The sequence below is a fragment of the Ruegeria sp. genome, assembly GCF_965243365.1.
Lineage (GTDB): Bacteria > Pseudomonadota > Alphaproteobacteria > Rhodobacterales > Rhodobacteraceae > Ruegeria.
This window is the reverse complement of the sequence record NZ_CBDEUW010000002.1, coordinates 1876530-1931530: the sequence shown is the minus strand read 5'-3', so window position 1 is coordinate 1931530 and position 55001 is coordinate 1876530. Positions and strand designations below refer to the sequence as shown.

The following is a 55001-nucleotide window of genomic DNA, read 5'->3' as shown; positions in this document are numbered from 1 at the left end:
CCATAACCGGGCCTGTTGTCGGCAGAACCCGCATTGAGCCTCCGTGACTGCCGTCTGCTTCTTCCCAGATCACATAGAGCGGGTTCAGATCATCGTATTTGTCCCGTTCATGCCCATCCTTGTTGACGTAGACATCCCACCCCAGCCGGGTTTTGAACTGATCGGCGCGGTCTCGAAACATCCCCTCGGCCAATTCCGGAAACTTGTATAATTCATCGGCATAAAGATACCGCAGCATGACTTGATCCCCTTATCGTCCAATTGCTGGAACAAAGGGGGTACAAAGGCATGGTTAATTTACAGTGAGACCACCGTACGTTGCTTAAACGACGATTAACCCTCGGCTGAGTGCTGTTGCGATAGCGTGGGTTGTGTTCTGCGCACCCAATTTCGAGCGGGCGCTTTCGATATAAGCCCTCAACGTATGCTCCGAGATCGAGAGGGAGTGGGCGACTTGCGCGCGGCTATAGCCAAGGGCGAGAAGCGTCATGGCATCAATCTCGCGCGGGGACAGCCCACGCCGGTTTTCTGGCTGGCGGTTCTTTTCGAACTCCAGTGCCTTTCGGTTCAGGAAATGCGCGATCAGGATCAGATCATTGCCGTAGTCCTGAATGAAACTCCGCCAGGTTTGATCGTCGCAATTGTGGTTCACGGTGAACAATGCAAACTGGCCGCTGGGGCCACGCAAAGGGATCGAGTAGCCTTGATTGCCGACGCCATGATCATGGGCATCGAGCAGGAAAGCCCGGACCGCTTTGCCAGACCAGTCCAGCTGTTTCCAGTCGACCGGATGAAAACGCTGGAAACAGCCAATGATGACTGGGTCGATCCGGTGATAATTTCGGTCGCGATAACGTTCGTCCCAAGCGTCAGAATAGGTCGTAAAGCCGTATTGATCGCCTGCACCATCCACCCAGTGATAGGTGATGTGACTGAGGTTCAGAATGTCCCGGAGTTGAACGGCAACACCCGTCAGCTCTTCAAGCGTGTTGGTGTTTTCCAAATCCTTGGGGATTTGGCTCAAGTCGTACTTTGTTCCCATTCGCGGGCGCCCGTGCCTCATCCTGCATGGACGCGATCTCGGCCGCGGCGATCAGCCTGGTATCGTCAAGCTGCTCGGCAAGCGCGGTCAACCCGTTCGCCACCGCAAAGGCGTTGAGGTCCGACAACACATCCAATATCCACTCATTTTGCGCCATCAGGGTGTCCCCGAATTAGTTAACGAAGGGTTAACACAACCATAACATGAGCAGGTTATTTTGGCATATTCACTGCTTTCTACTCCCCAGAAATAGCGGGGGCTGGCGATCTAAGCCGTTGTAAACAAAATAAGTAGCCAAAATACGCAAAACGCTCGCACAACGACAGCGCGCCGTGCGAGCGTTCCAATTGAGTGCTGCGCGCTCAACCGCGAGCGGCAAGAACCTCTTCCAGAGTCCGCATACCCGTACGCGGCGCCTGAACCAAAACCGACATGTTGCCCGGCTTATGTTCATTGCGCATCATCTTCATATGCGCCTCGGGCAGATCGGCCCAGGTGAAAACCTCGGACATGCACGGGTCCAACCGCCGTTCGACCATCAACTGGTTCGCTGCGGCAGCTTGCTTCAAATGCGCAAAATGCGAGCCCTGAAGGCGTTTCTGATGCATCCACATGTAACGTACGTCGAACGTCAGATTATAACCGGTGGTGCCTGCACAGATCACAACCATGCCGCCTTTCTTCACGACAAAGGTTGAAACCGGGAAAGTGCTCTCACCGGGGTGTTCGAACACCATATCGACGTTCACGCCCTTGCCGGTGATATCCCAGATCGCTTTGCCAAACTTGCGGGCCTCTTTGAACCACTCGGCATATTCCGGGGTGTTCACCGTGGGCAGTTGACCCCAGCAGTTGAAATCCTTGCGGTTGATGACGCCCTTCGCGCCCAGATCCATCACAAAGTCACGCTTGCTTTCATCCGAAATGACACCAATCGCATTGGCACCCGCAGTGTTGATCAACTGGATCGCATAAGAACCCAAACCGCCCGAGGCACCCCAGACCAGAACGTTCTGGCCGGGTTTGAGATCATGCGGCTCGTGACCGAACAGCATCCGGTAAGCCGTGGCGAGAGTCAGCGTGTAACAAGCGCTTTCCTCCCAGGTCAGGTGCTTGGGGCGCGGCATCAATTGCTGCGCCTGCACGTTGGTGAACTGCGCGAAGGATCCGTCGGGCGTTTCGTAACCCCAGATCCGTTGGCTGGGCGAATACATCGGATCGCCGCCGTTGCAGTATTCGTCGTCTCCATCATCCTGATTACAGTGGATGACGACCTCGTCGCCCACTTTCCAACGCTTTACCTTGTCACCCACGGCCCAGACGATGCCCGAGGCATCAGAGCCGGCAATGTGAAACGGCTGGCCGTGACCATCAAACGGGCTGATCGGCTTGCCAAGCGACGCCCAAACACCGTTATAGTTCACGCCCGCCGCCATCACGAGAACCAGCACCTCGTGACTGTCCAGTTTGGGTACATCGACGACTTCCAGCTGCATGGCAGTGTCCGGTTCGCCATGGCGCTCCTTACGGATGGCCCAGGCGTACATCTGTTTTGGTACATATCCCATCGGAGGGATTTCACCCATCTCATAGAGGTCTTTTTCCGGTGCCTCGTACGACGCGATACCGCTATCGGTGTCCAGAGCCATGTTGGCCTCCCTTATGCAACTGTGTTGCCGCGATGCAGAATCGCGGGTTTCTCAGCATGAGATATTGGCCACAAAGAAATAATGCAACCGCTTTTGATCCATTTTTGTAATTTTATGACCCAGCAGTCGCAGAAATATCCTTCGCAGTCGCAGCATTCGACGGTTTTCCTGGAAGGGCAGAAGAGGCTGCATAATAAGCAAGCAAATCTGATCGCTGCCCCGAAGGCCGCAAAACGCCCTTGTCGCGCACTAGGATACGCCGGTCGACAAGCTGATCGACAGCCGCTCGCACCGATTGCCCGTCATCATCAGGCATATGCAACTTCATCAGTTCCGGCAGCTGATCCTCAGAAACCTCCCCATTTTCCTGGACCAGCCGGCACGCTGCCGGCAAAGGGACAACTGGAATTGCCCCCGCAATGCGCCGCATCAGTTCACGCGCCAGATCAGATGTCAGATCACGTTCGTGGGTTTTCCGAAACTGCTGCAGCGAGATCGGCATCGCATATCGAACCGAGGCAACGCCAAACCGTTTGTATCGGCCAATGATCCGCCGCCAAATCTGCTTGAGCGTCCACCGGGTGATCACACCGATCCGCGCCCGAAACCTGCGTTCAGTCCCAAGGGCCGCGGCGGTCAGTATGGTGTCCTCCAACACCCGGTCATAGTTCAGCGCCACCGGGACAAAAACAACATCACGTCCCTCGGGGTCCGCCCCGTCTGTGATATATTTCAGCAACCCTAGTTTCGGACGGCCCAACTGCCCATTCAGGCTCAGGCCTCCTTCCGGAAACATCGCCTGCGTGACGCCCGCTTCGGTCGCATAGCGGACATAGCTGGCCAACACCTGCCGGTAAAGATCGCTTCCCGATTTGCGCCGGATAAAATATGCCCCCATGGCCCGGATCAAACGACTAAGAGGCCAGACACGTGCCCATTCTCCCACGGCATAGGACAACGCAGACCGCCGCGCGGCCAGATAGGTGACCAGGACATAATCCATGTTGCTGCGGTGGTTCATCACAAAAACAACGGTCGCCTGCGGATCAATCCCGTTGATCGCATCCTCGTCCTGATAGCTGAGCCGTACGTTGTAGAACGCGTTGCTCAGTAGCCGGGCCAGCCGAATGGCGATGCTGAAATAGATCGTGGCCGAAAACGAGGGCACAATCTCGCGGGCATACCGGCGCGCCATTTCGGATGCGACGCCTTCGGGAATACCTTCCTGCTGCGCATATTGCTGCGCGGCCTTACTGACCTGAGGGTCGTAGATCAGCCTTTGGATCATGTCGTGCCGCTCGGCCAACTTAAAAGGCTGGATCGGGCGCTGCAATCTTTGATTCAATCGCGCAACCGCGCGCTCTAGCCGCCTGCGAAAGAACCAGCGTACGGAGGGAAACAGGAAATGCGACGCAAATGTGATCGCGGCGAAAACCACGATCAACACGAAAAGCCAAAGCGGAAGTTCCACGGTTTGCATCATGGCCGCACAGTGCCATCAAATGCCCCCTCTCACAATCTGAAGAAAAACGGGCATGCCGCGATGCAGCGAATTGACATGTCCATAAAATTGCGATTTAGAGGCTCTGTGAGTAATTTTGTTACCCATCAAATCACGAGGCCCCGTAATGACGCAGTCGCAGAAAGATCGCCCCTGGCTTATCCGCACCTATGCCGGGCACTCGACAGCGCAAGCCTCGAACGCGCTCTATCGCAGCAACCTGGCAAAAGGACAGACCGGACTGTCCGTGGCCTTCGACCTGCCCACCCAAACCGGATATGACAGCGATCATACGCTGGCTCGGGGCGAGGTCGGCAAGGTGGGCGTTCCGATCTGCCATCTGGGCGATATGCGCGTTCTGTTCGATCAGATTCCGCTGGAACAGATGAACACTTCGATGACCATCAACGCCACCGCCCCTTGGCTATTGGCGTTATATATTGCGGTAGCCGAAGAACAGGGGGCGGACGTTTCAAAGCTGCAAGGCACCGTCCAGAACGATCTGATCAAGGAATACCTCAGCCGCGGCACCTATGTTTGCCCGCCAAAGCCGTCATTGAAAATGATCGCTGACGTGGCCGAGTATTGCTATGCGAACGTGCCGAAGTGGAACCCGATGAACGTGTGTTCCTATCACCTGCAAGAGGCCGGCGCGACGCCCGAACAAGAACTGGCTTATGCATTGGCCACCGCGATTGCCGTATTGGATGAACTACGTCCACGCGTTCCGGTCGAAGATTTCCCGGCGCTCTGTGGCCGCATCTCATTTTTCGTGAATGCGGGAATTCGGTTTGTTACCGAAATGTGCAAAATGCGCGCATTTGTCGATCTTTGGGATGAAATCCTGCAACAACGCTATGGCGTCGAGAACCCGAAATTCCGCAGGTTCCGCTATGGCGTTCAGGTCAACTCGCTGGGTCTGACCGAACAGCAACCTGAAAACAATGTCTACCGCATCCTGATTGAAATGCTGGCGGTGACGCTGTCTAAAAAGGCGCGCGCCCGGGCCGTCCAGTTGCCTGCGTGGAACGAAGCGCTGGGTCTGCCGCGCCCATGGGATCAGCAATGGTCGATGCGGATGCAACAAATTCTGGCCTATGAGACCGATCTACTGGAATACGGCGATCTGTTTGATGGAAACCCTGCTGTCGACGCGAAGGTCGAAGAACTGAAAAAAGGCGCACGCGCAGAATTGGCTAACCTTGACTCGATGGGTGGTGCTGTCGCCTCAATCGAATACATGAAATCCCGGTTGGTGGATTCCAACGCCGACCGCCTGAACCGGATCGAGCGGAACGAGACTGTAGTCGTTGGTGTCAACAAGTGGGTCGAGGGCGAACCGTCGCCGCTGCAAACCGAAGATGGTGGAATTATGGTCGTCGACCCAGCCGTCGAGCATGAGCAGATCGACCGCCTGAATGCCTGGCGTGCGGACCGGGACGATGCTGCCGTCATCGCGGCACTGGCCGCATTGAGGGAAGCTGCCCAAAACGGTAAGAACATGATGGAGCCATCCATCGCCGCAGCCAAGGCGGGCGTGACCACGGGCGAGTGGGCCGAGGAGATGCGCAAAGCCTATGGCACCTATCGCGGCCCGACCGGCGTTTCCGGATCAGTCTCGAACAAGACCGAAGGGTTGGAGGAGTTGCGCGCGGCCGTTGACGCGGTTAGCGACAGCCTGGGACGTCGACTGAAGTTTCTGGTCGGCAAGCCCGGCCTGGATGGCCATTCAAACGGCGCCGAGCAAATCGCTTTCCGTGCCCGAGACTGTGGTATGGACATAACTTATGACGGCATCCGCCTGACCCCGGAAGAGATTGTTGCCGCCGCAATTGAAGATGATGCCCATGTCGTCGGCCTTTCGATCCTGTCCGGCAGTCACTTGCCTCTGGTTCAGGACGTCATGACTCGTATGGCCGAGGCTGGCCTGACCCAAATCCCCGTTGTTGTCGGCGGTATTATTCCCGATGAAGACGCCGAAAGATTGAGGCAGATGGGTGTAGCCAAAGTCTATACACCAAAGAATTTTGAGCTAAACGCAATCATGGGCGATATTGTGACTCTGGCAGATCCCCAGAATATCGCCGCCTAACAACTCCGAATTCGCCGCACCTCATTTTTGATCTACGTCCCAATAAATTCGGGAGTGGATAAAATACGCACGTTTAATTAATGTGCGCGACACACTCGAAAATTGCAGGCCAAAAGTGGAGAAAATGATGGGAATAAATCTTGAGAAAATGTCACGCAAGGAATTGTTGGAATTGCGCGGCAAAATTGAAAGCGCAATAAGAAATGCCGAAGTTCGCGAACGGAAGGAAGCATTGCAGGCAGCAGAAAAAGCAGCTGCAGATTTCGGCTTTTCCCTTTCGGAATTGACATCAGGCCAGCAGCGCACGATCAAAAAGACAAAAGCAAAACCAAAATATCGCAACCCTGCCAACCCGGATCAAACCTGGTCAGGACGTGGCCGCAAGCCGCAGTGGGTTCATGATGCCTTAAAGTCCGGAGCGGACGTTTCCGATTTGGAAATTTGAAACAAGGGCCCAAAACAAATGACAATTCATATTGGCGCAGAAAAAGGTGAAATCGCGGAAACGGTTTTGTTACCGGGCGATCCGTATCGCGCAAAATGGGCAGCCGAAACGTTTCTGAGCGACGTAAAGCAAATCAACAATGTTCGCGGCATGCTTGGCTTCACGGGAACCTGGAATGGGAACCCCGTTACCATTCAAGGCAGCGGAATGGGCATGCCGTCGCTGTCGATCTATGTGAATGAGCTGATCCGCGACTACGGCGCCAAAACACTGATCCGGATCGGATCCTGCGGCGGGATGCAGGATCACGTGTCTGTCCATGACGTCATTCTGGCCATGACCTCCACCACTCTCAGCACACCATCGCGCGGTATCATGAAGGAACTCAACTTCGCCCCCTGCGCCGATTGGGGTCTGCTACAAGCGGCGGCACAGGCTGCACAAGCCAAGGGCACACCAACCCATGTTGGCGGCATCTATTCGTCGGATGTGTTTTACGACGAACGCCCGGACCTGAACGAACAGATGGTTCGCCATGGTATTCTGGGCGTCGAGATGGAGGCAGCAGAACTGTACATCCTCGCAGCCCGCCACAAATGCCGGGCTCTGGCCGTTTTGACAGTGTCCGACCACCTGTTGACCGGAGAAGCCCTGCCCTCGTCGGACCGCGAAAGCAGCTTTGGCGATATGGTGGAAATCGCGCTTCAGGCTGCGTTTCCGAACAGCTGAATGACTTTTGAAACAGGCGCCACCTTATGTGCCTGTTTCCCAATCGCACTAGCGGCCATGCGACCGGTCATAGCCATTGGGTGCCGGACTTTGCCACCCCACCAAAGCTTCGTCAGCGGGCGCAAAAACCTCAACCCGCAGCGGATGGCAGGACGCAGTGTCCGATGAGTGTTCGGACGAACAATCCCCACCGGGACAGGCGCTGAGGTCGCCCAGCAGATCAATCTCGGCAAAAAACTCCAGATAATCGCCGGGGCGGACGGGAGACGCCTTCATGAAATACTGACCGGTGTCGCGCGTGAACCCTGTGCACATGAACACGTTCAGCACATCATGAACGGCCGGTTCTGCTTCGGACAACGGGATACTCAAGTGATCAGCCAAAGCCCGGGTCAGATTGGAATGACAGCAATGGTGATACTGCGTTCCCGACAACAAATTGCCCGTATAAGGATCACAGCGGGTGCCGATCACATCATGAACGGACCCTCCGAATTGGTCGATCCCGTACCAACCCAGCGTATCCTCAACAATCGTTGCCATCGGGCGCAGATATGGGAAACTGGACCACATCCTTTCACCAACCGTCAGATGGGTCCCGTGCAGGGCGCGGGATTTTCCCGAATAGAACCGCTCGGACAGGTCCTTCAGGTTCCACAGGTTCAAGTCTCCGACCTGAGGTCCCTCGACCGAGGTGATGCGAAAGAAATGCCCGGCTGGTACTTCGAAGCAACGGGCATCACGCGGGGGGATCAGGGTTTCCGACACCTTCTGCGCATCGCGTCGGATCGCGCGCATCCATTCCAGATCAGGCTGTGGCAATCCGTCGTTCGGATAACAGATGACCGGAGCCACGGCGCGGCGTATTTCGGCATCCTCAGGCGGGTGGGGTGTGAATTCAGTGTCTGACATAGGCTGCAGAGTGGCGCAGATTCAGACCCCGGGAAAGCCCCGATTTACGGCCGCTTAACCCTGCCCCTTCATACATCGCTGCGGTTGCGTATCTGTAGGAGAAACCGCGCCACAAAAGCTGCACTTCCAGCAGCCCTCTGCCTTGTGCTGACGCCAACGGCATTCCCGCGTCAAAGACGATGTTCGTGCGCGCCAGACGAAATAGGCGAACACACCGGCAGCAAGCAAAAGCAAAAGGACAGGCATCCCTTTGCTTTGCCGATTCAGATCAGATTTTCAAGGGCCTCAGGCCGCGTTGGCATAGTGAAACAATTCGGGTTCTTGCGCAGTTCCCACTGGCAGCGGTTCCGGGGTGTAATATGCCCAAGCCTGCTCCAGCAGCCTCACGGCTTCACCAGCTTTATCGTTTTTCTTTTCCATCGGAGTGATCCTGTCCAGATTCAATCACTCCTCCCCAAGTCACAGAATAGGCCCCTGGTACTCACCGCGCATCGCACAATTTTGCAGGCTGGGGTTGCGCTTGCCGCAAACCGGCAAGCGCCAACATTCATTATACGGCGCGCTCGACCATCATCTTTTTAATCTCGGCGATTGCCTTGGCCGGGTTCAGGCCTTTGGGACAAGTCTTCGCGCAATTCATGATGGTGTGACAGCGATACAGCTTGAATGGATCTTCCAGATCGTCCAACCGCTCGCCCGTCGCCTCGTCCCGACTGTCGATGATCCAGCGATAGGCATGCAGCAGCGCAGCGGGGCCAAGATAGCGGTCACCGTTCCACCAGTAGCTTGGGCACGAGGTCGAACAACTGGCGCACATCACACATTCATAGAGGCCGTCCAGCTTTTTGCGATCTTCGATGGACTGCTTCCACTCTTTCGCGGGACGGTTGGTCTTGGTTTCAAGCCACGGCATGATCGAGGCATGCTGCGCATAGAAATGCGTCAGGTCCGGAATCAGATCCTTGACCACCGGCATATGCGGCAGCGGGTAGATTTTCACATCGCCCTTGATCTCATCCATGCCATAGATACAGGCCAGCGTGTTGATCCCGTCGATATTCATCGCACAAGAGCCACAGATGCCTTCACGGCACGAGCGGCGGAAGGTCAAGGTCGGATCAATCTCGTTCTTGATCTTGATCAGCGCGTCCAGAACCATCGGGCCGCAGCTGTCCATATCGACGAAATACGTATCGACGCTCGGGTTCTGCCCGTCATCCGGGTTCCAGCGATAAATCTGGAACTTGCGCACATTGGTCGCACCTTCTGGTTTAGGCCATGTTTTGCCCGTCGTGATACGGGAGTTCTTGGGAAGAGTGAGTTGGACCATCTCAGGCCTCCTTTCCTTGCTGGCCGAAGAACGACCTAAGATTCCAGCCTTTTCGTAGAAATACCACATGGATCGGAAGATGTGTTCTCATTTCAGAACTTCTCCCGCGTGAGGAACACGGCCTGCAAAAGTCTTGATTTCGACATTAACGTGTTCGGGGTTTTTTTCTGTAAAATCGTTGAAAATAGTCTCCTCATAGCGGAGCGGGCGCAACCAGCCACTTTCCCGTGGCAGCGTGACGCCTGTTAGTCCACGTTCGAATGCCCAACGCGCCAATCTGACATCAACAAACTTCTGACTTCCGGCCATATAAGAATAAGGTGGGAAATCTCTTGCCTTCAGGATAGCTACTCCTGACGCAATTTGATCGACAATTATCGGAGCATGCTGCTCTTTGTAGAATACGAACACGTCACGAAAATCTGCTAACCGTGTTTTATAAGAGTACAGTTCTCGGGGGTATTCGATAAGCCGCCCAAATACTCCCATACCAATGCCGCCAGGATTGTTACGATCCCGTCGGTTGTTGAATTCCGGGCGTCTGTAAATTGACCCATGATACGAACCAATTGCCGTGCGATTTCCTAACGCCTCAAACCTGGAAACGGTTTTTGCAACATAGTCTGGCGGATACAGGATATCATCGTCGAACAGCATGACGTATTCAGCACCTGAGACGTCCGGATAGAATTTCCCGACGTCTTTTGTATCTTCTTCTGGGAGAATAGGAACGATATTTCCATATCCCAGAAGCTCAGATGGAACTGCTTCGAACTCGTTCAGAACAAGGTTCAATCTATCCACTTGAGGTGCGATCGCCTCAACTACTGTCCGCAGAAACTTCTGTCGTTTGGGATATGTGGCCAAGTTTGCAATGATCATTTGTGCTTGGCCCTTGAATCGAACGCCTCGACTCTCTCACTGATCCGCAAACGCAAACGCTCTTTAAGAGGAAGCAGGTTCACAAACCGCATAAACTGCAACGCCGCATCTGAAAGCGCCATATTCTGTCGTTCGACTGGGATCAGAGCATTTATTGCCGCCTCTGAAAGACCTGCATTTTCAAGCAGCGCTGTGCCCAATACTGCACCTGATTTCAACTCTTCATCCATGCAGGTGAACGTAACGGGTGCTGACGTCGCCTTAGATATCCGGTCAGCCCATTCTTTCCAATCTGGCCAATCTTCTTGGAAAGGTGAACTTCTGGCCCACACCCCGTAAGAGCCCGTTACGCCGGCTCTTTTCACGCATTGTCGGTACATGCTGTTTCGCCAAGATTCAGCTGGTCTCGTGTAAAAATGAAAGGCCAAATCCGTTCCTGATGCACAACCTTCAATCACAGGCAGAATCCTCTCGGCCCATGATACAACGTCTCCTGTATTGGAATACGGCACACGTCCCAAAATATTCTCATCTGAAATCAGACACACAGGTTTCCCGTTGTCAAAAACCAAAGAGAAGTGCCGCTCCAACGTTTTAATGAGTTCCTTTTCCCGATCAGGGCTAGGTTCCGCACAGAAATTCTTTCCGGCTGCGCGCAAATCTTTCGTTGCATCCCCGTAGACACGCACATCCACGTCTGACAACAACGACAGGTTGGAATTCAGCAGCGCCTGGACAGACGTCGTTCCCGTTTTTTGAAAACCGAGATGAAAGATCACCCTGGGAGTGAAAGTCATACCGAGCCCTCGACGCCAAGTGGCTCGCAACCAAGCGCCCCCAAGAGTTTCCTTTCAATTCGACCTGCAACCAAACTATGAAAGTTCCAGATTAACGCATTCCAGTGGTCCGGCGGACTGCCAAACCGGTATTCAGGGCTGCCGCTATCTGCTTCAACGTAATTCGAAAGCGGGGAAACTAGGAAGCTTCCCCAATTTGTTGGCGCCGAGATATTTTTTCCTACTTCCGTAAAGTACTTGTGCAACGAAACAATATGCGAGAGCGCGTCTTTCGTTACGAAAACTCCCGGATAACTACGCCCCTTAATCCGGGATTGCGCAGACAACACCGGAATAAAGCCGTGTTTCCGACCAAAAGCGTGGAAAACTACGCGACAGCAATAATTTTCTTCGAGCAGAAACTTTATAAAGTTGGTCCCTGATCGAAATGCGCAGCACACAGCGATTTCTTTGTCACCACGGTGGAACATTGTTGTCTTTCGCGTAGCAGGCCACAACTAGCAAAATGTCAAAACGTCCGCGCCTTGGGCGCGATCCGTTTCAGACTTATGCCGCCCTCATCTTCAGTCGTCAGCGGATCAACAATCACAGGGCGATAGCTGAGGTCTACTTTGTTGCCATCGACCCGGGACACCGTATGGACCCGCCAGTTTTCGTCGTCACGTTCTGTATAGTCTTCGTGCGCATGAGCGCCGCGAGACTCTTTGCGGGCTTCGGCACCTACAATTGTAACCAACGCACTGGGCATCAGGTTCGTCAGTTCCAGCGACTCCATCAGGTCACTGTTCCACACCAACGACCGGTCCGAGACCTTCAGATCATCCATCTTGGCGGCAATCGCCGTCATCTTCTCAACGCCTTCCGCCATGGTTTTCGCGGTCCGGAAGACGGCTGCGTCCTCTTGCATTGTGCGCTGCATTTCAAGCCGCAGATCGGCGGTTGGGATCGCTCCGCTGGCGTTGCGCACCGCATCGAACCTGTCGAACGCCTTATCGACGGACGCCTGATTCAGAACCGGATTGGAGGCATCAGCATCTACAACTTTACCTGCGCGAATTGCCGCCGCGCGGCCAAAGACCACCAGGTCAATGAGCGAGTTCGAACCCAAACGATTTGCGCCATGGACCGAGGCACAACCCGCCTCACCCACGGCCATCAGACCAGGCACAACTGCGGTCGGGTTTTCCGGGGTCGGGTTCAGAACCTCGCCCCAGTAGTTCGTCGGAATACCACCCATGTTGTAATGAACGGTCGGCAGAACCGGGATCGGTTCCTTGGTCACGTCCACACCGGCAAAGACGCGGGCCGATTCCGAAATACCCGGCAGACGTTCTGCCAGCGCCTCGGCTGGCAGGTGGCTGAGGTTCAGGTGAATATGGTCCCCGTTGTTGCCATGCCCACGGCCCTCGCGGATTTCCATGGTCATTGAGCGTGAAACGTAGTCGCGTGGCGCGAGGTCCTTGTATTGCGGCGCATAACGCTCCATGAACCGTTCACCTTCGGCATTGGTCAGGTAACCACCCTCGCCGCGCGCACCTTCGGTGATCAGGCAGCCAGAGCCATAGATGCCAGTCGGGTGGAACTGAACGAATTCCATGTCCTGCAGCGCCAGTCCCGCGCGGGCCACCATGCCGCCACCATCACCGGTGCAGGTATGGGCCGACGTCGCGCTGAAATAGGCGCGCCCGTAACCACCGGTTGCCAGTACCACCATCTTGGCGTTGAAGACATGCATCGTGCCGTCGTCGAGCTTCCAGCAGACGACGCCCTGACACTGCCCGTCATCGGACATGATCAGATCGATGGCGAAGTACTCGATATAAAACTCGGCATTGTTCTTCAGCGACTGACCATAGAGCGTGTGCAGAATCGCGTGGCCGGTTCGGTCGGCAGCGGCACAAGTACGCTGCACAGCAGGGCCCTCGCCGAACTCGGTTGTGTGTCCGCCAAACGGGCGTTGGTAAATCTTACCCTCTTCGGTGCGGCTGAAGGGCACACCGTAGTGTTCCAGCTCATAGACCGCTTTAGGAGCTTCCCGCGCGAGGTACTCCATAGCGTCGGTGTCACCCAGCCAGTCCGAGCCTTTGACGGTGTCATACATATGCCACTGCCAATGGTCAGGACCCATATTCGACAGCGACGCGGCGATACCGCCCTGCGCGGCAACGGTGTGCGAACGGGTTGGGAAAACCTTGGTCACACAAGCCGTGCGCAAGCCCTGTTCAGCCATACCCAGCGTCGCCCGCAGACCGGCCCCACCAGCGCCGACAACGACCACGTCATATTCATGCGTTTCGTATTCGTATGCAGCCATTTCTTTCAGCTCCGGGAATTAAAGGGCGATGCGCGCGATGGCGAACAGGCCAGCAGCCGCTGCGCCGTATGCCAGGCAAGTGGTCAGGATGATCAGCACCTTCTCCATGGTGCCGTGGACATAGTCCTCGATCAGAACCTGAGCGCCTTCGGCAAAATGCTTCATACCAACCAGCAGCGTCAGCCCAGCAACAATCGCAGGGAATGGGCGCGAGTAATAATCCAGCACCACGTCATAAGGCTGACCCAGAACGGGCCCAAAGGTGAAAATGAACAGGGGCACGAGGATCAGCAAAGCCACCGAACTGACTTTCATGCTCCAGAAATGGGCTGTGCCCGATTTGGCCGAACCAAGGCCGGTCGCACGCTTGCGGTCAGTCAGATAACGCATGTCTGGCCTCCTTTATCCGACAATCAACAAAGTCAACAGGGTCAGGACGACCGAACCGATGACAACCGCCCAGCCCAGCTTGTACGCTGTAGGAAGGTCCAGCCCGATCGCGTTGTCCCAGATCAGATGTCGCACACCGGCCAGCGTGTGATACCAAATTCCCCATAGCGACAGCGCCATGATCAGATCGCCCAGAACCGAGGTCAGCCACCAGTTGGCACGTTCAAAAGCCTCGGGCGAGGTCGCAGCGGCCAGAAACCACCAGACGATCAGCAAGGTCGCCACGATCATGGCATTGCCAGTGATCCGGGTCAGGATAGACGTGACCGAGGTCAATTGCGGGCGATAGATCGACAGATGAGGAGAAAGCGGGCGGTTGCCCCGATTTACATCGGCCATGGCGGCTCCTTTTCGGTTGGCTATCGATGGTTTTACCTGTTTTTACGACTCTGTCACGTGCTGCAGGTGCAAAAACTGTTAAATTTGACGCAAATTCACGGATATTGTCAAAATGTGATCACACAAAATAAGCTCGTGATCACAAAATTCTGTCGACCCCAGCAATGTTAGCGTTTTCAATACAAAAGCGTTGTGATCACGAATCTACCACTGCATCATTTCAGATCGGCGGTCTGCTGGGTCACTTCGCGCAGCAGTTTTTTCCGAATCCGTTCCGGGTAGTCCGAAAACCGCGCCGCCGAAACGACAAAGGCGCCTTCACCCACAATTACATTCTCAAAGAAATACGCCGTCAGATCAGGCTCGCTTTCCTCGATGGCGATAGCATTTACCGTGATGCCACGATCGCGGAACACCGCGTGCAGCTCGGACGGCTCGACCCCCTCGTTAGAAATCCCGTCACCGGACAGGTCGATCAGGTGCCGTTTGCAATCGGACACGGCATCAAAATTGCCAATCGTCACCTCAAGCGCCTCGCCGATGGCTGTCGAGAAATTTCGCCAAACGCGAGGGTCTTCGGCGACCTGACTGGCGAACTGATCAAGCGCTACAAAACTGTCGATCCGGGTCCAGGGGATTGTCACCCGCTGGCGTGAACTGCCGGTCCATTGCACCAGCATCAACTGCGCCTGCCCACGCACCAGCGCCTCGGACACGACAGGATCGCGCAGACCGGCGGCCAGACCATCCATTTGAATGCGGTACTCTTCCGTATCCACCGAACCGGACACATCAACGGCCAGTGCCAACGCCAAATCACAGGCCGCAGCCGGGGGCGCAAGGCACAGGCCAGTCAGAATGTTGCGTAGTAATCCCATAAGTGCAGCCTAACACGGCTGGCGCAGACTGCACTCAAAACTCTGTCATCGATGCATGGGGATTGCGTCTACCCTTCAGACTGGCATCAGGGCCCAGTAGTCCAGATCCAGCAAAACGTCCTCCCGGTATTTTCCTTCTTCGGTGCGCAATGCGAACGGAACGTCCCCTTTGGTTGCAACCAACCTCAGCCGGATTGCGCCGATACCAGGGGCGTTCGTTTCAGCTTTGTCCAGAACCTCGGACCACGCCTTGATCGTGTCGCCAGCGAAACAGGGGTTGGCATGGGCCCCGCTGTTCAAACCGACAATCATCTGCGCGTTGGCCAAGCCATTGAACGACAAGGCCCGAGCCATCGAGATGACATGGCCACCATAGATCAACCGCCCATCAGGGCGGAACGTCAGATCAAAATGTACCTTGGCGGTGTTCTGCCAAAGACGGGTGGCGAGCATATGCTCGGCCTCTTCCACCGTTACGCCATCCACATGGTCGATGGTTTCACCGATCTGATAGTCACCCCAACGATGTGGTTCACCTGCCAGAGTGAAATCGTAATTGGAAAAATCAAGGTCTTCGGGAATAACCAGATCGTCGGGCTCCAGCGCCTTTTTCAACTCGGGCACAACCGTCTCGGGCGCGGGCGCGTCGAGGTTCGATTTGCGCACCATCACCCAGCGGACATATTCGATGACGACCTCGTCCAGCTGGTTCAGACCACGCGTTCGCACCCAAACCACGCCGGTTTTGCCGCTCGAGTTTTGCTTGACGCCGATCACCTCCGAGACCGAGCGCAGCGTGTCGCCGGGATAGACCGGCAGTAGCCAACGCCCCTCGGCATAACCCAGATTGGCCACGGCATTCAGCGAGATATCGGGCACCGTTTTGCCGAACACGACGTGAAAAGCAGCCAGATCGTCGATGGGGCTTTCCTGCAAACCGCAATTCCGGGCGAACTCGTCCGAGGAATAGAGCGCATGGCGCGCCGGGTAGAGCGCGTGATAAAGCGCGCGCTCACCCTCGGTTACCGTGCGTGGAACGGCGTGAGGCAGAACCTGCCCGACGGCATAATCCTCAAAGAAATGGCCCGGGTTGGTTTTTGCCATCACTGCTGCCCCAGTTTCATCTCTGGGGAATAGTCTGCCTCGACCTCTTTGGTCACGGCCTGCGCGCAGCGCATCATGCGGCTGTTTTCATCGTATGCGTAGGAAGGAGCGCCATAAAGCTCCCACCCTTTGGCCAGCGCATCAGAGACCTTGTGGCAGAAGGCAGATGTGTCCTCCTCGGTCAACAAACGATAGAGTTTTGCCATGGTTTCAACTCCTTAACCACCGAACGGAGATGGACCAACCAGCCCGTGAATATAGCCGACAATGCCCAGCAGGACGATCGAGGCGGCAAAGAACATCACGTCTTTGCCATAGGTGCCCGGTTCGCCCGGGGTCCAATCGGGTTCGGACTTGTTGATCACGATCACTTCGACCACGGCCCATGCCAGCAACCCTCCAAACAGGATGATCGACGCCAGATCGCCGTTCACCAGCAAATGCGCAAAGGCCCACAGTTTGAACCCGCCCAGCATCGGGTGGCGGACCTTGTTCAAAAGACGGCCTTTGGTTCCGGCAGGGCTGGCCAGGTAGAACGCGATCAGCACCAGCAGATTGTTAACGTGAATCAGAAAGGTCGGCGGGGCCCAGACAAAGATGAAATCGGTCATGCGATAGCCGAAGATCATCAGCAGGATCGCAGCCACCAACGCCAGCGCCACCGCGCCCTTGCCCGCGTCGCCCATGGCGGCGCGGCGCTCGGGCATCGCGCGCTTGAACAGATGTGCCGCCCACCAAAGCGCCACACCAAGGATCAGAAGAACAAAGCCCATGCTGGCTTACCCCGCTTGCAAAGCTGAAATCGCCTCTGCTTTTGCCAGAATTTCGCGGGCTGTTACAACATGCAGGTTCTCAACAATCTTGCCGTCGACAACAGCGACCCCCTGTCCGTGCGCCTCGGTCTCTTCAAAGGCGGCGATCTGACGGCGGGCCAGATCGATCTCATTCTCTGATGGCGCGAAGGCGGTATTGGCAGTCTCGACCTGAGCAGGGTGGATCAGCGTCTTGCCGTCAAAACCCATGTCACGTCCCTGCGCACATTCGGCCTTTAGCCCGTCTTCGTCCTTGAAAGCATTGTAAACGCCATCGACAATGATCAGCCCTTCGGCCTTGGCTGCAAGCAGGCATAGGCCCAGCGAAGTCATCAGAGGCAACCGATCTGGACGGAAGCGCGTCTGTAGCTCTTTGGCCAGATCGTTTGTACCCATGACGAACCCGGCCATCAGCGGATGCGCCGCAATCTCGGCTGCGTTCAGCATACCGCGCGGGGTTTCCATCATTGCCCAAATCGGCATGTCGCCCGTGATTGCGGCAAGCGCGTCCACATCGGCGGCGGAGTTCACCTTGGGCAGCAGCACCACATCGGCGCCCATGTCGCGCACAGCCTCGGCATCGGCACGTCCCCATTCGGTGTCCAGCCCGTTGATACGCACGATCTTGACCCGAGAGCCATAACCCCCGGTCGCCAATGCGGCTCTCAACGTCTCACGTGCATTGGATTTTTCATCCGCCGCAACAGCATCTTCCAGATCAAAGATGATCGCATCCACCGGCAAGGTACGGGCCTTATCCAAAGCGCGGTCCTTTGAGCCGGGAATATAGAGAACGGAACGATAGGGGCGCTGACGAGGATCCATGGGTAGCTTCCGCTTGAAATAAAGTTGCGCGAAATGGGGCATTTTTTGACGGAAAGTTCAAGAGCAAAATCGCCGCAGCGCAGCATCCATCATCAGCCGACAACGCACGTTGCGTTAACAGTATTTCTCCTCGGGTCGGCCACGCTGCGCAATGCAGGCGAAAGGGAATCCGAGATGAAAGCCAGGATGATCAAGATGACAATGGGTTTGGGTATAGTGGCGCTGGCGGCGCAGCAACTGAATGCCCAGTCTCGTCAATGCGCCCCGCGGGGCGATGTTTTAAAGCAACTGACCGGTACATATGGCGAAACCCGCCGTGGGGTTGGAATTGCCCGGCAAGGTACCGTGATTGAGGTATTTGCTTCTGACACCACCGGCAGTTGGACGATTACAGCAACGCTGCCGGATGGAACGACTTGTCTGATGGCCTCGGGCCAAGCCTACAGAGAGACGGCTGAATCCCTACCGCCCAACGTTTAAGTCAACGCATCCCAGATCAGTTTACTGCCGGTCAGGATAAGCAACACGTAGGCAATCCCAAAAAACAGGCGCTCGGACAGTAGGAAATGTGCCCGAACGCCCAACCAAGCGCCCAATATTGCAAAAGGTGCCAACAACAAATCCGCCAACGCCGTATGCCAGGTGAACAGCCCAAGAAACGCATATGGGATAAATTTGGCGACATTTATGACCCAGAACACCAGAACTGTACTGGCTTGGAACTCGGTTTTCGACAGGCGTTGCGACAGCAGATAAACGGCTGCTGGCGGCCCCCCGGCATGGCTGACGAAACTGGTGAATCCGGCAACCAGCCCCGCAAACAGACCGGCGCTGGAGGGCAAACGATTTTGGAAACCGCGAACCCAGCCCCGGGATTGTGCCATATGCCAGATCACAAACCCAACCGAGATCGCTCCGATCAGCAGACGCAGAAGGTCGTCGTTTGTTGCGCGATACAATACTGCGCCCAGCGCCACCCCCGGAATTGCGCCAAGTATCAACAGACGTGAATCCGGCCAGCTCCAGCGCCTCCAATAGGGACGCAACGTTGCGACATCGATCACCATGAGGATCGGCAACATCAGTGCCAGCGCCTGCCCCGGCGTCAGGATCAACGCCAGAATCGATGAGGATGCAAAGGCCACGCCCGAGCCGAACCCACCCTTCGAGATGCCCGCAAAGACCACCGCAGGGACCGCCACAGCAAAAAACATCAGGTTCAGTTCGAACATGTGGCTTCCCGATTTAGGCCAGTCTCACAGGCCGTTTAGCGCAATCGGAACCTGTGACGCAAACGGTATGCGGTTGCATGCCGCGTCGCAGGACCCTTGCGCGAAAGCCATTTAGCGACTAGCACAACCGCGATTTCAAAACCCATCGGAGATATTCCAAATGGCCAGACCCAAGATCGCGCTGATCGGCGCAGGTCAGATCGGCGGCACGCTCGCCCACCTCGCTGCAATGAAAGAACTGGGTGACGTAGTCCTGTTCGACATCGCCGAAGGCACCCCCGAAGGCAAGGCGCTGGACATTGCTGAATCCGGCCCGTCCGAAGGCTTTGACGCCAAGATGAAAGGCACCCAGTCCTATGAGGACATCGCAGGCGCCGACGTCTGCATTGTGACCGCCGGTGTGCCGCGCAAACCGGGCATGAGCCGCGACGACCTGTTGGGCATCAACCTGAAAGTGATGAAATCGGTTGGCGAAGGGATCGCTGCCCACGCGCCTGATGCGTTTGTCATCTGCATCACCAACCCGCTGGACGCGATGGTTTGGGCGCTGCGCGAATTCTCGGGCCTGCCGCACAACAAGGTCTGTGGCATGGCAGGCGTTCTGGACTCGGGCCGTTTTGCCCACTTCCTGTCGGAAGAGTTCAACGTGTCTATGCGTGACGTCACCGCCTTTGTTCTGGGCGGCCATGGCGACACCATGGTGCCGTCGGTGCGCTACTCGACCGTTGCTGGTATCCCGTTGCCCGATCTGGTCGAGATGGGCTGGACCACGCAGGAAAAACTGGACGCCATCGTACAGCGCACCCGTGACGGCGGTGCCGAGATCGTTGGCCTGCTGAAGACCGGCTCGGCCTTCTATGCGCCTGCCACATCGGCGATTGAAATGGCCGAGGCCTATCTGAAAGACCAAAAACGCGTTCTGCCCTGCGCCGCTTATTGCGATGGAGAGCTGGGTGTCGAAGGCATGTATGTCGGCGTTCCGACCGTGATTGGCGCCGGCGGTGTTGAGCGGGTCGTCAACATCAAGCTGAACGAAGAAGAGCAGGCCGGTTTCGACAATTCAGTCAATGCCGTGAAAGGTCTGATCGAAGCGTGCAAGGGCATCGACAGCTCGCTGGCTTAAGAACCTTAGCGTCTAATAACAAAGCCAAATTCGGAGCCCCGCTGACAGCAGCGGGGCTTTTTACTGCGAAACAGTGCGTCAGGGGTCAGCATAAAAAGAAGCACGACGCGCTTTGTTACGATGCATCTCCATAAGTATGTCTGCGATTAATTTGTTCTTGAACGAACTACATCAGGCCCAATCTCACCAAAGACAAGTCATCATGTTCTCACACTGATAAATTCAATGGTTTCGGTTGCCATCATAGCCTGTACTACTGTACCGGTGCCGAATAAGTGTGGTCGGCTTCGGCAATACGCATCTATCTGCCTACCGGGGAAACAAGCAATAATGCTAAGAAAAATCTTGAAGAACTTCCTTGCACCAATTTTCCCTCAGGCCGGGGCATCTGAAAAAAGGACGTCAAAGGCGGAAAGCGAAGTGCCCAAGAAGGACCGACTCGAGTTCTCAACTTCCAACCAATATTGGGAAGAGCGATACCTGCGCGGTCGCAACTCTGGAGCAGGCAGCTATGGACGTCTTGCGGACTTCAAAGCAGAGGTGTTGAACGATTTCGTTGCGCGCAACTTCATTCATTCCGTAATCGAATTCGGATCAGGCGACGGTAGCCAGCTATCCCTTGCGAAATATCCAGAGTATCTGGGTGTGGACGTTTCTCAGACTGCGGTGGATGCCTGCCGGGGAAAGTTCTCACGGGATACAACCAAAACCTTTGTGAACTCTGCAGACTTTAGTGATCGCAAAGCCGATCTGACCTTGTCGCTCGATGTGATTTATCATCTGGTCGAGGATGATGTTTTCGCGAACTACATGGAAACCCTGTTTGACGCATCTTCGCGTTTTGTCATCATTTATTCGTCTAACAAGGACGAAATACATACTCAAAAACATGTACGGCACCGATGCTTCACCGATTGGGTCGCTGCCCACCGACCAGAGTTCCGTAACATCGAACATATTCCGAACCGTTACCCCTTTGACCAAGAAGACCCAAACAATACTTCGTTTGCGGATTTCTACATCTTCGAACGCATATCCTAAATGTCCCCCAAAGGGTTTCGCGGCTTCGCGGCATGGCATTCATCCAAGCAATGCTAGGAACCTGTGTAATGCTTTCTGAAACATACAAAGATCGAATCGAAAGTCTTAGACTTTAGTTTTGTGATCACACCCCAAAAACCTGTGATCACAAATGCTGAAAATCTTTGCTAAAAACCTCTCCCGTATCAAAAAAGCCTTTAAACTTGCCCCCTAGACACGCCTATAACGGTTTAATCGTAGTCAGACGGGACAGTTTCGATGAATATTCACGAATATCAGGCCAAAGCTCTTCTTCGCAGCTATGGCGCTCCGGTCTCCGACGGTCGCGCCGTATTGCGCGCCGAGGAAGCCAAAACCGCAGCCGGCGAATTGGATGGCCCACTTTGGGTTGTCAAAGCACAGATTCACGCGGGCGGGCGCGGTAAAGGCAGCTTCAAAGAGGCCGATGCCGGTGAAAAAGGCGGTGTTCGTCTGACCAAATCGGTGGAAGAAGCCGCCGAAGAGGCCAAAAAGATGCTGGGCCGCACGCTGGTCACCCATCAGACCGGCCCCGCAGGCAAGCAGGTGAACCGCATCTATATCGAAGCCGGATCGGGCATCGAGCGCGAGTTGTACCTGGCGCTGCTGGTGGATCGCCAGACCAGCCGGATTTCCTTTGTCTGCTCGACCGAAGGCGGCATGGACATCGAAGAAGTGGCCGCAGCCACGCCCGAAAAAATCCTGTCCTTCTCGGTCGATCCCGCGACCGGCTATCAGCCCTATCACGGCCGCCGCATCGCGTTTTCGCTGGGTCTGGAAGGTGCGCAGGTCAAGCAATGCGTCAAACTGATGGGTCAGCTCTATAACGCCTTCGTCGAGAAGGACATGGAGATGCTGGAGATCAATCCGCTGATCGTCTCGGACAGCGGCGACCTGAAAGTGCTGGACGCCAAGGTCGGTTTCGACGGCAATGCGGTCTACCGCCACCCGGACATCGCCGAGCTGCGCGACACGACCGAGGAAGACCCCAAGGAACTGGAAGCCTCGAAATACGACCTGAACTACATCGCGCTGGATGGTGAGATTGGCTGTATGGTCAATGGTGCCGGTCTGGCGATGGCCACCATGGACATCATCAAGCTCTATGGCGCCGAGCCCGCCAACTTCCTCGACGTCGGCGGCGGCGCGACCAAAGAGAAAGTGACCGAAGCGTTCAAGATCATCACCTCGGACCCAAACGTCAAAGGCATTCTGGTCAACATCTTCGGCGGTATCATGCGCTGTGACGTCATCGCCGAGGGCGTTGTCGCCGCAGTGAAGGAAGTCGGCCTGCAGGTTCCGCTGGTCGTGCGTCTGGAAGGTACGAACGTTGAGAAAGGCAAAGAGATCATCAACACCTCTGGCCTTGACGTGATCGCGGCGGACAACCTGAAAGACGGTGCCGAGAAGATCGTGAAGGCGGTTAAGGGCTAAGTTCATGGCATCCGCTGTCGAAGGCAAAGCAATCAAAATCACGGAAGGGAATGTGAAAAATAATCACATCCCCATTGCGCACGTCGCGGATTTGTTTCCGGCTGACTGCTTCGGCGGAAGCCGCAAGGCAGCGGCAGCAGCCCCGATAGATGTGATGCTAGACGGCATAGGCACTTTCGAGACCGACATAGCAGAAGACAAAAAAATCCTCCGCATCCGCGCGAATGGTGCAGTTGGAGAGTTTTACAAACGCAGCCATGCGAAAGAAGGAACAAGAATCTTCTTCGAGAAGATTGGGCCTCGCTTATTTCGCATTACGGCTTTCAACTAAAGGAACCATATCAAATGGCAGTCCTCATCGACGAAAATACCAAAGTGATCTGTCAGGGCTTTACCGGCTCGCAGGGCACATTCCACTCTGAACAGGCCATCGCCTATGGCACCAAGATGGTCGGCGGCGTGACCCCCGGCAAAGGCGGGATGGAGCATCTGGGCCTGCCCGTGTTCAACTCGGTCCACGAAGCCAAGCATGTGACCGAAGCCAATGCCAGCGTGATTTATGTTCCGCCGCCCTTCGCGGCAGACTCGATCCTCGAAGCGATTGATGCCGAGATGGAAGTGATCGTCTGCATCACCGAAGGCATCCCGGTTCTGGACATGATGAAGGTAAAACGTGCGCTGGAAGGCAGCAAATCGCGTCTGATCGGCCCGAACTGCCCCGGTGTCATCACGCCTGACGCCTGCAAGATCGGCATCATGCCCGGCCACATCCACAAGCGCGGCTCGGTCGGTGTTGTGTCGCGCTCGGGCACCCTGACCTATGAGGCCGTCAAGCAGACCACCGATGTGGGTCTGGGCCAGTCCACCTGCGTCGGCATCGGCGGCGACCCGATCAAAGGCACCGAGCATATCGACGTGCTGGAGTGGTTCCTGGCCGATGACGAGACCCATTCGATCATCATGATCGGTGAGATCGGTGGCTCGGCCGAGGAAGAAGCCGCGCAGTTCCTGGCGGATGAGGCCAAGAAGGGCCGCAAGAAGCCGACCGCCGGTTTCATTGCAGGCCGCACGGCCCCTCCGGGCCGCCGCATGGGCCACGCGGGCGCGATTGTCGCCGGTGGCAAAGGCGGTGCCGAGGACAAGATCGAAGCCATGCGCTCGGCCGGTATCGTCGTGGCCGAAAGCCCAGCGCAGCTGGGCGAGGCTGTGCTGGAAGCGATTGATTGATTGATGCCTGCAAAAGCGATAACTTCTGCTTTTCGCGGGCTACACACACTCCCGGAACGCATTGTTCGTTCCGGGACAAGTCTAATTTTAGCCTGTCTTGTAAGCTTTGGCTCTCTTGCGGCGGCAGAAGAACCCAACAAAGAAAGTGAAAAGGCATTTCTGGCGGCGGCAAAGCTCTGCTCAAGCGGCTTCGAAAATCTCGATTCTGCGCGTGACGCTTTGACAAAAGCAGGCTGGAACGAATTTGAAGACGGCCCCGCGCCAGCCGTTGTGTCGAATCGCGTGGCATTCTCAATCGACGAAACAGATCTGCCCTACACTGTCGAGAATGCGTATTTCATGGCGGCATCAATGCTCGGAAACTCCGCGCTCGGCCCGAACCAACCAGCGTTTGTGCACACCGACGTTCAACTTGCATTGATTGGGGTGGAAGAAGGTCACCAGTATTGCGCGTTCGCCGGGCCAAGATGGACTGTTTATTCTGCCATTAAAAACGGCTTTGCTGGTGGGATACGTGCCCGAACCAATATCGTTTCTTTGATAATAGGCCGCGAAGACAATGCAACGATCGCAATAGCACTTATTGATTTGGACGCATTTTTTCAGGCCTTGGGCACGACAGAAACAGATAGTTCAAAGAAAAGACTGTTTGGAGCGACTTTTAAGGAACTCCTGATGCCCGCAAACATCACAATCTCTCCCGACTACAAGGGCGAACACGGAGAGGCAAATTAGCATGACCTTCTCTGACGCCATCCGCACCTGTTTTTCCAAGTTCCTCACCTTCTCGGGTCGTGCTTCGCGGCCCGAATACTGGTTCTTTTTCCTGTTCATCGTGATCTGGAGCATCCTCGCCGGGATCATCGACGCGCAGTTTTTCACTCAGGTCGCCGTCAGCGAAAGTGATGAGGTGAAATCCGTCACCGCCACGTCCTCGCAACCGGTGCAAAGCATTGTCAGCCTGATCGTCTTCTTCCCGCATCTGGCCGTCGCGTGGCGGCGGATGCATGATACCGGGCGCAGCGGGCTTTACGCTCTGCTGCCGATCCTGCTGATCCTCGGCGCGCTGGGGGTTCTGGTCTTCGGCATTGGCCTTGCCAGCCAATTCCATGGCGGAACGCTGGACATCCTGTTCACCCGCGCCACGTTGCTGATCGTCATCCCGACACTTATCGTTCTATTCGTATCGCCCCTGCTGGTCCTATGGTGGCTGACCCGCCCAAGCCAACCAGGCACAAATCAATACGGTCCCAACCCATATGAGGTAGCCCAATGACCGAACACTCGCCCAACTCAGCCTTCCATGCCTCAAGCTTTATGCAGGGGCACAATGCCGAATACCTGGAGCAGCTTTATGCCCAGTACACTCGGGATCCCGGCGCGGTCGATGCCGCCTGGGTCGAGTTTTTCCGGGCGATGGGTGACGCTACGCCGGACATCCAGCGCGAGGCCGAGGGGCCTTCGTGGGCGCGAACTGACTGGCCTCCGATGCCCGCGGACGACCTGACCGGAGCGTTGACCGGGGAATGGGCCGAGATTGACGCCAAGGCGGCAGGAAAGAAGATCAAGGACAAGGCCGAGGCAAAGGGTGTTGAGATCAGCGAGGATCAGATCAAGCGCGCTGTGCTGGACAGCCTGCGGGCGCTGATGCTGATCCGCGCCTATCGGATCCGGGGTCACCTGGCTGCCGATCTGGACCCATTGGGCATGCGCGCGGCCAGCAATCACCCGGAACTGGACCCAAAGACATATGGTTTCACCGATGCCGACATGGACCGGCCCATTTTTATCGACAATGTGCTGGGTCTTCAGATGGCCTCGATGCGGCAGATCGTCGATATCGTGAAACGGACATACTGTGGCACATTCGCGCTGCAATACATGCATATCTCGGACCCAGAGCAGGCCGCGTGGTTGAAAGAACGGATCGAAGGCTACGGCAAAGAGATCCAGTTCACCAAAGAGGGTCGCAAGGCGATCCTGAACAAGATGGTCGAGGCCGAAGGTTTTGAGAAGTTCCTGCATGTCAAATACATGGGCACCAAACGCTTTGGTCTGGACGGCGGCGAGAGCCTGATCCCGGCGATGGAACAGATCATCAAGCGCGGCGGCGCGTTGGGGATCAAAGACATCGTTATTGGTATGCCGCACCGTGGGCGCTTGAACATTCTGGCCAACGTGATGCGCAAACCCTATCGCGCCATTTTCAACGAGTTTCAGGGCGGCAGCTTTAAACCCGAAGATGTGGATGGGTCCGGCGACGTGAAATACCACCTCGGCGCCTCCAGCGATCGTGAGTTCGACGGCAACAGCGTTCACCTGTCACTGACAGCAAACCCTTCGCATCTTGAGGCGGTGAACCCGGTGGTTCTGGGCAAAGTCCGGGCCAAGCAGGATCAACTAAAAGATACGGATCGCACGGCGGTGATGGGCATCCTGCTGCACGGTGACGCGGCCTTTGCCGGTCAGGGTGTCGTGGCCGAAGGCTTCGGCCTGTCGGGCCTACGCGGACACAAGACCGGCGGAACGATGCATATCGTGGTGAACAACCAGATCGGCTTTACCACCGCGCCGCACTTCTCACGCTCCAGCCCGTATCCAACAGATATCGCGCTGATGGTCGAGGCGCCGATTTTCCATGTGAACGGCGACGATCCCGAGGCCGTGGTCCACGCGGCCAAGGTAGCGACCGAGTTCCGTCAGAAGTTCCACAAGGACGTGGTGATCGACATCTTCTGCTACCGCCGGTTTGGTCATAACGAGGGCGACGAGCCCATGTTCACCAACCCGATCATGTACAAGAAGATCAAGACGCATAAGACCACATTGTCCTTGTACACCGAACGTCTGGTCAAAGACGGGTTGATCCCCGAAGGCGAGATCGAGGATATGAAAGCGGCCTTTCAGGCGCATCTGAATACCGAATTTGACGCCGGAAAGGACTATAAACCCAACAAGGCAGACTGGCTGGACGGGCGCTGGTCGCATCTGGACAAAAACAAGGACGAATACGTTCGCGGCGAAACGGCGATCTCTCCGGATACAATGGCTGAGATCGGCAATGCGCTGACACATGCTCCGCAAGACATCGCGGTACACAAAACCGTGGCCCGGCTGCTGGATCACAAGAAACAGATGTTCGAGTCCGGAAAAGGCTTTGATTGGGCAACGGGTGAGGCATTGGCTTTCGGGTCATTGCTGACCGAGGGCTATCCCGTGCGTCTGTCCGGTCAGGACGCGACCCGCGGCACGTTCAGCCAGCGCCATTCAGGCTTTGTCCATCAGGATACGGAAGAGCGTTACTATCCGCTGAACAATGTCCGTAAAGGTCAATCCAATTACGAAGTGATTGACTCGATGCTGTCCGAATATGCGGTCCTGGGTTTCGAGTATGGCTACTCGTTGGCAGAACCCAACGCGCTCACCCTGTGGGAGGCGCAGTTTGGCGACTTTGCCAACGGTGCACAGATCATGTTCGATCAGTTCATCAGTTCCGGCGAAAGCAAATGGCTGCGGATGTCCGGTTTGGTCTGCCTGCTGCCACATGGCTATGAAGGGCAAGGCCCCGAGCATTCGTCAGCGCGGTTGGAGCGTTTTCTGCAAATGTGCGGTCAGGACAACTGGATCGTGGCGAACTGCACGACACCTGCGAACTATTTCCACATCCTGCGCCGGCAGCTGCATCGCACCTTCCGGAAACCTCTGATCCTGGTGACGCCGAAATCGCTGTTGCGGCACAAGTTGGCCGTCAGCACGGCTGAGGATTTCACTACCGGCTCCAGCTTCCACCGGGTGCTGTGGGATGACGCTCAAAAAGGCAACTCGGATACCAAGCTGGTCAAGGACGACAAGATCAAGCGCGTGGTGATGTGCTCGGGCAAGGTTTACTTCGACCTGCTGGAGGAACGTGACGCGCGCGGGATCGATGACATCTATCTGCTGCGGATCGAACAGTATTATCCGTTCCCAGCGCACTCGCTGATCAATGAGCTTGAGCGTTTCAAGGGGGCCGAGATCGTGTGGTGTCAGGAAGAACCCAAAAACCAGGGCGCCTGGAGCTTTATCGAGCCGAATATTGAATGGGTTCTGACCCGGATAGGCGCGAAACATACAAGGCCGCGTTATGTCGGCCGTGCAACCTCGGCCTCGCCCGCGACGGGTCTGGCCAGCCAACACAAAGCCCAACAAGCGGCGCTCGTGAACGAAGCGCTGAGCATCGAAGGAAAGTAAGCGATGACGATTGAAGTTCGTGTTCCCACGCTTGGCGAGTCTGTCACCGAAGCCACGGTTGCGACTTGGTTCAAGAAACCCGGCGACGCCGTTGCCGTGGATGAGATGCTCTGTGAGCTGGAAACTGACAAGGTAACAGTCGAGGTACCATCCCCCGCTGCGGGCGTGATGGGTGAGATTGTGGCCGCCGAAGGTGAAACCGTTGGCGTGGACGCCCTGCTGGCAACCATTGCGGCGGGCGAAGGCGCCGCACCGGCCCCGGCGCCAGCGCCAGAGGCCAAACCGGCAGGCACAGATACCGGCAATCCGGGCGCGGCAAGCGTTGATGTTATGGTGCCGACACTGGGCGAATCCGTAACCGAAGCAACCGTTTCAACCTGGTTCAAGCAGGTCGGCGACGCCGTCGCCCAAGACGAGATGCTGTGCGAGTTGGAAACCGACAAAGTCTCGGTCGAGGTCCCGGCTCCGGCAGCTGGTGTTCTGGCAGAAATCGTGGCCCCTGAAGGTGCGACCGTGGACGCAACGGCCAAGTTGGCCGTAATCTCGGGTTCCGCAGCGGGTGCTGCTACGGCACCGGTTGCCGCGGCGGCGGCCCCGGCAGCGGCGACAAGCAGCGGCAAGGATGTGGCAAATGCGCCATCGGCTGAAAAGGCTATGGCCGAAGCCGGTCTGTCTGCGGATCAGGTTACCGGCACAGGCCGCGATGGACGCATCATGAAGGAAGATGTCGCCACTGCCGTTGCAGCGGCAGCTACAGCCCCAGCGCCCGCGGCGGCTGCGCCTGCCGCCCCTGCTGCCCAAGCTCCACGCGCGCCTGTCGCGGCCGAGGATGCCTCACGCGAGGAACGTGTACGCATGACCCGCCTGCGCCAGACCATCGCCAAGCGCCTGAAGGATGCGCAGAACACCGCCGCGATCCTGACCACCTATAACGAGGTGGACATGACCGAGGTCATGGCCCTGCGCAGCCAATACAAGGATCAGTTCGAGAAGAAGCACGGCGTGCGTCTGGGCTTTATGTCCTTCTTCACCAAGGCCTGCTGTCACGCGCTGAAAGAAGTGCCCGAGGTGAATGCCGAGATCGATGGCACCGACATCGTCTACAAGAACTTCGTTCATATGGGCGTTGCAGCCGGTACGCCTCAGGGCCTTGTGGTCCCGGTTATCCGGGATGCGGACTCGATGTCTTTTGCAGCGATCGAAAAGGCGATTGCCGAGAAAGGCAAGCGCGCCCGCGACGGCAAGCTGAGCATGGCCGAGATGCAGGGCGGCACTTTCACCATCTCGAACGGTGGCGTCTATGGCTCGCTGATGTCCTCGCCGATCCTGAACCCCCCGCAATCGGGTATTCTGGGCATGCACAAGATCCAGGACCGTCCGATGGTCATCAATGGTGAAATCAAAATCCGCCCGATGATGTATCTGGCCCTGTCTTATGACCACCGTATCGTCGATGGCAAAGGCGCGGTGACGTTCCTTGTGCGCGTGAAAGAGGCGCTGGAAGACCCGCGCCGTCTGCTGATGGATCTGTGATCATGGCAACGCATGTACTCTGGCAGGCCGATGTGGCCGATTTCGACGTCTGGCTGAAAGTGTTCCGCGAGGACAAACCGATGCGCAAGGCCGCGGGTATCCGCGACCTGCACGTCTGGCGCGACCCCGATCAGAAGGACCACGCAATTGCGATGTTCGAGGTGACGAATCTGGACAAGGCCAAGGCATTTTTCGGATCGGAAGAACTGGCCATGCATCACGAACGGGGCGGCATTGCCCATATCAACATCAAGCTGTTGGAACCTGTTTGAAGAAGAACCTGCCCTGACCCGCAAGTGCCGGGTCATGCAGCCACCGGGCGAGCCGGTCGATTTAGGAGAGTATAATGGCAAACTATGACGTCATCGTTATCGGCGCCGGTCCCGGCGGCTATGTCTGCGCCATCCGTTGTGCCCAGCTGGGCCTGAAAACCGCCGTGGTCGAAGGGCGTGAAACGCTGGGCGGCACCTGTTTGAACGTGGGTTGCATCCCCTCCAAAGCGCTGTTGCATGCCAGCCATCAATTGCACGAGGCCGAGCATAACTTTGCCAAAATGGGCCTGAAGGGCAAAAGCCCCTCGGTCGATTGGAAACAGATGCAGGCCTACAAGGACGAGGTCATCGACGGCAACACCAAAGGCATCGAGTTTCTGTTCAAGAAGAACAAGATCGATTGGCTGAAATGCTGGGGATCGATCCCTGCCGCCGGTCAGGTCAAGGTCGGTGACGAAGTTCACGAGGCAAAGAACATCATCATCGCGTCTGGGTCCGAGCCGTCTTCGCTGCCGGGTGTCGAGATCGATGAAAAGATCGTCGTAACCTCGACAGGGGCGTTGTCGCTGGGCAAGATTCCGAAAAAGATGGTGGTGATTGGCGCTGGCGTGATCGGGCTGGAACTGGGCTCGGTCTACAGCCGTCTTGGAGCCGAGGTCACGGTGATCGAATTCCTCAAGGAAATCACGCCGGGCATGGACCCCGAGGTTCAGAAGACCTTCCAGCGTATCCTCAAGAAACAGGGTCTGACCTTTATCATGGGTGCGGCGGTACAAAAAACCGAAGCCACCAAGACCAAAGCCAAGGTGACGTACAAGTTGCTCAAGGACGACAGCGAGCATGTGATCGATGCCGATACCGTTCTGGTCGCCACCGGTCGCAAACCATACTCGGATGGTCTGGGTCTGGATGCGCTGGGGGTTGAGATGACGCCGCGTGGCCAGATCAAGGTTGGGGCCGATTGGCAGACCAACGTGCCGGGCATTTATGCGATCGGCGATGTCACCGAGGGCCCGATGCTGGCTCATAAGGCTGAAGACGAAGGTATGGCAGCCGCCGAACAAGTTGCGGGCAAACATGGTCATGTGAACTATGGCGTCATTCCCGGTGTGATCTACACCTGGCCCGAGGTTGCCAATGTAGGCGAGACCGAAGCGACGCTGAAGGAGCAAGGCCGCGCCTATAAGGTCGGCAAGTTCATGTTCATGGGCAACGGTCGTGCCAAGGCCAACTTTGCTGCAGATGGTTTCGTGAAAATACTCGCCGACAAAGAGACCGACCGAATTCTGGGCGCCCATATCATCGGCCCGGCAGCTGGTGATCTGATCCACGAAGTCTGCGTGGCGATGGAATTCGGAGCCTCAGCCGAGGATCTGGCCCTGACCTGCCATGCTCATCCGACATACTCCGAGGCCGTGCGCGAAGCGGCGCTTGCCTGTGGAGATGGGCCGATTCATTCGTAGGCTTCACGCAAAAAAACGGGGTTAGCGAGGCTCTGCCTCGCGCTCAGGGATTTTTTGGCCAGATGAAGCAGGGGATCGCCACATTGGCCCGCTATTCCCTACATATGGCAAGTTCTGTCTACCTGCGCGCGGCCAGAGCCTTTACCACATAGTTTGTTGCGCCCGCGCCATCCATGTGGAGTCGTATGGCTCACCGCCTTCTTCGCCTTTGGTCATTTCGGCTAGAATTTCACCGACACTGGGAAGGTCAGCACTTTCATCCCCGGCGGCCCACGTACCTGCCCGCATCAGGGCGCGGGCGCATTGGGTGTAGATTTCAGAAATTTCAATGACAATGACCGTTGCCGGGTATTTGCCGTGTTTTTCAAACCGGGACCGCAGCGTTTCATCGGCGGTCAGGCGGGCCGCGCCGTTCACGCGAACAACATTGTTCGAACCCGGCACTACAAACATCAGCGATACGCGCGGATCGCGTACGATGTTGCGCAAGCTGTCCAACCGGTTATTTCCTCGCCAATCCGGCAGGGCCAGCGTTCCCGGGTCAAGCTCCAGAACCACAGGGCCGTCATCTCCGCGTGGACTGCCATCGACACCCTCCGGGCCGACCGTGCTTAGGATACACAGGCGTGACGCCGTGATCCATTTTCGGTACAGCGGCGTGAGCCGTCGTGCGACTTTGCGCAGGGCGGGTGCACCGGGGGTGCCATAGAGGCCCTCAAGTGCCCCGATATCCTCAATGAACTCCATCCGGATCAAACCCCGCTTCTTTCATCAACGCGTTGGACCGGGTTTCGATAACCTCTTCCAGGCGGCCAAGGAACATGTCCCGCCCAACCCCCGGTTCGATTGGCTCCAGAAAATCGACAACTGCCAGGCCGGGTTTGCGCATCACTCCGGTCCGGGGCCAGAAAACACCGGCATTGGTGGCAACCGGAACGCAGGGAAACTCCAGCCCTTCGTACAAAACGGCAGTACCGACCTTGTAAGGTTTCTGCGCCCCCGGCGCGACACGCGTGCCCTGTGGATAGATCACCAACTGGCCGGGCTCGGTGAATTCTTTGGCCACATCCTTGACCATCTTTGCGACCGCAGCACCTTTTTTACCCCTGTTGACCGGGATACACCCCAAACGCCGTGCGTACATGCCAATCACCGGCGTCCAGAGCAGTTCACGTTTCATGATGAACTTACCATGGGGAATCGCATCAAAAATCATGATAATGTCGAGGAAAGACTGGTGCTTGGCCCCAATAACAACCTCGCCTGTCGGTACTTTTCCGCGAACATCACTGCGAATACCGACCATCCAGCGCGCCAACCACAAAGTGGTCCGCGCATAGGTCTTGCACGCGCGCAGGGCCCCGTGTTTCGAAAACAACGCATACGGGGCGAAAACCAGCCCCAGGATCAACATCCAGGCATAGATCGTGACCATGAAAATCAGGGATCGGATCCACTGGACAGTCATGCGCATCACGAAAGCTCCTTTAACTTGCGGTGGGCTGCGGACCATGTGGCCAGGAATGCGACCGAGGCTCCCAACAGCGGGATGACCACAGGCAACACCCACCCTAGGCCCTGAAAACCCAGCCCCGTCAGAAACCCGCCCTCGTCCGACGCTTCGGGCAACAACAGCACACCAGTCATGCCCAGCAAGGTGCCAACGGCGGCACCGAAAAAGGCCCGAAAGGTGAAGCGGCGCACAAACGCCCCGGCAATAAACCGGTCCCGGGCCCCGACCTGCCGCAGAACCTCGATGATCTGTGCGTTCGCCGCAAGCGAGGCATTCGCAGCAAGCGTGATCATGGCAGCCGTCGCGCCACCGATCAGCAGGATCGAGATCCATCCCAAGCGCCGCAGTGAATTGGCCGCACCAACCAGAGGTTCACGCCATCGGGAATGGTCATCCAGCACTGCGCCGGGCACCTCAGCCCCCAGACGCAGGCGCAATCCGGTGGCATCCAGACCGGGGTCACCTTCGATAATTTCGATCAACTGCGGAACCGGCAGCGTGTCCAGCGGCAGATCAGGGCCAAACCAGGGTGCAAGCAGGGCGGCCTGCTCCTCCGTACTCAGGGCGCGAGCCGAGGCGACACCGGGGGTCTGACTTAGCACTGTAAGAGCAGCCTGTGTCTGTGCGGCCCGCTGTTCCGCAGGCGCGTTGATCCGCAAGGTTGCGGCTCCAGCCAGTTCCGAGGCCCAGCGATCTGCCAGCCGACCCGAAGCCAGTGACAGGGCCAGCGCAAAGACGGCCAGAAAGGCCATCGCACCAGATACAAACAATGTCAGATGAGCTGTGAAGCCGGTCGGCGGCACCACGCGGTCGGCGCGGCTGTCGCGGCGCAGCAGATTGCGGATATCGCCCTTACTCATAGATCCGCCCCCGCCAGTTGCAGCCTTCGCTGCGAGATGCGCAACACGCGCGCCTGAACCTGGCTTTTGGCCGCCCGGATCAGGCTTAGATCATGGGTGGCGATCAGGACAGTCTTGCCCATCCTGTTCAGTTCGATCAGCAGGTGCAGCAACCGCTGCGACATCTCCCAATCCACGTTGCCGGTTGGTTCATCCGCCAAAACAACATCCGGTGACAGGATCACGGCCCGCGCCAGCGCAGCGCGCTGGCGTTCGCCGCCCGACAATTCCGGAGGATGCGCCTCAAGCCGCGCGCCCAAGCCGACCCAGCCCAAAAGCTCGGTCAGGTTGTTTTGCTCGGCTTCGGCAGCACGGCCCGACACCATCATGGGCAACGCAACATTTTCGGCCAGCGTCATGTGATCCAGAAACTGACAATCCTGATGCACAAACCCAATCCGGCGGCGCAGCAGCGCCATCTGATCGCGATCAAGACGCGCAATGTCTTCGTCAAACACACTCAGCCGCCCCGAAGTTGGCAACAGCGCGCCATAACACAGTTTGAGAAGAGTGGTTTTGCCCGCACCGGACGGGCCGGTCAGGAAATGGAACGAACCCGGCTGAAGATGCACCGACACATCGCTCAGCAGCTCTCCGCCGCCATAGCTGTAGCTGACATTCTCCAGCTCGATCACGCCTGTCCCCTTTGTTCTCGTGCTTGTCTTGCCTCAGTGTGGCCGTGGTTTCAATGCCTCTACCGGTTCCAAATCCGCCAGAAAGGGAAAACACGCTTTGCTGATAGGGCTTAACGGAATATAATTCCTGAAAAAATGATGCAGGCCGACAGGCAGGTCAGGAGGCAGTATGCGACTTACATGTCCGAATTGCAGTGCCCAGTACGAGGTCCCGGACGACGTGATCCCCGAAGCCGGGCGCGATGTGCAGTGCTCGAATTGCAACCAGACCTGGTTTCAACCCAAACACCCGGGCACACCGGTTGAAGCACCTGAACCGACCGCTGACGATGTTTCAACACCTGAATCTGAGACACCACCAGAACCTGTCGCGGAAAGCCCAGAGCCGGAAGAAACGGCGGATGCGGTGAATGAACCTGAAGCAGACACGCCATCAGAGCCGGACGATGACACCAGCAATGTTGATCCCGCGGTGGCCAGCATCCTGCGTGAAGAAGCCGAACGCGAGGCCGATCTTCGCGCCAAAGAGGGTGTCAGCCTGGAAAGCCAACCGGATTTCCCGTTAGAGCCGCCAGCAGAACCAAAGGTTGAAGCCAAAGAGCCAGCAGCGACGGCCACCTCTGCCGACGCGGGTCAGAAAGATGCCCTGCCGGATGTTGAGGCAATCAATTCGGGTCTGCGCAGTGACGAAACCCCTACAACCGCCGAGACCACCCTGCCCGCCCGGCGCAAATCAGGCGGATTTATGCGCGGGTTTGCCCTGATCGTGATCATCGGTGTGCTGCTGATACTGATCTATGGCAACGCAAGGACAATCGGCGAAGCGGTGCCGCAGGCCGATCCAGTTCTGCAATCCTATGTTTCACTGGTCGATCAGGCGCGGCTATGGCTTGAGGCGCAATCCAGCGGCGCGCAGTAGCCCTCGTCGGGATATCAGAACCGTTCCAGCAAGCGTTTGAGGTATTCAAGCTCGATCTGGGGCCGGTCGGTTTCTCCGGTACGGCGGCGGATTTCATCCAGCAATTCTCGTGCGCGGCGATAGACGTCTTCGCCCTGCAACAGATTTTCTTCGGTCGAAATCGATCCTGCCGCGCCGGGGGTGCGCCCCAGCGGGTCGCGGCTCTGGGCCTGCATGTCACCGTCCTGCGTGCCCTGTCCCGGCTGGTTCTGCTGATTCTGCGCAAGCGCCTCACCCAAAGAACGCATGCCTTCACGCAGGGCTTCCATGGCCTCGGACTGGCGATCAATCGCTTCGGCCAGATCATCGCCCCGCAGCGCATCTTCGGCATCGTCCATTGCACGACCGGCACGGTCAAGCGCCTCACGGGCAGCGTCGCCTTCGGGTGTACCACCGCCGGGCAGCCCTTCTTGCTGACGCTGTAGTTCATCCCGCAGGGCCTGCTGTCGATCCGCAAGAGAGCCCTGGCCTTCCGTGCCATCGCCTTCCGGGTCCGAGCCCTGACCCCGGCCACCCTGACCTTCGTGGCTTTGGCCACGCCCCAAGCCGCCATTGCGACCTTCATTGCCCTGACTTTCGCCAGCCTGCGCGCCAGGATTGAACTGTTCCTGCAAATCCCGGAAGGCCTGATCGCTCAGACCCTGCTGTTCACGCAGGGTTTCGGCCAACCCTTCCATGGCCTGCTGGCCCTCGGACTGCCCGCCCTGACCCTGGCCTTGGGTGACCCGCATGTTTTCCATCATCTGCTGGAACTCTTCCAGCGCTTGCTGCGCCTCGGCCATGCGGCCCTGTTCCATCAGTTCCTGAATGCGATCCATCATCCGCTGCAGATCGTCCTGCGTCATCTGCAGCGTCTCGCCATTCTGGCCTTGTTGGTTTTGACCACCTTCACCGTTTTCCTGCGCCAGACGCTGAAGTTGCCGCATATAATCCTCGGTCGCCTCGCGCAGCTCTTGCATCAGCTCTGCGATTTCCTCGTCCGTGGCGCCGTTCTGCATCGCTTCGGTCAGGCGTTCCTGCGCGCGGCGCATCCGCTCCAGCGCATCGGCCAGCGTGCCATCTTCGATCAGCACGGCCAGTTCCCACAGGGCCTGAGCAATTTCTTCCTGCTGCTCGGACTTGAGGCCGTATTGGTCGAATAGCTCCAACCGGCGCAGCAGGACCCGCAAGCGCAGATACGCGGTCTCGGAGCGGAACACATCCTCGGGCAGGTAGGACACAGCGCGCAGCACCTGCGAAACACGTAGGGCGTTGTCACGCGACCACAGTAAATCGCGGCGCTGTTCAATCACAGCGGCCGCCAGCGGATCAAAAAAACGACGCGCTGGCAGGGCGGTCGCATAGGGCTCGGACTCTGCCTGCTGATCCGCCGCATCCTGCGCCATTAAAGTGATCTTGACCGGCAGATGCGCCCATGGATGCTGCGAGAAGTCTTCGATCAGATCCTCGGTAAACTCTGATCGGTCCCCGGCGATCGGCATCGGCAGATCAATGGTGATCGTCTCACGCGGCTCTGGTTCGGTCGCCAGCCCGTAGCGGCGATCAACCGCCGGCATATCAAGTTCGATCCGGGCTGAACCAGAGACCACGCCATAGTCGTCGCTGGCGTCAAACGGCAGTTTCATCTGCCCACCCGCTTCGGACACGGCTCCGCCTGCCACCGCGACCTGAGGCGGCTGGTCCGAGACAATGGCGACCGACCAGTCGCGCCCCGATGGCCCTTCAATTTTCAACTCACCCGACCGCGCCGCGACAAAATCCTGTTCCGGTGCTGTTGCGGCCTCGGACCCCAGTTCGGATGTTGTTTCGGTAAGGCTATGCGCCCCGACCTCTCCGTAAAAGCGCAGCGTGATCCGGCTATTCTGCGGGATCGTCAGCCGGGCGTCATCCTGATCCGCCAGATACAGGGTCGGAAGCCCGGTGTAGCGCGGCGGTTCCACCCAGCCTTCCCATGTGGGGCCTTGCCCGGCCATTGCTGTGCCGGGGGCCATCTCGGTCACGGATCCGATACGCCAGAAAGATCCAAACAGTGCGGCGACGATCAACGCCAGCAATGCGGCGTAACGCAGGGCGTAAGGATCACGTGATGCAAGTCTCAGATCAGGTTTTACGGGTTCAGCCTGCGCCGCCCGTTGCGCCATACGCGCCTGATGCGCGCTCCAAAGGGCAACCGAGTCGGCATCCGCCGCGCCGATGGCTTGTTCGTCCAACAACGCCTGAATGGGCCGCCCAGGCAGGGTTTCATCCAGACGCACCAGCGCCTCGGCCCGAGTTGGCAGGTGCAATCGACGAATCCCGAATATCGCTGCCACAAATAAGGCGATCAGAGAAATGGCGCCCGCAACCCAGACAGTTTCAACGCGAACCATGTCCTGCAGGCCCAGCATCAAAGCGGCCAGAATCGCCATTAAAATCGAGAAAAACGGCCAAAAAGCGCGCAAAACCTGCTCAGCAAGCATCCCCGCATGCGTCAGCAGCAGGGACAGCTTTGGTATCGGCAGGTTCGAAATATCGCGCAATGCGGGCCTCCTGACCGGGCCTTGCGCGCCTATCGCGTCAAAGCCACTCGGGTATGGTATCGCGGTTTATGATTTCGTCAAAGCTCGGGCGTTCACGAATTACGGCAAATTGATCCCCATTCACCAGAACTTCGGGGATCAGAGGGCGGGTATTGTATTCGCTGGACATGACCGCGCCGTACGCCCCCGCACTGCGGAAAGCGATCAGATCGCCTGCTTTCAACGGCGGCATGTTACGTTGTTTGGCAAAGGTGTCGCCGGATTCGCAAACCGGGCCGACAATGTCATAGGGGCGTTGCTCAACCCCTGCGTCAGGTTCTTGTACCGCAACAATATCGTGATACGCCTCATACATCGCCGGGCGGATCAGGTCGTTCATCGCACCGTCAAGGATCAGGAAATCGCGATCTTCACCAGATTTGACATAGATGACCCTGGACACCATCAGACCCGCATTGCCCGCGATCAGGCGACCGGGCTCGATCTCGATCTCACAGCCCAGATGGCCCAGTGTTTTCTTGATCATCGCACCGTATTCAACCGGCAACGGGGGTGCATCGTTCGACCTGGTGTAAGGAATGCCCAGGCCGCCGCCCAGATCGAGACGGCGGATATTGTGACCCTCTGCGCGTAGGCGCTCGGTCAACTCGGCGACCTTGGTGTAGGCCAGCTCGAAAGGCTCAAGCTCGGTCAGTTGCGAACCGATATGGACGTCAATCCCGATCACCTCAAGGCCCGGCAAGCTGGCCGCCAGCGCATAAACCTCTGATGCACGAGATATCGGGATACCGAACTTGTTCTCGGATTTGCCGGTGGCGATCTTGGCGTGTGTCCTGGCATCCACATCCGGGTTTACCCGAACGGTGATCGGCGCGACCTTGCCCAATTCCAGTGCAACCGCGTTGATCACCTGCATCTCAGGCTCGGATTCGACGTTGAACTGACGAATGCCGCCGGTCAGCGCAGCGCGAATCTCATCCGCTGTCTTACCGACTCCCGAGAAGACGATTTTGTCACCCGCAACGCCCGCCGCTTTGGCGCGCAGATATTCCCCGCCCGAGACCACGTCCATACCCGCGCCCGCCTGCGCCAGCGTCTTCAGGATCGCCTGATTGCTGGCCGCCTTCATCGCGTAACAGACAAGGTGGTCGGTGCCCTCCAGCGCATCGTCGAACAACTGGAAATGCCGCAACAGAGTGGCCGTCGAGTAGACATAGAATGGGGTTCCGACCGCGGCAGCAACTTCGGAGATTGGGACATCCTCGGCGTAAAGCGCGCCGTCGCGGTAGAGAAAGTGATCCATGACTGCGCGCTTAGACCAAAAGAGGTATGGGGATCAAATGATTCCGGCGATCTGCCGGACGCTCATCAAACCTTAAAAAGTCTTTGACGCGCCAACCCGTGCATATCCCGAAACCGAGATACCGGTCGAGCTGGCCTGCGGTTTGGGTTCAGGTTGCGGCTTGTAGGACGGGTCGCAAGCCGCAAGAAAGGCGAGCGACAAGATCAGGCCGAAGATTTTCATGTTTGGCTCTTTTCCAAGAGTTGTTTTGTGCTGCACCCGAAAATGGGGGCCAGTGCCTGTGCATTCAACGGTTTGCAGGTCAGAATCCCACAAACAGGCCAACCGGCCCGCGATTCACGCCAACCCCGCCCGCAACATATGATCCGCTGCTACCAACGCCGACAGCCGCGTTGAATGTCGGTTGCACCGGTTCGCCATCCGCGCCGCAGGCGGCAAGGGCGATACCGGTCGCAACCAAAAGGATCACATGTCGTATCCGCATCACACCAGCGCCTTCCATCGCTTGATCTGGGCCCGCACCTGATCGGGTGCCGTGCCGCCATAAGACTGGCGCGAGTTTACCGAATTTTCCACGGTAAGGACAGAATAGACGTCATCCGTGATATCGGCATGGACCGATTGCATGTCTTCCAGAGACAAATCCGGCAGGTCACAGCCTTTGGACTCGGCCATGGCAACAAGCGATCCCGTCACGTGGTGCGCGTCACGGAACGGCAGACCAAGCACGCGAACCAGCCAGTCGGCCAGATCGGTCGCGGTGGAAAAGCCCGACCCGGCAGCGGCGGCGAGGCTCTCGCGGTTGGCGGTCATGTCCTTGACCATTCCTTCCATCGCCGCCAGCGCCAGCATCCAGTTGTCGGCAGCATCAAAGACCTGTTCTTTGTCTTCCTGCATGTCCTTGGAATAGGCCAGCGGCAGGCCCTTCATCACCATCATCAGCGCGGTGTTTGCGCCATAGATGCGGCCCACCTTGGCGCGGATCAGTTCAGCGGCATCGGGGTTTTTCTTTTGCGGCATGATCGACGATCCGGTCGAGAACCGGTCCGAGAGCGTCACAAATCGGAACTGGGCCGAAGACCAGATCACCAGTTCCTCGGCAAAGCGCGACAGGTGAACGGCACAGATCGAGGCGGTCGACAGGAACTCCAGCGCGAAATCGCGGTCGCTGACCGCATCCAGCGAGTTCGCGGCGGGGCGGTCAAAGCCCAGCGCCTCGGCAGTCATGTGGCGGTCTATGGGGAAGGACGTTCCGGCCAGAGCAGCCGCCCCCAGCGGGGATTCGTTCATCCGGGCACGGGCGTCACGAACGCGGCTCAGGTCGCGACCAAACATCTCGACATAGGCCATCATGTGATGACCCCACGTTACCGGTTGCGCGGTTTGAAGATGAGTAAAGCCCGGCATGACCCAATCCGCCCCGGCCTCGGCCTGTGCCAAAAGCGCGCGGATTAGCGCCAGCAGGCCGGTTTCGGCTGCATCGAACTGATCACGGGCCCAGAGTTTGAAATCGGTTGCGACCTGATCGTTGCGCGAACGGCCTGTGTGCAGGCGGCCTGCGGGCTCTCCGATAACCTTTTTCAGGCGCGCTTCGACGTTCATGTGGATGTCTTCCAGCGCAGTCGAGAACTGAAATTCGCCGTTCTGGATTTCTGACAAAACGGTGAGCAGCCCTTCCCGAATGGCCTGCGCGTCACTATCACTAATAACGCCTGTCGCCGCCAGCATAGCGGCATGGGCGCGCGAGCCTGCGATGTCCTGGGCCGCCATCCGCTGATCGAACCCGATCGAGGCATTGATCGCCTCCATGATCGCGTCTGGACCGGCGGCAAAGCGGCCACCCCACATCTGGTTCGAGGATTGATCGGTCATGTTGGAAAACCCGGAGTTGATATGCGCCTATTTCGTCTGATCCCCCTTTATATGGCCCTTGCGCTGGGTGCAAACGCCGCTTTGGCCACCGATGCCGAGACGCTGGCGCCCCTGCGCGACGGTACGCTGAAAAGGCTGATCCTGCATAAAGAGCCCAAACCGGTCAACGTGGTCGAGTTTCAGTTGGAAGACGACGGAGGAACCGGATCTCTGGCCGACTACAAAGGCAAATATGTTCTGCTGAATTTCTGGGCCACCTGGTGCGCACCCTGCCGCAAAGAGATGCCGCAAATCGCCGAGTTGCAGGACGAGTTCGGCGGAGACAAATTCGAGGTTCTGACACTGGCCACCGGGCGCAACTCGCCCGCCGGGATCAAGAAATTCTTTGACGAAAACGGTATCACCAACCTGCCCCGGCATCAGGACCCCAGTCAAACGGTTGCCCGGGCAATGGGTGTGGTTGGTCTGCCCATTACTGTCATCATCGACCCTGACGGCAACGAAATCGCGCGCCTTATCGGTGACGCCGAGTGGAATTCGGACAGTGCAAAAGCAATCATTTCCACTCTGGTCGAAGCCAATAGCTGACGCGGTTCGCACCGATCTTTTCAATTTGTGCTAAACTGAAACCGGCCCTTACGGGTCGGTTTTTTTGGTTTGCGACCTGAGAAAAGAAAGGAGACATGCGATGAAACCGGTCGTTCTTTTGATCGGACGGTTGCCGACTGTGATTGGTGATGTGGCGCGCCAACTGGATCATTTTCCGATCCAATGGCTGGGGGCACATGATCAGGACGAGGTTTGCAGGCAACTGGACGCCGAGCCGCGTATTGCCTGTGCGATCATGGGTGCAGGTCTGGACGACAGGGTAAGGGGTGAAATGATCGGTCTGATTGCCGCCCGCAGACCCGACATCTGTATCCACCTTAAGGATCGTGCCTCAGGCCCGGAAGGGCTTGTGCCATTCGTCGAACGCGTTGTTCAGCATGAAATACTGGACAGGCTTGAACACAGCTGACGTGACGCCACCTTTGACAGGCATTGAACTCCTTTGCAGTCTGATCGAAGGAGGACAGGATGCCACTTGAAATACTACTGGCGCTGGTGATCTGCGGCATTGGCGGGATCACGTTGATGCTGCATTTTTCCGGCAGATCGAAGCGGCGTGATCTGACGCCCGACACAGCGCGCACCCAGTGGTTGAGGCATTTCCCGGATGACACAGTGATTGACGCGACCGTGGCGCATGACGGTCACGCGGCACTTGTGCGCACAGAAACCGGAAACGGGCTGCTGTGGTCCTTTGGGGCCGATACGGTTGCGCGGCATCTGCTGGATTACGATCTTCTGGATCACCCGGACGGGTTTGAGATCATGTTTCACGAATTCGCCGTACCCAAAACCCTGGTCCGCCTGGACGAGTTCGAGCGCCGCCACTGGCGCGACCTGATGGATCCTGCATGACCGACCAAATGAGCTTTCCCGATGCCGTGCAATGGGCCGTTCCCTTCTTCATCGCCGCCATTCTGGCCGAGTTTCTGTGGATCGCCATCAAGAACCGCGGTGGCCGCTATGAGACGCGCGATGCGGTGACGTCTCTGATCATGGGGGCGGGCAATATCGCCTCCGGCCTGTTGCTGGGGTTCATTGCCTTTGGGTTCTTCATGTGGCTCTGGAACATCACACCACTGAACCTTGGCACCTCGATCCCGGTAATCATCCTGTGCTTTGTGCTGGATGATCTGCGGTATTACTGGGTACACCGGTTCGGGCATCGTATCCGCTGGGTCTGGGCCAGTCATGTGAACCACCACAGCTCGCAGCACTATAACCTGACCACCGCGCTGCGGCAGACATGGACTTATACATTCACCTTCATGATGGTGGTGCGGGCACCTCTGATCCTATTGGGATTCCACCCCGCAATGGTCCTGTTCTGCGGTGGCCTGAACCTGATCTATCAGTTCTGGATCCATACCGAGGCCATCGGCAAGATGCCTCGCTGGTTCGAGGCGGTGATGAACACGCCCAGCCATCACCGTGCCCATCACGGTCGCAACGCGCGGTATCTGGATTGCAACTACGCGGGCGTCTTCATCGTCTGGGACAAGATGTTCGGAACCTTCGTGCCCGAGCAAGAGGATGACCGTGTCGATTACGGGTTGGTTCACAATATCGGCACCTTCAACCCATTGCGCGTTGCTTTCCACGAATGGGTCGGTATCTGGCAGGATGCGACTCAGAAGGGCCTGACACTGCGCCAACGACTCGCTTATTGCTTTGCGCCGCCCGGATACAGTCATGACGGCAGCCGCGACACTTCGGAACAGATCAAAGCCAAGCATCTTGCCCGCCATCCAGAGGATCGGGGAACGCCCGGATTTGAGCATTTGGACGCAGATCCGCCTAACTCAAGGGCAAAGCAGGCCTGACATCTGGCGATGCGCCGCTCATTAGCTTGAATTCCGTACGCTTCGATCCATATCGATACCGAATTCCTAACCGATGTGGCGGAGGCGCATATGACGAAAATGATGACGATTTCGACCGTCACAGGCCTGCTGGGGATTGTCCTTGCAATGATGTCCGCCCTCACCGGTGCAACGCATGCCCTGCTTGCTTTGGGTTTTGTAATGATGGCGCTTGGCCTTCTTGGCGCACTTGTTGGTGCAGCGGCATCGCTGGGTCAGGTCTGGCAATCCGCACGCTGACCCGGCCTGTTTTTCTGACTTCGAGGCGGAGCGTTTAACTAAAGATTCACTTGTTTGCCGTGAAATCGCAATCGGACGCCCTTTCGGTTCGATCAGGGGAACAGTGCGCCGATGCGAAAGAACAAACTGGCAGACCTGCCCGAAGGCGCAGACAATCCGTTGAATGCGGCGGTCGTGTCCCGCGACAAGTCCGTCGTTCACATGGCGACCGAAGCGGTGAAACACAAACAGTGCAAACTGGCCTTTCAACCGGTCGTTCAGGCCAACGGTTCGCACGATGTTGCCTTTTACGAGGGGTTCATCCGCGTTTTAGACGACACTGGTCGTGTCATTCCTGCGCGCGAATTCATGCCTCAGGTCGAAAATACTCCGGTTGGTCGCGAACTGGACTGTGTCGCGCTGGAACTTGGCCTGCAGACGCTGATGCGAAACGCCAGCATTCGGTTGTCGATCAATATGTCCGCACGGTCAATCGGCTACGCGCGCTGGTCGCGTATTCTCGAGCGTTTTCTGAGGAAAGACCCCTCACTGGGAGAACGGTTGATTCTGGAAATCTCGGAAAATTCAGCCATGCTGGTGCCCGAATTGGTCATCGACTTCATGGACCGATTGCAACCCCGAGGTGTCGCATTTGCGCTGGATGATTTCGGGGCCAGCAATTTCAGTTTCCGATATTTCCGCGAGTTCCTGTTCGATGCAGCCAAGATCGACGGCCAATTCATCCAGGGCATTGGGGACGATCCTGACAATCAGGCGCTTGTCCGCGCCCTGGTCGCCGTCGCGCGCGAGTTCGAGATTCTGGTGACCGCCGAATCGGTTGAATCCAAACGGGATGCCGAATTTCTTGCCGCGAACGGCGTCGACTGTATGCAGGGCTTCCTGTTTGGCGCCCCATCGGTGACCCCTCCTTGGAAGCCGGGAAACATCCCGAAAACAGGAACTTAATCGACTTGCCGTAAAGCGGACCGCTGCCACGATTCCAACTGGGACAAGCTGTCCGTTGCTGCACGTGCAGCATTAAGGTATTCCAATGCATGCTGGAGCGGGGAACACGAGGCGCTTCTACATTGGCAGATACCCTTTGCCACCTGCGCCGTCAGATTTCCCACAGGACCATGACGGTAAAGGATTGACTATATGACCAACGTAGTAATCGCATCGGCCGCCCGTACGGGCGTCGGCAGCTTTAGCGGTTCTTTCGCAAACACACCTGCACATGATCTGGGCGCTGCCGTCCTTGAGGCAGTTGTTGAACGCGCCGGGATCGACAAAGGCGAAGTAAGCGAAACCATCATGGGCCAGGTTCTGACCGCCGCCCAGGGACAGAACCCAGCGCGTCAGGCGCATATCAACGCCGGTTTGCCGCAGGAAAGCGCGGCTTGGGGCATCAACCAGGTGTGTGGCTCGGGCCTGCGCGCGGTTGCCTTGGGTGCTCAGCACATCCAGCTGGGCGACGCCGAGATCGTCGCCGCCGGTGGCCAGGAGAACATGACACTGTCACCCCATGCCGCTGCCTTGCGCGCCGGTCACAAGATGGGTGACATGAAATATATCGACACGATGATCCGCGATGGTCTGTGGGACGCCTTCAACGGCTATCACATGGGCCAAACTGCTGAGAACGTCGCCGAGAAATGGCAGATCAGCCGCGACATGCAGGACGAATTCGCCGTCGCCTCGCAGAACAAGGCCGAGGCCGCACAGAACGCCGGCAAGTTCGCAGACGAGATCGTCCCCTTCACCATCAAGACCCGCAAGGGTGACATCGTGATGGACAAGGACGAATATATCCGTCACGGCGCGACCATGGAAGCCATGGCCAAGCTGCGCCCGGCCTTCACCAAAGACGGCTCGGTTACTGCGGCCAACGCATCCGGCCTGAACGACGGCGCGGCGGCGACCCTGCTGATGTCAGCAGAGAACGCCGAGAAGCGCGGGATTGAGCCTCTGGCCCGGATTGCATCCTATGCAACTGCTGGTCTGGACCCGTCGATCATGGGCGTTGGTCCGATCTACGCCTCGCGCAAAGCGCTGGAAAAAGCAGGCTGGTCGGTTGACGATCTGGATCTGGTCGAAGCCAACGAAGCCTTTGCCGCGCAAGCCTGTGCCGTGAACAAGGACATGGGCTGGAACCCGTCCATCGTAAACGTTAACGGTGGCGCGATTGCCATCGGCCACCCGATTGGCGCCTCTGGCTGCCGCGTTCTGAACACGCTGCTGTTCGAAATGAAGCGCCGGGATGCCAAAAAGGGCCTGGCGACCCTCTGCATCGGTGGTGGCATGGGTGTCGCCCTGTGTGTGGAGCGCGACTAAGTGCGTTGAGAACTGGATACAAAAGGGCGCCCATCGGGCGCCCTTTTTTGTTACAATCGGATCATATCCCTTAGATGCAGCACTATCGGCAAACAGAAAGATCAAATCGGACACGAAACGATATTGCGTATAACTCACCTGCAGAGTAACAGAATTACCAAGGCGACTAATTTTGGAGGAGTCCTAAATGGCACGTACAGCACTCGTAACCGGCGGTTCCCGCGGCATCGGCGCAGCAATTTCCAAGGCGCTTAAGGCCGAAGGATACAATGTTGCGGCCACCTATGCGGGGAATGACGAAGCGGCGGCGAAATTCACCGAAGAAACCGGCATCGCCACCTACAAATGGAACGTGGCCGACTATGACGAATCCAAGGCGGGCATCGAAAAAGTCGAGGCCGAGGTTGGGCCGATTGACATCGTGGTAGCAAACGCCGGCATTACCCGCGACGCGCCATTTCACAAGATGAGCCCCGAGCAATGGCATCAGGTGATCGACACCAACCTGACCGGCGTGTTCAACACTGTTCACCCTGTTTGGCCCGGCATGCGCGAGCGCAAATTCGGGCGTGTGATCGTGATCAGCTCGATCAACGGTCAGAAGGGTCAGTTTGCGCAGGTGAACTATGCTGCGACCAAGGCGGGCGATCTGGGTATCGTCAAGTCGCTGGCACAGGAAGGCGCGCGCGCAGGCATCACGGCAAACGCAATATGCCCCGGTTATATCGCAACTGAGATGGTCATGGCCGTGCCGGAAAAGGTACGCGAATCCATCATCGGCCAGATTCCTGCCGGTCGTCTGGGTGAGCCGGAAGAAATCGCACGCTGCGTGGCATTTCTGGCCTCGGACGACTCGCAGTTTATCAATGGCTCGACAATCTCGGCCAACGGCGCGCAGTTCTTCGTCTGAAAACACTGGAAATCAAAACAAGGGCCGGTCGATTTGGACCGGCCCTTCTTCTATCCCGTAAGAACGCGCGCGCTGCGTTCAGCGGGAACCGAACAACCACTTGAATGCAAAATTGATTGCCTTGGCCCGTTCAGCGTGGGCTTGCCGAAAAGCGCGGGCGGCGACGGGGTTGGTTGTGACTTCGATCATGGCGGCCTCCTATTCGGGACAGTATTGTTTGACTTGAATCCAATATGCGCCTTTAAATCGCTGCCAACAAACGAGCTTTCTGCAACCGTCAGTTAAGAAATTCTTGCGTGATGAGCGACTATCTTCCCCCTCTGACAGCCTTACGGGCATTTGATGCGGCCGCCCGGCACATGTCTTTTGCCAAAGCGGCCGATGAGTTACACGTCACCCCCGCCGCGCTTTCGTTTCAGATCAAATCGCTGGAGGAACATCTGGGCCGCCCTTTGTTTCGGCGCCTGAACCGCGCAGTGGAATTGACCGAGGCCGGCCGAATGCTTGCCCCTGGGGCAGTAGACGGATTCGCGACGCTTCAGGCTGCGTGGCAGGCGGTGCGGCGGCTAGGAGATGAGACCAGCCTGACAGTCACCGCAGGACCTGCATTAACCGCCAAATGGTTGGCACCGCGCCTATACGAGTTCGCCCGTGCTCATCCGGAAATTGATCTGAAGTTCTCGGCCACGCTGCGGAACATGGATTTGGAACGGGACGACGTGGATGTCGCAATAAGGTTCGGCTACGGGCCTGATGACGGCCTTTATGCGCTACCCGTGCGCAAAGAATGGTTAACTCCGGTGATGACGCCGGAACTGGCCGAACAGGTCACTACGCCCGAAGACCTGCGAAACGCGCCTTTGATTCATGACGACTCGATTGGTTTTTTGAAGCCCGCGGCAGATTGGGCAACGTGGTTTCGTGCTGTGAAAATGGATTTCGAACCCACCCACGGACCGCGGTTTTCCCATGCGGACCATGCGATTGACGCCGCTGTGGCAGGGGTCGGCGTGGCGCTGGGACGGCGTGCAATGATCATCAAGGACCTGACCGAAGGTCGTCTGGTTGCGCCGTTCAAGATTGCCATCGAAACCCAGGCGCGTTTTCGGTTCCTCTGCCTGCCGGGTGCAGAAAAACGACCACAGATCGCAGCTTTTCGGGATTGGTTTGTAGCCGAGATCGAAAAAACCGCTCATATCTCGGATGCATTTGAAATCATCCCTGTCGAGGACATCCCACCCGCATGACCAAAACCCGCGCCACCGCCATCGGTTTTGTCGCCGTTCTTCTTTGGTCGCTGTTAGCCTTGCTGACCGTGGGGTCAGCGCCAACACCGACTCTGCTGCTGAACGCTGTCTGCTTCACGCTCGGCGGCACGCTGGGGCTGATCTGGACATGGCAGTCGGGCGGACTGAGCCAGTTGAGGGCCGTAAAATGGCGTGTCTATGCCTTCGGAACGATTGGCCTGTTTGGATATCACGCACTTTACTTTTCCGCGCTGCGTATGGCCCCTGCGGCCGAGGCCGGGCTGATCGCCTATCTGTGGCCTTTGCTGATCGTCCTGTTTTCCGGTCTGCTACCCGGCGAACATCTGCGCCCCGGTCACTTGATCGGCGCATGTCTGGGCTTTGCCGGGGCTGCGCTGATCATCACGGGCGGCGGAGGCACCGGGTTTCAGGCCGCCTACCTTCCGGGATATGCGCTGGCCTTACTGTGCGCCCTGACATGGTCGGGATATTCGGTTCTGTCCCGGCGGCTTGGCGAGACCCCCACCAGTACCGTGGCCGTCTTCTGTGTTTTGACTGCAATCGCGTCATGGGCCCTGCATTTCGCGTTGGAAGAAACCGTCTGGCCTGAGACATCTTTAGGCTGGGCATCGACCGTTGCGCTGGGTCTGGGGCCAGTCGGCCTGGCGTTTTATGTCTGGGATATCGGGGTCAAGCAGGGCGACATTCAGATGCTTGGCACCAGCTCGTACGCGGCACCTTTGCTGTCGACTGTAGTGCTGATCCTTGCCGGGATCGCCGCCCCGTCCTGGGGTCTGGCGATCGCAGCGGTTTTAATCACGGGCGGCGCTTTGATTGCAGCGCGTGCCAGTCTGAAGTCTTAAGACGACAAGCGTTCGATCTCTTCTTTCAGCTTCAGTTTTTGCTTTTTGAGTTGCGCGATATGGAGATCGTCGATGCCTGGCGAGCGTTGGGCTTCTTCCACTTCAAGGCCGAGAGTTTCGTGTTTTTTCTTCAGCTCCGTCAGATGTGCGCTCACGCTCATGGCGATCCTCCTTGGTTGGTGTGTATATTCCACCTAGGAAGTTGAACACATCGTTTCCACCCTGTCACGCCGCAGATGCACAGATTCTGTAATAAATCCGACAAATTCGGCTGGTCTTTGCCCATTAGTTTGAAAATCCGTACAGCGCGGCGCCGTCTCTCAGCACCGCCGACACCTGCGGGGTATAGCTTTCGCCATCTTCTTCGTGGCGATCACCGTTGTGCAATATCAGTGGGGCATGCAGCTGAAACGCAGCCCGACCGCTCTTGCGTGCGCGCAAGATAACCAGTTCCGCCCGCCTGCCGACCCGCGCAGACAGCGGCAGCACCTCGACCGAGCCCAGCCGCGTCTGACAAGCCACCAACATATCCGGCAGCCGATCCGCTTTTTGGATCATATGCAGACACCCCCGCGGCGCGAGACGTTTTGCCGCCACGTCGATCCAATGCTCCAGCGGTGTTTCCTCGCCCAGCGCAATGCTGCGCCCCTTATCCGCAGCCGCGCTATGCGCACCGGCTCGGTAGTACGGCGGGTTGGCGATCACGTGATCGAATTGTCTTTGTCGTAGCTCACCGGGTAGTGCGCTTAGGTCAGCCTGAACCACGTCCAGCGACACACCGTTGTCATCCGCATTTCGGCCCGCCAGTTCGGCATAAGCCGCCTGCAACTCCACCCCAATCAGTTGCAGACCCGGAATTCGCGCCGCCAGGCACAAAATTGCGGCACCGGCCCCGCAACCCAACTCCAGCACTGATTGCCCGGGCTCAGCAGGGACCGAAGCGGCCAACAGAACCGGATCAACCCCCGCCCGATACCCGGCTTTCGGCTGCCACAGGCGGACGCGCCCGCCCAGGAAATCATTGCAGCTCAGGTCGTCATCGGTAAACCGGTTCATCGGCCCAGCGGGATATCGTTATCACGCATCACACGCTCAGCGCGGATCAGGTCATCGGCGCGCACCATCAGGCGGCGCGGGAAGATTCCTATGCCACCTTCGAGGATGCTCATATTTACGTCCATCTGAAAGCAGTCTATATCCTCGCCCTCAAGAAGAGCGGATGCAAAGGCCAGGATCGTTGGGTCGGTGCTGCGCAGAAGTTCTTTCATGGGGATGGATGTAAGGGCAAGGCGAGGCGGAAGTCGAGCCTTGTATCAGGAGTGTGATGAATATCAGCACAATCTCGAAACCGCATGAACGGCTGGCAGAAATTCTGGCCGGGGAAATGGAGTCGGTCAACGATCTGATCCGCACACGTATGGCATCGGAACATGCCCCGCGCATCCCCGAGGTCACGGCGCATCTGGTCGAAGCGGGCGGCAAACGTTTGCGCCCTATGCTGACATTGGCTGCGGCGCATTTGTTTGGCTATTCCGGCGAGCACCACGTGCGTTTGGCGGCGACGGTTGAATTCATCCACACGGCGACCCTGCTGCATGACGATGTAGTGGATGAAAGCGGGCAACGACGCGGGCGGCCCACTGCAAACCTGCTGTGGGACAATAAGTCCAGCGTGTTGGTGGGCGACTACCTGTTTTCCCGCAGCTTTCAGTTGATGGTCGAAACCGGGTCGCTACGGGTTCTGGATATCCTCGCCAATGCCTCGGCCACGATTGCCGAAGGCGAGGTACTACAGATGACTGCCGCCACCGATCTGGCAACGGATGAAAGCGTGTATCTGCAGGTGGTGCGGGGGAAAACGGCGGCCTTGTTCTCGGCGGCAACCGAGGTCGGTGGGGTTATTGCCGGTGCGTCCGAGGCGCAGGTCAAAGCGCTGTTCGCCTATGGCGATGCGTTGGGCATCGCATTTCAGATTGCCGATGATCTGTTGGATTATTTGGGCGACAGCAAAGCCACCGGCAAGAATGTCGGCGACGATTTCCGTGAACGCAAGCTGACCCTGCCCGTGATCAAAGCCGTGGCGCAGGCCACACCAGAAGAACGCGCCTTCTGGCAACGGACGATTGAGAAAGGCCGTCAGCAAGAGGACGATCTGGACCACGCACTGGGCCTGATGAACAAATATGGCACATTGGACGCCACGCGCAGGGATGCGGTTGGCTGGGCCGATAAAGCCAAAGTTGCGCTGGATGCCCTTCCCGATCATGAGATCCGCTCGCTGTTGCGCGATCTGGCGGATTACGTGGTTTCGCGCCTTAACTAAGCAACGTCGCGCGGCACCACCAATCCGGATGGGCCGCGCCGATCTCGTACGCCGCGAAATGCGCGTCCTTCATCGTGGGGTACAGCGCGAAGCAGGTTGAACCTGAGCCCGACATGCGGGTCATCAGCGCGTTTCGCGTCTCTGCCAATTCATCCAGAACCCGCCCGATCTGAGGGGCGCTTCTTTTCGCTGCAACCTCAAGATCGTTGCGCTGCATGGCAAGCCATTCCACGCAGGATTGGATGCCCTCGAACCCAGGCAGCGTGTCAGGCATCCCCGGGTTGTCGCGTGTTTCCAACGCTTTGAACACTGCACCCGTGGGAACCTCGACGCCGGGGTTGACCAGCAATGCGGGCAAATCGGGCAACTGGACCGGTGATACCCGATCTCCGATCCCCCGCATGCGAGAGGCTTTGGCGACCATGCAGACAGGGACATCGGCGCCAATCGACAAGGGCAAAACCGTGGGAATTTCCATGCCTTGCGCATCAAGCGCACGCAGTGTCGCGGCTGCGTCCGATGAACCTCCACCAATACCGCCGCCATGGGGCAGCACCTTGTTCAAACTGATCTGGCCGGTCCAGCCCGCGGCCTCGGCAGCCTGCCAGACCAGATTGCGGTGATCCGTGGGGACGCCTACGGCAAATTCGCCTGTTACGTCGATGGACAGTTTTGCGCCTGGGCTGAAGGTCAGCCGATCCCCCACATCCGCGAAAACCACCAGTGAATCCAGCAGGTGATAGCCATCCTCACGCTGGCCGGTCACGTGCAGGGTCAGGTTGATTTTGGCGGGCGCGAAAGCCTCAACCTTCATTGGCGACCTTCAAGGGGTCTGCGCCTTCTTCAACCAGCACCGCATCCAGACCAACCTCGATCTTGCGGCGGATGCGGTCGGGATCGGCCTCGCCATCGGTGTCTTCGGGGTCGATGAAGGATAGCGCACGTTTCCACTGGAACTCGGCCTCGCGCGCGCGGCCTACAGCCCAGTAGACGTCGCCCAGATGATCATTGACCACCGGATCGACCGGCATCAGCTCAACCGCGCGCTCCATATGCTCAACCGCTTCCTCATAGCGGCCCAGACGGAACAGCACCCAGCCCAGACTGTCAACGATGTAGCCACTGTCAGGACGCGCGGCGACAGCGCGCTCGATCATCTCAAGGGCCTCGTCCAGTTTTTCGCGGCGCTCGACAAGGGAATAGCCCAAATAGTTCAACACCTGCGGTTGGTCCGGGTTCAACTCCAGCGCACGACGGAAATCGGCCTCGGCGCTGTCCCAGTTCTTGAGGCGCTCGTGGGAAATCCCCCGTGCATAATACAGGAACCAGTTCGTGCCCGAGCCTTCTTCGGTCAGCGAAACGGCAGTGTCGTAGGACGTCACAGCATCTGCGTAATCCTCTTGCTGGCGCAACAGATCGGCCAGCGCCACATGCACGCCGGGGAGATCGGGCTGCTTGATCGCAAGATTGCGCAGCACCTCGATGGCCGCGTCCGACTTGCCCGACCGGCGCAGCACTTCGGCGCGCCCCAGTTCAGCGGCGTGGTGGTCGATACTGTCTGGCGGAACCATGCGATAAGCCTCAACCGCCAGATCGAACTGGTTCAGCCCTTCCAGCAGTTCCGCGCTGAGAAGAATGGCATCGATATGATCGGGGCGCAGGAAACCGGCAATGCGCGTGTACAGCAGCACATAGTCTGCCGCGGCTTCGGTGTTCAACGCAGCCCCAACCGAAAAATACACCTCGGCCATGCCGTCTCGGGCCGAATGAACATGAGTGAACGGCAAGGTCTCACCGTCTTGCAGACGGGCGATGTAGTGCTCTAGTGACGGGTCGCTGCCTGCGGCAAAAACGTCATCCAGAAATTGCAACGCGTCTTCGTTGCGATCCAACTGTGACAGAACTTCGGCCCGGGCCAGCGCTGCTCGGCGCGAAAGCTGCGACACTGCGCCGTCATCTGCAGCGAACACCGCCTCGGCCCCTTCGAAATCACCTATCGAGGCCAGTGCCAAGGCCTTGTGATACAGTGAGAATTCCCGCAACCCCTCCTGTTCGGCAACGGCATCGAATTGATCCATCGCCTGGGTCATCGCGCCCTTACCCATATGGGCCCAGGCAGTGACCAACCCGTCGATCAGAGGGCCCACACCCTGTGTTTCAGGATCGCGAGCCAACAGCTCATCCAACTTGTCTTCAGCAATCAGGTTGGCCGAAACGGCCATCCGCGCCGCCTGACTGGTCAATCCGGCTTCTTCAATCACCTGCGCAATTGGCAGGGCACCAGTGATATCACCCAAAGCCAAGCGCGCCAGCAGCACGCTTTCCTGCAACTGTTGATTGTCCGAATCGAAGTTGAGCGCCCGCGCATAGTAACGCTCGGCGGCTTTATAGTCGCTTTCATAGATGGCCTGACGCCCGGCCAGATAAGCCCCTGCACCAGTATCCGCCGAAACGGACGTTACGACCATCGAGGTAATAATCGCAGCCACTGCCGCGCGACGAACCCGAGAAAACACCAAAAGCCTGCCTTGTTGTCGTTGACTGTGTGACAAGCTAGGGCCTTGGCCGGTAAGAGGCAATGGCAGAGCCTTCACGACCCTGCCAGAGCCCATCTTTTCGCTTACATATTGGGGTAGTTTGGCCCATCCCCGCCCTGAGGCGTGGTCCAGGTGATATTCTGGCTTGGATCCTTGATGTCACAGGTTTTGCAGTGGACGCAGTTCTGGAAATTGATGACGAATCTCGGGCCGTTCTCATCCTCGACCATTTCGTAGACACCAGCCGGGCAGTAGCGCTGCGCCGGTTCGTCGAACTTGGGCAGGTTCACTTTGACCGGAATCTCCGGGTCCGCCAGTTTCAGGTGGCAGGGCTGGCTTTCCTCGTGGTTGGTCGCCGCAAAGGACACATTGGTCAGGCGGTCGAAGGACAACACACCATCGGGTTTCGGATAGTCGATGGGCTGGTGTTTGCTGGCATCCTCGGTCGACTCGGCGTCGTTCTTGCCGTGACCCACCGTGCCGAACAGCGAAAAGCCCAGCGTGTTTGTCCACATATCCAGACCACCCAGCATCAACGATGCTGTCAGGCCCCATTTCGACCAGATCGGCTTGACGTTGCGCACCTTCTTCAGATCAGCCCCGATGGCACCGTCGCGTACTTCGGCCTCGTAAACGGTCAGCTCATCCCCCGAACGCTCGGCCTTGATGGCATCAAACGCGGCCTCGGCCGCAGCTTTGCCCGACAGCATCGCGTTGTGGTTGC

Annotated in this window: 61 protein-coding genes (2 of these 61 cut by a window edge); 27 read left to right on the top strand and 34 right to left on the bottom strand. The window is 57.6% G+C overall.

The window, feature by feature from the left end:
* The 5 genes from ACP0GE_RS13260 to ACP0GE_RS13240 all read right to left on the bottom strand — a co-directional run.
* Window positions 1-238, bottom strand: partial view of an acyl-homoserine-lactone synthase gene (locus ACP0GE_RS13260; RefSeq protein ID WP_424832405.1) — the beginning only. Its footprint begins 401 nt before the window's first position; only the first 238 of its 639 coding nucleotides appear in the window; it begins with the start codon at window positions 236-238; its stop codon lies off the left edge, out of view.
* An 84-nt stretch (window positions 239-322) separates the two neighbouring features.
* Window positions 323-1042: a helix-turn-helix transcriptional regulator gene (locus ACP0GE_RS13255; protein WP_424832404.1), complete on the bottom strand. Its 720-nt coding sequence runs from the start codon at window positions 1040-1042 to the stop codon at window positions 323-325.
* Window positions 981-1199 (bottom strand): hypothetical protein, encoded by a 219-nt coding sequence (locus ACP0GE_RS13250; RefSeq protein ID WP_424832403.1) that lies wholly within the window; start codon window positions 1197-1199, stop codon window positions 981-983. The genes ACP0GE_RS13255 and ACP0GE_RS13250 overlap by 62 nt, the downstream gene beginning before the upstream one ends.
* A 205-nt stretch (window positions 1200-1404) precedes the next feature.
* A complete protein-coding gene (ccrA, locus tag ACP0GE_RS13245) occupies window positions 1405-2691 on the bottom strand; it encodes a crotonyl-CoA carboxylase/reductase (protein ID WP_424832402.1) in 1287 nt (428 codons plus the stop codon).
* A 112-nt stretch (window positions 2692-2803) separates the two neighbouring features.
* Window positions 2804-4174, bottom strand: a complete 1371-nt coding sequence (locus ACP0GE_RS13240; protein WP_424832401.1) for a 1-acyl-sn-glycerol-3-phosphate acyltransferase — start codon at window positions 4172-4174, stop codon at window positions 2804-2806.
* A 145-nt stretch (window positions 4175-4319) separates the two neighbouring features.
* On the opposite strand from ACP0GE_RS13240, the gene ACP0GE_RS13235 reads away from it, so the two are divergent.
* The 3 genes from ACP0GE_RS13235 (at window position 4320) to deoD (ending at window position 7458) form a co-directional block, all read left to right on the top strand.
* Window positions 4320-6284 carry a protein meaA gene (locus ACP0GE_RS13235; protein WP_424832400.1) on the top strand — a complete coding sequence of 655 codons (1965 nt, stop codon included), beginning with the start codon at window positions 4320-4322 and terminating at the stop codon, window positions 6282-6284.
* 127 nt (window positions 6285-6411) lie between these two features.
* Window positions 6412-6729, top strand: a complete 318-nt coding sequence (locus ACP0GE_RS13230) for an H-NS family nucleoid-associated regulatory protein (protein ID WP_424832399.1) — start codon at window positions 6412-6414, stop codon at window positions 6727-6729.
* 18 nt (window positions 6730-6747) lie between these two features.
* Entirely contained in the window at window positions 6748-7458 is a 711-nt protein-coding gene (deoD, locus tag ACP0GE_RS13225) for a purine-nucleoside phosphorylase (protein ID WP_424832398.1), read from the top strand.
* Window positions 7459-7506: 48 nt separating this feature from the next.
* Here the strand turns inward: deoD and ACP0GE_RS13220 are convergent, their stop codons facing one another.
* From ACP0GE_RS13220 to ACP0GE_RS13160, 13 genes are all read right to left on the bottom strand, one after another.
* Window positions 7507-8370, bottom strand: a complete 864-nt coding sequence (locus ACP0GE_RS13220; RefSeq protein WP_424832397.1) for an urea carboxylase-associated family protein — start codon at window positions 8368-8370, stop codon at window positions 7507-7509.
* Between the two features lie 285 nt (window positions 8371-8655).
* The gene (locus ACP0GE_RS13215; protein ID WP_424832396.1) at window positions 8656-8790 is read right to left on the bottom strand and encodes a hypothetical protein; all 135 of its coding nucleotides are present in this window, start codon (window positions 8788-8790) and stop codon (window positions 8656-8658) included.
* 130 nt (window positions 8791-8920) lie between these two features.
* On the bottom strand, window positions 8921-9700 hold the full coding sequence (locus tag ACP0GE_RS13210) for a succinate dehydrogenase iron-sulfur subunit (RefSeq protein ID WP_424832395.1): 780 nt from the start codon (window positions 9698-9700) through the stop codon (window positions 8921-8923).
* 87 nt (window positions 9701-9787) lie between these two features.
* Entirely contained in the window at window positions 9788-10582 is a 795-nt protein-coding gene (locus ACP0GE_RS13205) for a glycosyltransferase family A protein (RefSeq protein ID WP_424832394.1), read from the bottom strand.
* Entirely contained in the window at window positions 10579-11379 is an 801-nt protein-coding gene (locus tag ACP0GE_RS13200) for a hypothetical protein (RefSeq protein WP_424832393.1), read from the bottom strand. The genes ACP0GE_RS13205 and ACP0GE_RS13200 overlap by 4 nt, the downstream gene beginning before the upstream one ends.
* A 508-nt stretch (window positions 11380-11887) precedes the next feature.
* Complete coding sequence (gene sdhA, locus ACP0GE_RS13195; RefSeq protein ID WP_424832392.1) at window positions 11888-13693, bottom strand: succinate dehydrogenase flavoprotein subunit; 1806 nt, start codon at window positions 13691-13693, stop codon at window positions 11888-11890.
* An 18-nt stretch (window positions 13694-13711) separates the two neighbouring features.
* A complete protein-coding gene (gene sdhD / locus ACP0GE_RS13190) occupies window positions 13712-14083 on the bottom strand; it encodes a succinate dehydrogenase, hydrophobic membrane anchor protein (RefSeq protein WP_424832391.1) in 372 nt (123 codons plus the stop codon).
* A gap of 12 nt (window positions 14084-14095) precedes the next feature.
* On the bottom strand, window positions 14096-14482 hold the full coding sequence (gene sdhC, locus ACP0GE_RS13185; protein ID WP_424832390.1) for a succinate dehydrogenase, cytochrome b556 subunit: 387 nt from the start codon (window positions 14480-14482) through the stop codon (window positions 14096-14098).
* Window positions 14483-14697: 215 nt separating this feature from the next.
* Window positions 14698-15360, bottom strand: a complete 663-nt coding sequence (locus ACP0GE_RS13180; RefSeq protein ID WP_424832389.1) for a DUF1194 domain-containing protein — start codon at window positions 15358-15360, stop codon at window positions 14698-14700.
* A gap of 75 nt (window positions 15361-15435) precedes the next feature.
* Window positions 15436-16464, bottom strand: coding sequence for a MaoC family dehydratase (locus tag ACP0GE_RS13175; protein WP_424832388.1), 1029 nt, complete (start codon window positions 16462-16464; stop codon window positions 15436-15438).
* Window positions 16464-16670 carry a DUF1737 domain-containing protein gene (locus ACP0GE_RS13170; RefSeq protein ID WP_424832387.1) on the bottom strand — a complete coding sequence of 69 codons (207 nt, stop codon included), beginning with the start codon at window positions 16668-16670 and terminating at the stop codon, window positions 16464-16466. The genes ACP0GE_RS13175 and ACP0GE_RS13170 overlap by 1 nt, the downstream gene beginning before the upstream one ends.
* Before the next feature lie 12 nt (window positions 16671-16682).
* The gene (locus tag ACP0GE_RS13165; protein ID WP_424832386.1) at window positions 16683-17237 is read right to left on the bottom strand and encodes an NnrU family protein; all 555 of its coding nucleotides are present in this window, start codon (window positions 17235-17237) and stop codon (window positions 16683-16685) included.
* A 6-nt stretch (window positions 17238-17243) separates the two neighbouring features.
* A complete protein-coding gene (locus ACP0GE_RS13160; RefSeq protein ID WP_424832385.1) occupies window positions 17244-18101 on the bottom strand; it encodes an HpcH/HpaI aldolase/citrate lyase family protein in 858 nt (285 codons plus the stop codon).
* A 186-nt stretch (window positions 18102-18287) separates the two neighbouring features.
* Between ACP0GE_RS13160 and ACP0GE_RS13155 the strand changes: the two genes are divergently transcribed.
* Window positions 18288-18581, top strand: a complete 294-nt coding sequence (locus ACP0GE_RS13155) for a hypothetical protein (protein WP_424832384.1) — start codon at window positions 18288-18290, stop codon at window positions 18579-18581.
* On the opposite strand, the gene ACP0GE_RS13150 is transcribed toward ACP0GE_RS13155, so the two are convergent.
* Window positions 18578-19333: a sulfite exporter TauE/SafE family protein gene (locus ACP0GE_RS13150; protein ID WP_424832383.1), complete on the bottom strand. Its 756-nt coding sequence runs from the start codon at window positions 19331-19333 to the stop codon at window positions 18578-18580. The two genes, ACP0GE_RS13155 and ACP0GE_RS13150, sit on opposite strands and share 4 nt — an antisense overlap.
* A gap of 160 nt (window positions 19334-19493) precedes the next feature.
* Here ACP0GE_RS13150 and mdh point away from each other — a divergent pair, with 160 nt between their 5' ends.
* From mdh to lpdA, 11 genes are all read left to right on the top strand, one after another.
* Complete coding sequence (gene mdh, locus ACP0GE_RS13145) at window positions 19494-20456, top strand: malate dehydrogenase (RefSeq protein WP_424832382.1); 963 nt, start codon at window positions 19494-19496, stop codon at window positions 20454-20456.
* A 345-nt stretch (window positions 20457-20801) separates the two neighbouring features.
* Window positions 20802-21497 (top strand): methyltransferase domain-containing protein, encoded by a 696-nt coding sequence (locus ACP0GE_RS13140; protein ID WP_424832381.1) that lies wholly within the window; start codon window positions 20802-20804, stop codon window positions 21495-21497.
* Between the two features lie 258 nt (window positions 21498-21755).
* A complete protein-coding gene (gene sucC, locus ACP0GE_RS13135; RefSeq protein WP_424832380.1) occupies window positions 21756-22949 on the top strand; it encodes an ADP-forming succinate--CoA ligase subunit beta in 1194 nt (397 codons plus the stop codon).
* 4 nt (window positions 22950-22953) lie between these two features.
* Window positions 22954-23280 carry a hypothetical protein gene (locus tag ACP0GE_RS13130; RefSeq protein WP_424832379.1) on the top strand — a complete coding sequence of 109 codons (327 nt, stop codon included), beginning with the start codon at window positions 22954-22956 and terminating at the stop codon, window positions 23278-23280.
* A gap of 14 nt (window positions 23281-23294) precedes the next feature.
* A complete protein-coding gene (sucD, locus tag ACP0GE_RS13125) occupies window positions 23295-24176 on the top strand; it encodes a succinate--CoA ligase subunit alpha (RefSeq protein ID WP_424832378.1) in 882 nt (293 codons plus the stop codon).
* 3 nt (window positions 24177-24179) lie between these two features.
* Window positions 24180-24911: a hypothetical protein gene (locus tag ACP0GE_RS13120; protein WP_424832377.1), complete on the top strand. Its 732-nt coding sequence runs from the start codon at window positions 24180-24182 to the stop codon at window positions 24909-24911.
* A gap of 1 nt (window position 24912) precedes the next feature.
* Window positions 24913-25452 (top strand): DUF805 domain-containing protein, encoded by a 540-nt coding sequence (locus ACP0GE_RS13115; RefSeq protein WP_424832376.1) that lies wholly within the window; start codon window positions 24913-24915, stop codon window positions 25450-25452.
* The gene (locus tag ACP0GE_RS13110; RefSeq protein WP_424832375.1) at window positions 25449-28406 is read left to right on the top strand and encodes a 2-oxoglutarate dehydrogenase E1 component; all 2958 of its coding nucleotides are present in this window, start codon (window positions 25449-25451) and stop codon (window positions 28404-28406) included. Before ACP0GE_RS13115 ends, ACP0GE_RS13110 begins: the two co-directional genes overlap by 4 nt.
* A 3-nt stretch (window positions 28407-28409) precedes the next feature.
* Window positions 28410-29939, top strand: coding sequence for a 2-oxoglutarate dehydrogenase complex dihydrolipoyllysine-residue succinyltransferase (gene odhB / locus ACP0GE_RS13105; RefSeq protein WP_424832374.1), 1530 nt, complete (start codon window positions 28410-28412; stop codon window positions 29937-29939).
* Between the two features lie 2 nt (window positions 29940-29941).
* The gene (locus ACP0GE_RS13100; RefSeq protein ID WP_424832373.1) at window positions 29942-30211 is read left to right on the top strand and encodes a hypothetical protein; all 270 of its coding nucleotides are present in this window, start codon (window positions 29942-29944) and stop codon (window positions 30209-30211) included.
* A 74-nt stretch (window positions 30212-30285) separates the two neighbouring features.
* Window positions 30286-31674 (top strand): dihydrolipoyl dehydrogenase, encoded by a 1389-nt coding sequence (gene lpdA / locus ACP0GE_RS13095; RefSeq protein ID WP_424832372.1) that lies wholly within the window; start codon window positions 30286-30288, stop codon window positions 31672-31674.
* Window positions 31675-31815: 141 nt separating this feature from the next.
* Here lpdA and ACP0GE_RS13090 read toward each other — a convergent pair whose 3' ends face one another.
* Genes ACP0GE_RS13090 through ACP0GE_RS13075 form a run of 4 tightly spaced genes read right to left on the bottom strand, consistent with a single transcriptional unit; the run spans window position 31816 to window position 34721 of the window.
* Complete coding sequence (locus tag ACP0GE_RS13090; RefSeq protein WP_424832371.1) at window positions 31816-32421, bottom strand: pyridoxamine 5'-phosphate oxidase family protein; 606 nt, start codon at window positions 32419-32421, stop codon at window positions 31816-31818.
* Complete coding sequence (locus tag ACP0GE_RS13085; RefSeq protein WP_424832370.1) at window positions 32408-33148, bottom strand: lysophospholipid acyltransferase family protein; 741 nt, start codon at window positions 33146-33148, stop codon at window positions 32408-32410. Before ACP0GE_RS13085 ends, ACP0GE_RS13090 begins: the two co-directional genes overlap by 14 nt.
* Window positions 33148-34047 (bottom strand): cell division protein FtsX, encoded by a 900-nt coding sequence (locus ACP0GE_RS13080; RefSeq protein WP_424832369.1) that lies wholly within the window; start codon window positions 34045-34047, stop codon window positions 33148-33150. Before ACP0GE_RS13080 ends, ACP0GE_RS13085 begins: the two co-directional genes overlap by 1 nt.
* Window positions 34044-34721 carry a cell division ATP-binding protein FtsE gene (locus tag ACP0GE_RS13075; protein WP_424832368.1) on the bottom strand — a complete coding sequence of 226 codons (678 nt, stop codon included), beginning with the start codon at window positions 34719-34721 and terminating at the stop codon, window positions 34044-34046. The genes ACP0GE_RS13080 and ACP0GE_RS13075 overlap by 4 nt, the downstream gene beginning before the upstream one ends.
* 169 nt (window positions 34722-34890) lie before the next feature.
* Here ACP0GE_RS13075 and ACP0GE_RS13070 point away from each other — a divergent pair, with 169 nt between their 5' ends.
* Window positions 34891-35640: a zinc-ribbon domain-containing protein gene (locus ACP0GE_RS13070; protein WP_424832367.1), complete on the top strand. Its 750-nt coding sequence runs from the start codon at window positions 34891-34893 to the stop codon at window positions 35638-35640.
* Between the two features lie 14 nt (window positions 35641-35654).
* Here the strand turns inward: ACP0GE_RS13070 and ACP0GE_RS13065 are convergent, their stop codons facing one another.
* The 5 genes from ACP0GE_RS13065 to argH all read right to left on the bottom strand — a co-directional run bounded on the left by ACP0GE_RS13065 (window position 35655) and on the right by argH (window position 41373).
* A complete protein-coding gene (locus tag ACP0GE_RS13065) occupies window positions 35655-38198 on the bottom strand; it encodes a TIGR02302 family protein (RefSeq protein ID WP_424832366.1) in 2544 nt (847 codons plus the stop codon).
* Window positions 38199-38235: 37 nt separating this feature from the next.
* Window positions 38236-39501 (bottom strand): diaminopimelate decarboxylase, encoded by a 1266-nt coding sequence (gene lysA / locus ACP0GE_RS13060; protein WP_424832365.1) that lies wholly within the window; start codon window positions 39499-39501, stop codon window positions 38236-38238.
* A gap of 72 nt (window positions 39502-39573) precedes the next feature.
* Window positions 39574-39723, bottom strand: a complete 150-nt coding sequence (locus tag ACP0GE_RS13055; RefSeq protein WP_424832364.1) for a hypothetical protein — start codon at window positions 39721-39723, stop codon at window positions 39574-39576.
* Window positions 39724-39802: 79 nt separating this feature from the next.
* Window positions 39803-39985 carry an argininosuccinate lyase gene (locus tag ACP0GE_RS13050; protein ID WP_424832363.1) on the bottom strand — a complete coding sequence of 61 codons (183 nt, stop codon included), beginning with the start codon at window positions 39983-39985 and terminating at the stop codon, window positions 39803-39805.
* Window positions 39985-41373: an argininosuccinate lyase gene (gene argH / locus ACP0GE_RS13045; RefSeq protein WP_424832362.1), complete on the bottom strand. Its 1389-nt coding sequence runs from the start codon at window positions 41371-41373 to the stop codon at window positions 39985-39987. The genes ACP0GE_RS13050 and argH overlap by 1 nt, the downstream gene beginning before the upstream one ends.
* Before the next feature lie 21 nt (window positions 41374-41394).
* On the opposite strand from argH, the gene ACP0GE_RS13040 reads away from it, so the two are divergent.
* From ACP0GE_RS13040 to ACP0GE_RS12995, 10 genes are all read left to right on the top strand, one after another.
* Window positions 41395-41961: a TlpA disulfide reductase family protein gene (locus ACP0GE_RS13040; protein WP_424832361.1), complete on the top strand. Its 567-nt coding sequence runs from the start codon at window positions 41395-41397 to the stop codon at window positions 41959-41961.
* Window positions 41962-42061: 100 nt separating this feature from the next.
* On the top strand, window positions 42062-42391 hold the full coding sequence (locus ACP0GE_RS13035) for a hypothetical protein (protein WP_424832360.1): 330 nt from the start codon (window positions 42062-42064) through the stop codon (window positions 42389-42391).
* A gap of 59 nt (window positions 42392-42450) precedes the next feature.
* Window positions 42451-42837, top strand: coding sequence for a hypothetical protein (locus ACP0GE_RS13030; protein ID WP_424832359.1), 387 nt, complete (start codon window positions 42451-42453; stop codon window positions 42835-42837).
* Window positions 42834-43805, top strand: coding sequence for a sterol desaturase family protein (locus ACP0GE_RS13025; protein WP_424832358.1), 972 nt, complete (start codon window positions 42834-42836; stop codon window positions 43803-43805). The genes ACP0GE_RS13030 and ACP0GE_RS13025 overlap by 4 nt, the downstream gene beginning before the upstream one ends.
* A 90-nt stretch (window positions 43806-43895) precedes the next feature.
* Entirely contained in the window at window positions 43896-44084 is a 189-nt protein-coding gene (locus tag ACP0GE_RS13020; protein WP_424832357.1) for a hypothetical protein, read from the top strand.
* Between the two features lie 111 nt (window positions 44085-44195).
* Window positions 44196-45029, top strand: a complete 834-nt coding sequence (locus tag ACP0GE_RS13015; protein ID WP_424832356.1) for an EAL domain-containing protein — start codon at window positions 44196-44198, stop codon at window positions 45027-45029.
* A 192-nt stretch (window positions 45030-45221) separates the two neighbouring features.
* Complete coding sequence (locus ACP0GE_RS13010) at window positions 45222-46397, top strand: acetyl-CoA C-acetyltransferase (RefSeq protein ID WP_424832355.1); 1176 nt, start codon at window positions 45222-45224, stop codon at window positions 46395-46397.
* Window positions 46398-46584: 187 nt separating this feature from the next.
* Window positions 46585-47307 carry an acetoacetyl-CoA reductase gene (gene phbB, locus ACP0GE_RS13005; RefSeq protein WP_424832354.1) on the top strand — a complete coding sequence of 241 codons (723 nt, stop codon included), beginning with the start codon at window positions 46585-46587 and terminating at the stop codon, window positions 47305-47307.
* 299 nt (window positions 47308-47606) lie between these two features.
* On the top strand, window positions 47607-48554 hold the full coding sequence (locus tag ACP0GE_RS13000) for a transcriptional regulator GcvA (RefSeq protein WP_424832353.1): 948 nt from the start codon (window positions 47607-47609) through the stop codon (window positions 48552-48554).
* A complete protein-coding gene (locus tag ACP0GE_RS12995; protein WP_424832352.1) occupies window positions 48551-49417 on the top strand; it encodes a DMT family transporter in 867 nt (288 codons plus the stop codon). Before ACP0GE_RS13000 ends, ACP0GE_RS12995 begins: the two co-directional genes overlap by 4 nt.
* On the opposite strand, the gene ACP0GE_RS12990 is transcribed toward ACP0GE_RS12995, so the two are convergent.
* From ACP0GE_RS12990 to ACP0GE_RS12980, 3 genes are all read right to left on the bottom strand, one after another.
* Entirely contained in the window at window positions 49414-49578 is a 165-nt protein-coding gene (locus ACP0GE_RS12990) for a YdcH family protein (protein WP_424832351.1), read from the bottom strand. The genes ACP0GE_RS12995 and ACP0GE_RS12990 overlap by 4 nt on opposite strands.
* A 124-nt stretch (window positions 49579-49702) precedes the next feature.
* Window positions 49703-50473 carry a tRNA1(Val) (adenine(37)-N6)-methyltransferase gene (locus ACP0GE_RS12985; RefSeq protein WP_424832350.1) on the bottom strand — a complete coding sequence of 257 codons (771 nt, stop codon included), beginning with the start codon at window positions 50471-50473 and terminating at the stop codon, window positions 49703-49705.
* Window positions 50470-50685, bottom strand: a complete 216-nt coding sequence (locus ACP0GE_RS12980; protein WP_170327214.1) for a DUF2007 domain-containing protein — start codon at window positions 50683-50685, stop codon at window positions 50470-50472. The genes ACP0GE_RS12985 and ACP0GE_RS12980 overlap by 4 nt, the downstream gene beginning before the upstream one ends.
* Window positions 50686-50741: 56 nt before the next feature.
* Between ACP0GE_RS12980 and ACP0GE_RS12975 the strand changes: the two genes are divergently transcribed.
* Complete coding sequence (locus ACP0GE_RS12975) at window positions 50742-51740, top strand: polyprenyl synthetase family protein (protein WP_424832349.1); 999 nt, start codon at window positions 50742-50744, stop codon at window positions 51738-51740.
* On the opposite strand, the gene ACP0GE_RS12970 is transcribed toward ACP0GE_RS12975, so the two are convergent.
* The 3 genes from ACP0GE_RS12970 to ACP0GE_RS12960 all read right to left on the bottom strand — a co-directional run.
* Entirely contained in the window at window positions 51733-52554 is an 822-nt protein-coding gene (locus ACP0GE_RS12970; protein WP_424832348.1) for a 4-(cytidine 5'-diphospho)-2-C-methyl-D-erythritol kinase, read from the bottom strand. The two genes, ACP0GE_RS12975 and ACP0GE_RS12970, sit on opposite strands and share 8 nt — an antisense overlap.
* Window positions 52544-54208: a tetratricopeptide repeat protein gene (locus ACP0GE_RS12965; protein ID WP_424833853.1), complete on the bottom strand. Its 1665-nt coding sequence runs from the start codon at window positions 54206-54208 to the stop codon at window positions 52544-52546. Before ACP0GE_RS12965 ends, ACP0GE_RS12970 begins: the two co-directional genes overlap by 11 nt.
* Window positions 54209-54360: 152 nt before the next feature.
* On the bottom strand, window positions 54361-55001 hold the end of the coding sequence (locus ACP0GE_RS12960; protein ID WP_424832347.1) for a 4Fe-4S dicluster domain-containing protein. It continues 1006 nt past the right edge of the window; the window shows 641 of its 1647 coding nt (coding positions 1007-1647); the start codon falls outside the window, past its right edge; it ends in the stop codon at window positions 54361-54363.

What these genes read in the sequence shown, in the direction of transcription:
- ACP0GE_RS13255 (WP_424832404.1), bottom strand. Translation starts at nt 1,042, where the DNA reads ATGGGAACAAAGTACGACTTGAGCCAAATCCCCAAGGATTTGGAAAAC.
- ACP0GE_RS13250 (WP_424832403.1), bottom strand. Translation starts at nt 1,199, where the DNA reads ATGGCGCAAAATGAGTGGATATTGGATGTGTTGTCGGACCTCAACGCC.
- ccrA (WP_424832402.1), bottom strand. Translation starts at nt 2,691, where the DNA reads ATGGCTCTGGACACCGATAGCGGTATCGCGTCGTACGAGGCACCGGAA.
- ACP0GE_RS13240 (WP_424832401.1), bottom strand. Translation starts at nt 4,174, where the DNA reads ATGATGCAAACCGTGGAACTTCCGCTTTGGCTTTTCGTGTTGATCGTG.
- ACP0GE_RS13235 (WP_424832400.1), top strand. Translation starts at nt 4,320, where the DNA reads ATGACGCAGTCGCAGAAAGATCGCCCCTGGCTTATCCGCACCTATGCC.
- ACP0GE_RS13230 (WP_424832399.1), top strand. Translation starts at nt 6,412, where the DNA reads ATGGGAATAAATCTTGAGAAAATGTCACGCAAGGAATTGTTGGAATTG.
- deoD (WP_424832398.1), top strand. Translation starts at nt 6,748, where the DNA reads ATGACAATTCATATTGGCGCAGAAAAAGGTGAAATCGCGGAAACGGTT.
- ACP0GE_RS13220 (WP_424832397.1), bottom strand. Translation starts at nt 8,370, where the DNA reads ATGTCAGACACTGAATTCACACCCCACCCGCCTGAGGATGCCGAAATA.
- ACP0GE_RS13215 (WP_424832396.1), bottom strand. Translation starts at nt 8,790, where the DNA reads ATGGAAAAGAAAAACGATAAAGCTGGTGAAGCCGTGAGGCTGCTGGAG.
- ACP0GE_RS13210 (WP_424832395.1), bottom strand. Translation starts at nt 9,700, where the DNA reads ATGGTCCAACTCACTCTTCCCAAGAACTCCCGTATCACGACGGGCAAA.
- ACP0GE_RS13205 (WP_424832394.1), bottom strand. Translation starts at nt 10,582, where the DNA reads ATGATCATTGCAAACTTGGCCACATATCCCAAACGACAGAAGTTTCTG.
- ACP0GE_RS13200 (WP_424832393.1), bottom strand. Translation starts at nt 11,379, where the DNA reads ATGACTTTCACTCCCAGGGTGATCTTTCATCTCGGTTTTCAAAAAACG.
- sdhA (WP_424832392.1), bottom strand. Translation starts at nt 13,693, where the DNA reads ATGGCTGCATACGAATACGAAACGCATGAATATGACGTGGTCGTTGTC.
- sdhD (WP_424832391.1), bottom strand. Translation starts at nt 14,083, where the DNA reads ATGCGTTATCTGACTGACCGCAAGCGTGCGACCGGCCTTGGTTCGGCC.
- sdhC (WP_424832390.1), bottom strand. Translation starts at nt 14,482, where the DNA reads ATGGCCGATGTAAATCGGGGCAACCGCCCGCTTTCTCCTCATCTGTCG.
- ACP0GE_RS13180 (WP_424832389.1), bottom strand. Translation starts at nt 15,360, where the DNA reads ATGGGATTACTACGCAACATTCTGACTGGCCTGTGCCTTGCGCCCCCG.
- ACP0GE_RS13175 (WP_424832388.1), bottom strand. Translation starts at nt 16,464, where the DNA reads ATGGCAAAAACCAACCCGGGCCATTTCTTTGAGGATTATGCCGTCGGG.
- ACP0GE_RS13170 (WP_424832387.1), bottom strand. Translation starts at nt 16,670, where the DNA reads ATGGCAAAACTCTATCGTTTGTTGACCGAGGAGGACACATCTGCCTTC.
- ACP0GE_RS13165 (WP_424832386.1), bottom strand. Translation starts at nt 17,237, where the DNA reads ATGGGCTTTGTTCTTCTGATCCTTGGTGTGGCGCTTTGGTGGGCGGCA.
- ACP0GE_RS13160 (WP_424832385.1), bottom strand. Translation starts at nt 18,101, where the DNA reads ATGGATCCTCGTCAGCGCCCCTATCGTTCCGTTCTCTATATTCCCGGC.
- ACP0GE_RS13155 (WP_424832384.1), top strand. Translation starts at nt 18,288, where the DNA reads ATGATCAAGATGACAATGGGTTTGGGTATAGTGGCGCTGGCGGCGCAG.
- ACP0GE_RS13150 (WP_424832383.1), bottom strand. Translation starts at nt 19,333, where the DNA reads ATGTTCGAACTGAACCTGATGTTTTTTGCTGTGGCGGTCCCTGCGGTG.
- mdh (WP_424832382.1), top strand. Translation starts at nt 19,494, where the DNA reads ATGGCCAGACCCAAGATCGCGCTGATCGGCGCAGGTCAGATCGGCGGC.
- sucC (WP_424832380.1), top strand. Translation starts at nt 21,756, where the DNA reads ATGAATATTCACGAATATCAGGCCAAAGCTCTTCTTCGCAGCTATGGC.
- ACP0GE_RS13130 (WP_424832379.1), top strand. Translation starts at nt 22,954, where the DNA reads ATGGCATCCGCTGTCGAAGGCAAAGCAATCAAAATCACGGAAGGGAAT.
- sucD (WP_424832378.1), top strand. Translation starts at nt 23,295, where the DNA reads ATGGCAGTCCTCATCGACGAAAATACCAAAGTGATCTGTCAGGGCTTT.
- ACP0GE_RS13120 (WP_424832377.1), top strand. Translation starts at nt 24,180, where the DNA reads ATGCCTGCAAAAGCGATAACTTCTGCTTTTCGCGGGCTACACACACTC.
- ACP0GE_RS13115 (WP_424832376.1), top strand. Translation starts at nt 24,913, where the DNA reads ATGACCTTCTCTGACGCCATCCGCACCTGTTTTTCCAAGTTCCTCACC.
- ACP0GE_RS13110 (WP_424832375.1), top strand. Translation starts at nt 25,449, where the DNA reads ATGACCGAACACTCGCCCAACTCAGCCTTCCATGCCTCAAGCTTTATG.
- odhB (WP_424832374.1), top strand. Translation starts at nt 28,410, where the DNA reads ATGACGATTGAAGTTCGTGTTCCCACGCTTGGCGAGTCTGTCACCGAA.
- ACP0GE_RS13100 (WP_424832373.1), top strand. Translation starts at nt 29,942, where the DNA reads ATGGCAACGCATGTACTCTGGCAGGCCGATGTGGCCGATTTCGACGTC.
- lpdA (WP_424832372.1), top strand. Translation starts at nt 30,286, where the DNA reads ATGGCAAACTATGACGTCATCGTTATCGGCGCCGGTCCCGGCGGCTAT.
- ACP0GE_RS13090 (WP_424832371.1), bottom strand. Translation starts at nt 32,421, where the DNA reads ATGGAGTTCATTGAGGATATCGGGGCACTTGAGGGCCTCTATGGCACC.
- ACP0GE_RS13085 (WP_424832370.1), bottom strand. Translation starts at nt 33,148, where the DNA reads ATGCGCATGACTGTCCAGTGGATCCGATCCCTGATTTTCATGGTCACG.
- ACP0GE_RS13080 (WP_424832369.1), bottom strand. Translation starts at nt 34,047, where the DNA reads ATGAGTAAGGGCGATATCCGCAATCTGCTGCGCCGCGACAGCCGCGCC.
- ACP0GE_RS13070 (WP_424832367.1), top strand. Translation starts at nt 34,891, where the DNA reads ATGCGACTTACATGTCCGAATTGCAGTGCCCAGTACGAGGTCCCGGAC.
- lysA (WP_424832365.1), bottom strand. Translation starts at nt 39,501, where the DNA reads ATGGATCACTTTCTCTACCGCGACGGCGCGCTTTACGCCGAGGATGTC.
- ACP0GE_RS13055 (WP_424832364.1), bottom strand. Translation starts at nt 39,723, where the DNA reads ATGAAAATCTTCGGCCTGATCTTGTCGCTCGCCTTTCTTGCGGCTTGC.
- ACP0GE_RS13050 (WP_424832363.1), bottom strand. Translation starts at nt 39,985, where the DNA reads ATGCGGATACGACATGTGATCCTTTTGGTTGCGACCGGTATCGCCCTT.
- argH (WP_424832362.1), bottom strand. Translation starts at nt 41,373, where the DNA reads ATGACCGATCAATCCTCGAACCAGATGTGGGGTGGCCGCTTTGCCGCC.
- ACP0GE_RS13040 (WP_424832361.1), top strand. Translation starts at nt 41,395, where the DNA reads ATGCGCCTATTTCGTCTGATCCCCCTTTATATGGCCCTTGCGCTGGGT.
- ACP0GE_RS13035 (WP_424832360.1), top strand. Translation starts at nt 42,062, where the DNA reads ATGAAACCGGTCGTTCTTTTGATCGGACGGTTGCCGACTGTGATTGGT.
- ACP0GE_RS13030 (WP_424832359.1), top strand. Translation starts at nt 42,451, where the DNA reads ATGCCACTTGAAATACTACTGGCGCTGGTGATCTGCGGCATTGGCGGG.
- ACP0GE_RS13025 (WP_424832358.1), top strand. Translation starts at nt 42,834, where the DNA reads ATGACCGACCAAATGAGCTTTCCCGATGCCGTGCAATGGGCCGTTCCC.
- ACP0GE_RS13020 (WP_424832357.1), top strand. Translation starts at nt 43,896, where the DNA reads ATGACGAAAATGATGACGATTTCGACCGTCACAGGCCTGCTGGGGATT.
- ACP0GE_RS13015 (WP_424832356.1), top strand. Translation starts at nt 44,196, where the DNA reads ATGCGAAAGAACAAACTGGCAGACCTGCCCGAAGGCGCAGACAATCCG.
- ACP0GE_RS13010 (WP_424832355.1), top strand. Translation starts at nt 45,222, where the DNA reads ATGACCAACGTAGTAATCGCATCGGCCGCCCGTACGGGCGTCGGCAGC.
- phbB (WP_424832354.1), top strand. Translation starts at nt 46,585, where the DNA reads ATGGCACGTACAGCACTCGTAACCGGCGGTTCCCGCGGCATCGGCGCA.
- ACP0GE_RS13000 (WP_424832353.1), top strand. Translation starts at nt 47,607, where the DNA reads ATGAGCGACTATCTTCCCCCTCTGACAGCCTTACGGGCATTTGATGCG.
- ACP0GE_RS12995 (WP_424832352.1), top strand. Translation starts at nt 48,551, where the DNA reads ATGACCAAAACCCGCGCCACCGCCATCGGTTTTGTCGCCGTTCTTCTT.
- ACP0GE_RS12990 (WP_424832351.1), bottom strand. Translation starts at nt 49,578, where the DNA reads ATGAGCGTGAGCGCACATCTGACGGAGCTGAAGAAAAAACACGAAACT.
- ACP0GE_RS12985 (WP_424832350.1), bottom strand. Translation starts at nt 50,473, where the DNA reads ATGAACCGGTTTACCGATGACGACCTGAGCTGCAATGATTTCCTGGGC.
- ACP0GE_RS12980 (WP_170327214.1), bottom strand. Translation starts at nt 50,685, where the DNA reads ATGAAAGAACTTCTGCGCAGCACCGACCCAACGATCCTGGCCTTTGCA.
- ACP0GE_RS12975 (WP_424832349.1), top strand. Translation starts at nt 50,742, where the DNA reads ATGAATATCAGCACAATCTCGAAACCGCATGAACGGCTGGCAGAAATT.
- ACP0GE_RS12970 (WP_424832348.1), bottom strand. Translation starts at nt 52,554, where the DNA reads ATGAAGGTTGAGGCTTTCGCGCCCGCCAAAATCAACCTGACCCTGCAC.
- ACP0GE_RS12965 (WP_424833853.1), bottom strand. Translation starts at nt 54,208, where the DNA reads ATGGTCGTAACGTCCGTTTCGGCGGATACTGGTGCAGGGGCTTATCTG.